This window comes from Streptomyces sp. NPDC055815, assembly GCF_053616475.1.
In genome coordinates, this window is record NZ_JBSHDU010000009.1 from 56,094 (window position 1) to 98,351 (window position 42,258).

Annotated in this window: 33 protein-coding genes (1 of these 33 cut by a window edge); 15 read left to right on the top strand and 18 right to left on the bottom strand. The window is 72.4% G+C overall.

Features of this window, described 5'->3' with window-relative positions; genetic code table 11:
- Window positions 1-457: the 5' portion of an SMP-30/gluconolactonase/LRE family protein gene (locus tag ACWGN5_RS09050; RefSeq protein WP_453512677.1), read on the bottom strand. Its footprint begins 449 nt before the window's first position; only the first 457 of its 906 coding nucleotides appear in the window; its start codon is at window positions 455-457; its stop codon lies beyond the left edge, outside the window.
- Between the two features lie 148 nt (window positions 458-605).
- On the opposite strand from ACWGN5_RS09050, the gene ACWGN5_RS09055 reads away from it, so the two are divergent.
- Window positions 606-1,883 carry an ROK family protein gene (locus ACWGN5_RS09055; RefSeq protein ID WP_453512679.1) on the top strand — a complete coding sequence of 426 codons (1,278 nt, stop codon included), beginning with the start codon at window positions 606-608 and terminating at the stop codon, window positions 1,881-1,883.
- Between the two features lies 1 nt (window position 1,884).
- Here the strand turns inward: ACWGN5_RS09055 and ACWGN5_RS09060 are convergent, their stop codons facing one another.
- Window positions 1,885-2,655, bottom strand: coding sequence for an IclR family transcriptional regulator (locus ACWGN5_RS09060; protein ID WP_453512681.1), 771 nt, complete (start codon window positions 2,653-2,655; stop codon window positions 1,885-1,887).
- A 119-nt stretch (window positions 2,656-2,774) separates the two neighbouring features.
- Window positions 2,775-3,077: an antibiotic biosynthesis monooxygenase gene (locus tag ACWGN5_RS09065; protein ID WP_453512683.1), complete on the bottom strand. Its 303-nt coding sequence runs from the start codon at window positions 3,075-3,077 to the stop codon at window positions 2,775-2,777.
- A gap of 361 nt (window positions 3,078-3,438) precedes the next feature.
- Here ACWGN5_RS09065 and ACWGN5_RS09070 point away from each other — a divergent pair, with 361 nt between their 5' ends.
- The gene (locus ACWGN5_RS09070) at window positions 3,439-3,828 is read left to right on the top strand and encodes a hypothetical protein (RefSeq protein WP_453512685.1); all 390 of its coding nucleotides are present in this window, start codon (window positions 3,439-3,441) and stop codon (window positions 3,826-3,828) included.
- On the opposite strand, the gene ACWGN5_RS09075 is transcribed toward ACWGN5_RS09070, so the two are convergent.
- The 7 genes from ACWGN5_RS09075 to ACWGN5_RS09105 all read right to left on the bottom strand — a co-directional run bounded on the left by ACWGN5_RS09075 (window position 3,791) and on the right by ACWGN5_RS09105 (window position 11,308).
- Window positions 3,791-4,258 carry a pyridoxamine 5'-phosphate oxidase family protein gene (locus tag ACWGN5_RS09075; RefSeq protein ID WP_453512687.1) on the bottom strand — a complete coding sequence of 156 codons (468 nt, stop codon included), beginning with the start codon at window positions 4,256-4,258 and terminating at the stop codon, window positions 3,791-3,793. The two genes, ACWGN5_RS09070 and ACWGN5_RS09075, sit on opposite strands and share 38 nt — an antisense overlap.
- 41 nt (window positions 4,259-4,299) lie before the next feature.
- Window positions 4,300-6,309 carry a fibronectin type III domain-containing protein gene (locus ACWGN5_RS09080; protein WP_453512690.1) on the bottom strand — a complete coding sequence of 670 codons (2,010 nt, stop codon included), beginning with the start codon at window positions 6,307-6,309 and terminating at the stop codon, window positions 4,300-4,302.
- 179 nt (window positions 6,310-6,488) lie between these two features.
- Window positions 6,489-7,988, bottom strand: coding sequence for a carboxylesterase/lipase family protein (locus ACWGN5_RS09085; protein ID WP_453512692.1), 1,500 nt, complete (start codon window positions 7,986-7,988; stop codon window positions 6,489-6,491).
- Between the two features lie 190 nt (window positions 7,989-8,178).
- Entirely contained in the window at window positions 8,179-8,940 is a 762-nt protein-coding gene (locus ACWGN5_RS09090; RefSeq protein ID WP_453512693.1) for a MerR family transcriptional regulator, read from the bottom strand.
- Between the two features lie 85 nt (window positions 8,941-9,025).
- The gene (locus tag ACWGN5_RS09095) at window positions 9,026-9,733 is read right to left on the bottom strand and encodes a hypothetical protein (RefSeq protein WP_453512696.1); all 708 of its coding nucleotides are present in this window, start codon (window positions 9,731-9,733) and stop codon (window positions 9,026-9,028) included.
- Window positions 9,733-10,272, bottom strand: a complete 540-nt coding sequence (locus ACWGN5_RS09100) for a SigE family RNA polymerase sigma factor (protein WP_453512698.1) — start codon at window positions 10,270-10,272, stop codon at window positions 9,733-9,735. The genes ACWGN5_RS09095 and ACWGN5_RS09100 overlap by 1 nt, the downstream gene beginning before the upstream one ends.
- The gene (locus tag ACWGN5_RS09105; RefSeq protein ID WP_453512701.1) at window positions 10,253-11,308 is read right to left on the bottom strand and encodes a LacI family DNA-binding transcriptional regulator; all 1,056 of its coding nucleotides are present in this window, start codon (window positions 11,306-11,308) and stop codon (window positions 10,253-10,255) included. Before ACWGN5_RS09105 ends, ACWGN5_RS09100 begins: the two co-directional genes overlap by 20 nt.
- A gap of 241 nt (window positions 11,309-11,549) precedes the next feature.
- On the opposite strand from ACWGN5_RS09105, the gene ACWGN5_RS09110 reads away from it, so the two are divergent.
- Window positions 11,550-14,438, top strand: coding sequence for a glycoside hydrolase family 2 TIM barrel-domain containing protein (locus tag ACWGN5_RS09110; protein WP_453512703.1), 2,889 nt, complete (start codon window positions 11,550-11,552; stop codon window positions 14,436-14,438).
- A 126-nt stretch (window positions 14,439-14,564) separates the two neighbouring features.
- Here ACWGN5_RS09110 and ACWGN5_RS09115 read toward each other — a convergent pair whose 3' ends face one another.
- The gene (locus tag ACWGN5_RS09115; RefSeq protein WP_453512706.1) at window positions 14,565-17,477 is read right to left on the bottom strand and encodes a glycoside hydrolase family 48 protein; all 2,913 of its coding nucleotides are present in this window, start codon (window positions 17,475-17,477) and stop codon (window positions 14,565-14,567) included.
- 324 nt (window positions 17,478-17,801) lie between these two features.
- Between ACWGN5_RS09115 and ACWGN5_RS09120 the strand changes: the two genes are divergently transcribed.
- Together ACWGN5_RS09120 and ACWGN5_RS09125 are read left to right on the top strand one after the other, a co-directional pair.
- Complete coding sequence (locus tag ACWGN5_RS09120) at window positions 17,802-19,349, top strand: cellulase family glycosylhydrolase (protein WP_453512708.1); 1,548 nt, start codon at window positions 17,802-17,804, stop codon at window positions 19,347-19,349.
- A 16-nt stretch (window positions 19,350-19,365) separates the two neighbouring features.
- Window positions 19,366-21,120 carry a glycoside hydrolase family 6 protein gene (locus tag ACWGN5_RS09125; RefSeq protein ID WP_453512710.1) on the top strand — a complete coding sequence of 585 codons (1,755 nt, stop codon included), beginning with the start codon at window positions 19,366-19,368 and terminating at the stop codon, window positions 21,118-21,120.
- A 59-nt stretch (window positions 21,121-21,179) separates the two neighbouring features.
- Here ACWGN5_RS09125 and ACWGN5_RS09130 read toward each other — a convergent pair whose 3' ends face one another.
- Window positions 21,180-22,211, bottom strand: a complete 1,032-nt coding sequence (locus ACWGN5_RS09130; protein ID WP_453512713.1) for a LacI family DNA-binding transcriptional regulator — start codon at window positions 22,209-22,211, stop codon at window positions 21,180-21,182.
- 392 nt (window positions 22,212-22,603) lie between these two features.
- Here ACWGN5_RS09130 and ACWGN5_RS09135 point away from each other — a divergent pair, with 392 nt between their 5' ends.
- The 4 genes from ACWGN5_RS09135 (at window position 22,604) to ACWGN5_RS09150 (ending at window position 27,449) form a co-directional block, all read left to right on the top strand.
- Window positions 22,604-23,953, top strand: coding sequence for an ABC transporter substrate-binding protein (locus ACWGN5_RS09135; protein WP_453512716.1), 1,350 nt, complete (start codon window positions 22,604-22,606; stop codon window positions 23,951-23,953).
- An 89-nt stretch (window positions 23,954-24,042) separates the two neighbouring features.
- Window positions 24,043-25,047, top strand: a complete 1,005-nt coding sequence (locus tag ACWGN5_RS09140; RefSeq protein WP_453512718.1) for a carbohydrate ABC transporter permease — start codon at window positions 24,043-24,045, stop codon at window positions 25,045-25,047.
- A 4-nt stretch (window positions 25,048-25,051) separates the two neighbouring features.
- Entirely contained in the window at window positions 25,052-25,957 is a 906-nt protein-coding gene (locus ACWGN5_RS09145; RefSeq protein WP_453512721.1) for a carbohydrate ABC transporter permease, read from the top strand.
- 49 nt (window positions 25,958-26,006) lie between these two features.
- A complete protein-coding gene (locus tag ACWGN5_RS09150) occupies window positions 26,007-27,449 on the top strand; it encodes a GH1 family beta-glucosidase (protein ID WP_453512724.1) in 1,443 nt (480 codons plus the stop codon).
- A 65-nt stretch (window positions 27,450-27,514) separates the two neighbouring features.
- On the opposite strand, the gene ACWGN5_RS09155 is transcribed toward ACWGN5_RS09150, so the two are convergent.
- Together ACWGN5_RS09155 and ACWGN5_RS09160 are read right to left on the bottom strand one after the other, a co-directional pair.
- Complete coding sequence (locus tag ACWGN5_RS09155; protein ID WP_453512727.1) at window positions 27,515-27,985, bottom strand: hypothetical protein; 471 nt, start codon at window positions 27,983-27,985, stop codon at window positions 27,515-27,517.
- Between the two features lie 169 nt (window positions 27,986-28,154).
- Window positions 28,155-28,883: an IclR family transcriptional regulator gene (locus tag ACWGN5_RS09160; RefSeq protein ID WP_453512729.1), complete on the bottom strand. Its 729-nt coding sequence runs from the start codon at window positions 28,881-28,883 to the stop codon at window positions 28,155-28,157.
- A 220-nt stretch (window positions 28,884-29,103) separates the two neighbouring features.
- Here ACWGN5_RS09160 and ACWGN5_RS09165 point away from each other — a divergent pair, with 220 nt between their 5' ends.
- Window positions 29,104-30,045: a glycerophosphodiester phosphodiesterase gene (locus ACWGN5_RS09165; protein ID WP_453512731.1), complete on the top strand. Its 942-nt coding sequence runs from the start codon at window positions 29,104-29,106 to the stop codon at window positions 30,043-30,045.
- 173 nt (window positions 30,046-30,218) lie between these two features.
- Here the strand turns inward: ACWGN5_RS09165 and ACWGN5_RS09170 are convergent, their stop codons facing one another.
- Window positions 30,219-30,734 (bottom strand): HD domain-containing protein, encoded by a 516-nt coding sequence (locus ACWGN5_RS09170; RefSeq protein WP_453512734.1) that lies wholly within the window; start codon window positions 30,732-30,734, stop codon window positions 30,219-30,221.
- A 77-nt stretch (window positions 30,735-30,811) separates the two neighbouring features.
- Between ACWGN5_RS09170 and ACWGN5_RS09175 the strand changes: the two genes are divergently transcribed.
- Window positions 30,812-31,738, top strand: a complete 927-nt coding sequence (locus tag ACWGN5_RS09175; RefSeq protein WP_453512737.1) for an LLM class F420-dependent oxidoreductase — start codon at window positions 30,812-30,814, stop codon at window positions 31,736-31,738.
- Between the two features lie 46 nt (window positions 31,739-31,784).
- Here ACWGN5_RS09175 and ACWGN5_RS09180 read toward each other — a convergent pair whose 3' ends face one another.
- Both ACWGN5_RS09180 and ACWGN5_RS09185 read right to left on the bottom strand, forming a co-directional pair.
- Entirely contained in the window at window positions 31,785-34,067 is a 2,283-nt protein-coding gene (locus tag ACWGN5_RS09180) for an MMPL family transporter (protein WP_453512739.1), read from the bottom strand.
- Between the two features lie 130 nt (window positions 34,068-34,197).
- Window positions 34,198-34,905 (bottom strand): DUF2470 domain-containing protein, encoded by a 708-nt coding sequence (locus ACWGN5_RS09185; RefSeq protein ID WP_453512742.1) that lies wholly within the window; start codon window positions 34,903-34,905, stop codon window positions 34,198-34,200.
- Window positions 34,906-35,055: 150 nt separating this feature from the next.
- Between ACWGN5_RS09185 and ACWGN5_RS09190 the strand changes: the two genes are divergently transcribed.
- Genes ACWGN5_RS09190 through meaB form a run of 3 tightly spaced genes read left to right on the top strand, consistent with a single transcriptional unit; the run spans window position 35,056 to window position 40,021 of the window.
- Window positions 35,056-36,867, top strand: coding sequence for a methylmalonyl-CoA mutase family protein (locus ACWGN5_RS09190; RefSeq protein WP_453512744.1), 1,812 nt, complete (start codon window positions 35,056-35,058; stop codon window positions 36,865-36,867).
- The gene (scpA, locus tag ACWGN5_RS09195; RefSeq protein WP_453512745.1) at window positions 36,867-39,041 is read left to right on the top strand and encodes a methylmalonyl-CoA mutase; all 2,175 of its coding nucleotides are present in this window, start codon (window positions 36,867-36,869) and stop codon (window positions 39,039-39,041) included. The genes ACWGN5_RS09190 and scpA overlap by 1 nt, the downstream gene beginning before the upstream one ends.
- Window positions 39,038-40,021 carry a methylmalonyl Co-A mutase-associated GTPase MeaB gene (gene meaB / locus ACWGN5_RS09200; protein ID WP_453512747.1) on the top strand — a complete coding sequence of 328 codons (984 nt, stop codon included), beginning with the start codon at window positions 39,038-39,040 and terminating at the stop codon, window positions 40,019-40,021. Before scpA ends, meaB begins: the two co-directional genes overlap by 4 nt.
- A gap of 81 nt (window positions 40,022-40,102) precedes the next feature.
- Here meaB and ACWGN5_RS09205 read toward each other — a convergent pair whose 3' ends face one another.
- Window positions 40,103-40,546, bottom strand: coding sequence for a MarR family winged helix-turn-helix transcriptional regulator (locus ACWGN5_RS09205; RefSeq protein WP_453512748.1), 444 nt, complete (start codon window positions 40,544-40,546; stop codon window positions 40,103-40,105).
- A gap of 155 nt (window positions 40,547-40,701) precedes the next feature.
- Here ACWGN5_RS09205 and ACWGN5_RS09210 point away from each other — a divergent pair, with 155 nt between their 5' ends.
- Complete coding sequence (locus tag ACWGN5_RS09210; RefSeq protein ID WP_453512750.1) at window positions 40,702-42,195, top strand: MFS transporter; 1,494 nt, start codon at window positions 40,702-40,704, stop codon at window positions 42,193-42,195.
- Window positions 42,196-42,258 lie beyond the last annotated feature (63 nt).

The window sequence follows — 42,258 nt, forward strand, 5'->3', positions numbered from 1 at the left end:
CGAGCAGGGTGACGAGCCCGTCGCGGTCGAGGCGGTAGAGGGCGCCGGCGCCGGGGCTCTCGTCGTAGGCCATGGTTCCGGCGAGGAGCCGTCCGGCGGGGTCGACGGCCGCGTCGTTCATGCGGCGCGGGAGGCCGTCGTCGGGGAGGACGGGCGCGGCGACCTCGACGGCCTCGGTGACCGGCCGACCGTCCGTCAGGTGCAGGAAGGACGTGCCGGCGGCGGCGAGGAGGGCGCCGGAGGCGCAGGGCAGGACGGCGCCGACGGGCCGGTCGAAGCGGAGGGTGCCGAGGGGTTCGAGGTCCGGCGCCTCCTCGCCGGGAACGAGCGCGGCCCGGTGGACGAGTCCCTCGGGGATGTCCACCCAGAGGAGTTCCTGGCGCCGGGCGTCCCAGACGGGTCCTTCGGTCAGGCGTCCGGGCTGGGGGGTGCAGGGTACGGCCCTGAGGTGGTGCATCTGGCCTCCTCGGTCGGCGTCGGGTGTGGCGCGAGAAAAACTACGGCTTCGTCTAACGGTTGTAAATAACCTCCCCTCCGCTTCTTCCAACCCTTTGAATAAGATCGGTGGCAGGGGTACGGGACAGGCCGAGCGGAGGACAGCACAGATGATCAAGCGGACGTCGCAGGAGATCCGCCGCCTCAACCGCTTCGAGGTCCTGCGCCGCTTCTACGCGGGGGCGGGTGCGATGAGCCGCCAGGACCTCGCGGCGGCGACCGGCCTCTCCTTCGCCACCGTCGCCAACCTCACCGCCGAACTCCTGGAGGCGGGTGTCCTCGTCGAGGCCGGCCACGAGGACTCCAGCGGCGGCCGGCCCCGCGCGCGGCTCGCGGTCAACGCCGAGCGGGGCGCGCTGATCGGCATCGACATCGCCGAGACCGCCGTCCACGCGGAGCTCTTCGACCTGGCCCTGGAGGTCCGCCACTCCGTCGAGCGCCCCCTCCCCCCGGGCGACGTCCGGCCCGCCGACGTGGTCGAGCAGCTCGCGGCCTGCGTCGAGGAGCTCCTGGAGGGGTCGGGGGTGTCCCGCGAGCGGGTCCTCGGGGCGGGCGTGAGCGTGCCGGGCATGGTGGAGCACGAGGGCGGCGTCTCCTCGTACTCCCCGTACTGGTCCTGGCGCGAGGTCCCGCTGCGGGCCCTGCTCGACGAGCGTCTCGGGCTGCCCCTCCGGCTCGACAACCCGCTGCGCGCCAGCACGGTCGCCGAGCTGTGGTTCGGTGCCGGACGGGAGGTCGACGACCTGGTGGTGGTCACCCTGCGCGCCGGTGTCGGCGCCGGGATCGCGATCGACGGGCAGCTCTACCGGGGCTTCACCAACAGCGCGGGCGAGTGGGGCCACACCTGCCTCGCGGTCGACGGCCGGCCGTGCACCTGCGGCAACCGGGGCTGTGTGGAGGCGTACGTCTCCACCCGGGGGATCGCGCAGACCTGGCGCGAACTCGCCCCCGGCGACGAGCGGGCGACGGGCCCGGACGACGCGGCGACGGTCGCAGCGCTGGCGCGCGCGGCGACGGAAGGGGACCCGGTGGCCGAGGCCGTCGTCGACCGGACGGCCCGTCACCTGGGCGCGGCGGTCGCGAATCTGATCAACCTGCTGAACCCCCGGGTGCTCGTCCTCGGCAACCAGGTCGTCGACCTGCTCGGCGAGCGCCTGCTCGACGCCACGTACGAGGCGGTCGGCCGGCACGTCCTGCCGCTGCCGCACCGGGCCGCGACCCTGCGGCGCAGCGCGGTGCCGCACAACGCGGTGACGCGGGGCGCGGCCGCCTTCGCCCTGGAGGGCTTCCTCGACGACCGGGAGGTCTTCGGCCCGGTGAGCCGGATGCGCCAGCCCCGGGACCGGAAGGGCGCGGGCCGCGCGGACGGAGCCGTCGCCGGTACGTGAGTCAGGGCACCGGCCGGTGGCCCAGGCGGGCCGACAGGCCGGCCGCGCCCTTGACGGCGAGGGCGGTGAGTTCGTTCTCCCGGTCGTCGTTCCAGCGGTGCGCCGGCACGGAGACGGACAGCGCCGCGACGATCCGGCCGGAGCGGTTCCGTACGGGTGCGGCGACACAGCTGACGTCGGGGTTCGACTCCTGCTGTTCGACGGCGACGCCGAGGATCCGGATCTCCGCGAGCGCGGCCCTCAGCGCGTCCGGGTCGGTGAGGCTCCGGGGCGTCATGGCGAGGAGTTCGCGCCCTTCGAGGCGCTCGTCGAGCTCGTCCTGGGGAAGGGCGGCGAGCAGCATCTTGCCGACGGCGGTGCAGTGGGCGGGGAGCCGGCGGCCGGCGGCCGAGACCATCCGTACCGCGTGGCTGGAGTCCACCTTGGCGATGTAGATGACGTCCGTGTCCTCCAGGACGGCGACGTGGACGGTCTCGCCGCAGGTGTCGGCGACCTCCCGGGCGACCTGGTGCCCCTCGGCGGCGAGGTCGAGCTGCTCGGCGTACCGGCTGCCGAGCTGGTACGTACGGACGCCGAGCCGGTACCGGCCGGGCTGTTCGGGCGCCGGGACGAGGTAGCTGCGGGCGGTCAGGGTGGTGACCAGCTCGTGGGCGGTGGTGCGCGGCAGCCCGAGCCTGCGGGTGATCTCGGGGGCGGACAGGGTGCCGTCGCCCTGGAGGAAGAGCTCCAGTATGTCGAATGCCCTGGTCACCGCCGGAACGAGTCGTCCCATGGTCCCCACCCCCACCTTCACGCTGTTCGATATCTCGTACGGCGACCGAAATCGCGGACAGAGAGTAGCGCGACCCCCCTCCCGCCCGACACCCCCGCGGACCGCGACCGCCCTCCCCGTCAGTCGGCCTCCGGCTCGGCGAGCAGGTCGTCGACGAGGGCGAGGCGCGTCTCGGGGAAGTACTCCGCGATCGCCTCGCGCATCATGGCCTCGCCTTCCGGATCGGGGGTTCCGCACTTCTCCCGGGTCTCCCGGTCGGGCCAGCGGGCGTACGCCACCCAGGTCCCGTCGTCCGCCCGGTGGAGCCGGGAGCCGTAGCTGCCGCACTCCTGATGGATCGCCACGGTCACCCGGTGCCAGCCGTCCACGAGCAGCTGCTCCTTGCCCGGACGCACCCGCCACCGGTACACCACCGCGAACATATCCCCGCCTCCCTCGTCACGATCGGCGGCCCGCGCCGCCCCCGGCAACGACAGAACTACACCGACCAGTTCACTGTCAAGACTGAACCGTTCGGTAGACCATGCGGCGAGCTATCGAAGCGCTTCGACCCTTTCGTTGCGGGATCACGTGACCGTCACAGGGGCAGCATGAGTCGCTCCGGGGATTCTCGGGGCCGGGTCTCCTGACGTGTAACCCAATACCCTTTGCGGATACGGGAAGTGGATCCGCGGCACACCTTGACACGCCCCTCAGCCCACCGAGCATCGAAGTGCTTCGAAACCCCATCCCCCCGCTCTCCATCAAGGGACTCGCACGTGACCGCACTCCGGCAGCCCTTCCATGACCCGGCCCTCCCCGTGGCCCGCAGGGTCGACGACCTCCTCGACCGGCTCACGGCCGACGAACGCCTCGCCCTGCTCCACCAGTTCACGCCCGGGGCGGCTCGGGGAAGGGGAACTCCTCTACCGTTCCTGCGACTTCGCGGACGGGGTGTCGGAGGCGACGGTGACGGCCGCGGGCGAGGGCACCGTCGAACTGGCCCTCACGGACGGCTCGCTCCTGTCCCGCGTCGAGCTCGCCCCGACGGGCGGTCCGTACACCTGCCGCACCGTCACCACGCGCCTCGACCTCACGGACGTGACCGACCTCCGGGTCCGCCTCGGCGGACCCGTGCGCCTCGCTCAGATCGACTTCACCGCGCCGGCTCCGTCCAGGCGCCGTCCCGCATGAGGTGCCGTCCCACCAGTTCGGGTTCCTCGTGCCAGGCCTGGACCTCGGTGGGGCGGACCCGGAACCAGGAGTAGGCGGGGCCCGAGCCGCGGGGGTCCCAGCCCGTCTTCTTGTGGAACGCGTCCGCCGCCTCCACCGGGACCTGCTCGGGGCCGAAGGTCGTGACCTCGCCGTCGAGCAGGACGACGTCCCGGGTGTGCCCGAGGGCGAGGCGCGCCCGGCCGTTGGCGGCGAGGTTGCGGCCGGTGGGGTTGGAGAGGCGGGTGCACAGCCACAGGTGGGTGCTGTCCCAGAGGAAGGAGAGCGGCACGAGGTACGGCTCCCCGGTCGCGTCCGCCGTGGACACCCAGATGTCCTGTTCCTCGTCGAGCCGGCCGAGCACGTCCCGTATGCGGCGGGCGGTGTCACGTGGGGGCTGAGTGTTCGTCATGAGGGGGAGGCTACCGGGCCCCCGTTCGGGGGCCCGGTGTTTCACTGGGTCAGCGTCGTGCTGTCGAAGAGTTCCCCGGTGTCGCTGTACGCGTTCATGACGAGCTGGGTCGGCGAGACCGAGACCTGCACGTACTCGAACCGCGCCGACCGGTACGCGCTCCAGAACGGCTGGCTCAGGGTGAACTGGTTGAGTCCGTTGCCGCCGCCGCCGGAGACGACGTACGTCACGCCCGCCGCGTTGATCGCACCCGCGCGCAGCGGGTGACTCCGCTCGTAGTTGTGGGAGTTGCCGGAGAGGCAGAGCCTGACCCCGTACTGGTCGAGGAGCGGTACGAGACCGGAGAGGACCGTCGACGAGCTGGAGCTGCTGGTCGTCGAGCTGTAGGGCGGGCGGTGGACGACGCAGATCTTCCACGCCGCCGTCGCGGCGGCGAGGTCGGCGTCGATGAAGGCGCGCTGCGCGGAGCCGGCCGTCAGCGGCTGCTCGCTGTCGACGACGAGGACGTGGAGGTCGCCCCAGTTGTAGCTGTACCAGCGCTGGTTGTTCGGCGACCACAGGTTCCGGGCCGCGGCCCCGTCGCCGTAGTACTCCTTGTTGCCGTTCGCCGGATAGAGGCTCCGGGTCCGGATGACCGGGCCGTACTGCTTGTAGAAGCGGTTGTCGAAGTCGGAGTAGAAGTGCTCCGGATCGGGGTCCTGGGCGTCCGGGTACACGTTGTCGCCGAGCGTCTGCACGAACTGGGCCGACGACGCGTTGATCAGGTTGGCGATGCTCAGCTCCTGCCCCGAGCCGCCTCCGTAGTCGCCGACCGCCGCGAAGGTGAAGGGCGTGCCCGGCGCGGGTGCGGTGGTGAAGCGGTTGCCGGCGAGCGTGGCGTTGCCCGACTTCACCTGGTAGACGTACTCGGTTCCGGGTGCGAGCCCGCCGAGCAGCATGGCGTGCTGCAGCTGCGGAGTGGGGTCGTAGACGCTCTCGGTGAACGAGCCGGCGCCGAAGTCGACGGTGCTGTCGGTCGCGAAGTTGGTCCACCACAGCACGCGCGCGCTCGTCGCGTCGGTCTGGACGACGTACGGGCCGCGGGTGACGATGACGGTTCCGGCCGCCGGGGTGGAGCCGGCCCTCCCGGACGTGAGCGCGGAGACGTTGCCGGCGGAGTCGACGGCCGCGATCCGGTAGGTGTACGACGTCGACGGGGTGAGTCCGTTGTCGGAGTACGTCTTGCGGAGCGGCTCCTCCACCGTGGCGACGAGGACGTTGTTGCGGAAGACCTGGTAGCCGGCGACGTCGCTGGAGCTCGACGAGCCCCAGGTGATGTCGAGCCGGCTGTCGGAGTACCGGCGCACCACCACGCTGCTGTTCGAGACCGCCGAAGGGGCGCTCGTGTCGTTCGAGGTCTTGGTCGTGACGGCGATGGTGGCGGCCGGGCCGACGTGTCCCGCCACGTCGACGGCGCGGACGGCGAACTGGTAGGCGCGGTTGGCGAACAGCTTGCTCGCGGTGTAGCTGGTGCCGCCGTCGGTCGTCGCGATCTGGACCAGGCTCTCGACGGGCGCCCCGACGGCGCCGCGGAGGATCCGGTAGCCGGTGATCTTGGCGACGGCCGTGGACTTGGTCCAGGTGAGCTTGACGCCCGAGGACGTGAGCGAGCTCGTCTTGAGGTTCGTCGGTGCTGTCGGCACTGTGGTGGGATCCGCCTGCTGGGTGAGCACGTCGACGGGCGCCGAGCGTGCCGATTCGACTCCGGCGATCACGGTGCTGACCTCGTACCGGTACGTCGTCGTCGCGGTCAGCCCGGTGTCCTCCAGCAAGGTGCCCGGCTGTTCGGCGATCAGCACGTCGTTCCGGTAGACCCGGTAGGTCTCGGCGCCCGTGACCGCGGTCCAGATCAGTCGTACGGTCGACGAGCTCAGCGCCTGACCGGCGAGCAGCTCCGGTGGCACCGCGTCGGCGGCGCTCGCCGGACGGGGTGAGACGACGACGTCGCCGACGTCCAGCGCCAGTCCGGCCCCGAGGGCATAGGCGACGAAGCTGCGGCGGCTCAGAGCCATGGTCATTTCCTCATCTCGGCCGACACGTCATGTGACCTGTGCGCCACCGGATTCCCCGACCGGGCGGTGATCGACCAGCACAGCCTGACCGCCGGACGGCCCCAGGCCGCCGATTACACCGAAAGCGGCATGTCGCGGACAGGCCCGGCCCCAGGGCCCCGGCTCGTCGCCGAGTCGGCTCACGGGCGCAGGAGGGGGAATGCGGCCCGCTCCCAGAGGATGCGGAGAGCGACCGGCTCGGCCCGGTCCTCCCCCTCCGTCCGCCACACCTTCGTCTGCCCGGTGGTGTCGTCGTACGCCGGCCAGCCCGGGTCGCCCGTGGCGGCGAAGCCGGCCCAGGCGCCCACCATGCGGCGGGCGAGGTCGTGGTCGGCGGCGGTGGGGGCGCCGCCGATGAGGAACGAGACGCAGTCCCTGTCGGCGTTGCCGAAGGCGAAGGGGATGTCCGCGCAGTGCCAGGCCCGCACGGCTCCGTGCGGGCCGCCGCGCCGGCGGTCGAAGCGGGACAGGAACGCCCGGCCGCCTCCTCGGGTCTGCTGCTCGGCGAGCCGGGCGGCGTACTCTCCGAAGAGGAGGTCGCCGAAGACGGCCAGGTAGACGTCGAGCACGGGGGCGCCGGGCAGCGCGGCGCGGTAGCCGTCGACGAGATCTTCGGGCAGCCCGAAGTCCGCGGCGAACCGGTCGAGTTGCTCCTCCGTGGTGACCTTGGCGCAGCTGTTCACCGCGTCGAACAGCCAGTACTCCTCCGTGGTGTGGCAGACGAGGAGGTCCACGTCCCGGCCCGCACCGGCGGCCAGGCCCGTGAGGGGGTCGACGGGCAGGGTGTCGCCGTCGAGGACGGGGGCGTACAGCGAGGGGTCGTAGTGGCGGGATCCGGAGGCCGGGTCCCGCCGGTACGCCTCGACGACCTGGTCGGAGGCGGCGACCAGGGCCTGCGGGCTCGCGGCGGCCAGGCCCTCGGGGGTGGCCGGGCAGCCGGCCGCGGCGGCGATCTCGCGGGTGGTCGCGGCGGCGATGTCGGGCGTGTAGTGGGGGCTGGCGGGGCTGTGGACGACGGCCCGGCGGAACAGGCCGCGCGCCCGGTCCATCACCATGAGGCAGGCGACCGAGGCGCCCCCGGAGGACTGGCCGGCGACCGTGACGTTGCCGGGGTCGCCGCCGAACGCGGCGATGTTTTCCCGCACCCAGCGCAGGGCGGCGATCTGGTCGAGGAGTCCCCGGTTGCCGGGGTACGACGTCTCTTCGGAGTCCGGGAGGTGCCCGAACCCCTCGAAGCCCACCCGGTAGTTGAGGGTGACGACGACGAGACCGGCGCGGGCGAGGGCGTCGCCGTCGAAGTCGGGCTGGGCCGAGGAGCCGAAGGTGTAGGCGCCGCCGTGGATCCAGACCAGGACGGGCAGGGAGCCGCCGTCCGGGGCCGGGGTCCAGACGTTGACGGTGAGGATGTCCTCGTCTCCGGGCGTCCACACGGGCGAGCCGGGCAGCTCCGCCGACTGCGGGGCGATGGGGCCGAAGGCCGTGCAGTCCCGTACGCCGCTCCACGCCTCCGCCGGGGCGGGCTCCCGGAACCGGCGGGGGCCGAACGGCGGTGCGGCGTAGGGGATTCCGAGCACGGCGACGACGTCGTCCGACGCCCGGAAGCCTCGTACCGCACCGCACGTCGTCTTGAAGATGTCCATGGCCTCAGCCTGCCAGCACACCCCTGACCGGCACCAACACCAAGATCATGACGATTGACACACCGATGATGTCAATGACCGTGCCCTCAGGGCGCGGTCGGAACGGCAGCGGATCGCCCGCCGGGCCGAGCCCCCTCCGCCGTACGCGCGAGAGGGGGTCGGCCCGGAGTCGCGGGCGGGCCGCTCCGGCTCAGTTCAGCCGGGTGTCCGCGTAGAAGGTCATCGCCCGGCACTCGTACTCGGCGAGGCCGACGGCGATCCGGTCGAAGTTCTCCCGGAACCGGCCGTCCTCGACGTAGGTCCTGGCCAGCCCCCGGTACGCCTCGGCGTTCGGGGTCCAGAAGCGGCAGACGTCCCGGTAGTGGACGTCCACCTCGGCCTGCACCGCCGGGTCGTCGGCGGGCGTTCCGGCGGCCATGAACTCGGCGAACCGGATCATCTGGGCGGTGACCTCGCGCTGCCACTGCTCGGATGTCTCCGGGGTCAGCGCCTCGACGGCCCGCCGGGACTGCTCGTACGCCTGCGGATAGCGCGCGCGGGTCTCGGCCTCGAGCTCCGGGTCGGGCTGGAAGCCCTCGAAGAGGTTCTCGGGGCGGTTGATCTCCACCATGTGCGTGTCCTCGCTCTTCTCGAGTTCGGCGATGGTGCGGGCGACCGTGCGGGCCAGGGTGCCGAGCCGGTCCTGCTCCGCGAGCAGCCGGGTGTGGTGCTCGCGCAGGACCGTCACGCGGTCGGCCCCGCTGTCCAGGACCTCCCGGATCTCGCGCAGGCCCAGGTCCAGCTCGCGCATGAGCAGGATCTGCTGGAGGCGCAGCAGCTGGGGCTGCTCGTAGTGGCGGTGCCCGTCGTCCGCGGTCCAGGCGGGCGCCAGCAGCCCGATCTCGTCGTAGTGCCGCAGCGTCCGGGAGGTCACCCCGGACATCCGGGCCACGTCCGCGATCGACCAGGCCATGATGGTGTCCTTCCTTCGCCGGGGCCGGTGTTTCCGGCCCCGTTCGAGGACCGTAGGGGTTGACGCCGCGTCAACCACAAGTCGTTCAGTTCCCGCCGCCGGGACCGAAGCCGCCCCGGAGGGTGGTGCGGCCGCCGTCGGGGCCGGTCAGGAGGATGGTGTACGTGTCGGCCGAGGCGTCCCGTACCCCTTCGGCGTGGTTGTACTGGGCGGCGAAGGTGTGGGGGCCGGGCGGCACCGTACGGCCCGGCTTGAGCGTCCACCGGTAGACCAGGGCCCGGGGCTCCTCGGTGACGGTCACGGTGAAGTCCTCGGCGGGGCGGGTGCGCCAGTGTCCCGTGCTCACGACGCCGGGGCCGCGGGCGATCCGCAGCTCGACGGTGAGGCCGGCGACCGGGGATTCCGTGGTGACGGCGAGGTCGCTCTGCGCCCACCAGCGGTTGCCGCCGGGGTCGACGGTGCCGGCCGCGCGGGCGGTGGGTCCGGGGGCGGGAAGGGTGGTGGCGGGTCCGGCGGGCCGGTCGCCCGGGGTGGTCACGGCGAGGCCGCCGATGCCGACGACCCCGGCGACGGCCGCGGTGACGGCGAGGACCACGCCCCAGCGGCGGCCGGCCCGCGGGGCGGCCGGCAGAGTGCGCCGGCGGCCGGTCCACGGGCGCGGCGCTCGGGTGCGGCGGCCGTCCGGGGCGGGCACGGCAATGCCGCGTTCCACCCGGGCGAGGATGCGGGCGCGGTCAGGCCGGTGCGCGAGCGCCGCGTCCCGCAGTTCGCGGCGGAGCCGTGCCTCGTCCATCAGCGCCTCCCCGCGGCGAGTTCGGTGGCGGCCCGGTCGCCGAGCAGCCGCTGGAGTTCCGCCATGCCCTTGGCGGTCTGGCTCTTGACCGTACCGACGGAGACGCCGAGCGCGCGTGCGGTGTCGCGTTCGGACAGGTCGAAGGCGTGCCGGAGCACGACGCAGGCGCGCTTGCGGAACGGCAGGGCGCGCAGCGCGGTGCGGACGTCGAGGACGGCGGGGACGTCCGGGTCCTCGGTGTGCTCCGGGCGGCGGTCCCAGAAGGCGGCGATCCGGCGCCGTTCGCGGACGGTGCCGCGGATGCGGGTGCGGACGAGGTTGGCGACGACGCCCCGGGCGTAGGCGGCGGGGTGGTCGGCGGCGCGGACCCGGTCCCAGCGGTTCCAGAGGGCGAGCATGGCGTCGGCGGCGAGGTCGTCGGCGGCGTCGGTCTCGCCGGTCAGCAGGTGGGCGAGGCGGGCGAGTTCGGCGTAGTGGCGCTCGAAGAAGGCCCGGAACTCGGTCGCGCTGTCGTCGCTGTCAGCGCCCGCCGTGCTCACGGGGGTCCTCGGTGCGGAAGGCCGGGCCCGTGCTCGCGCGGGACGTGAGGAGGGGCGCGATGAGCTCCGTGCCGCGCGGGGCCCCGCCGGCGAGGCGTGCGACGAGCCGCTCGACGGCGAGGCGGCCCATCTCGCGGGCGGGTACGGAGACGGAGGTGAGCGGCACGGAGGCGTGCACGGCGACCTGGTCGGGGCAGATGGCGACGACGGAGACGTCCTCGGGCACGGCGCGGCCCTGGTGGCGCAGGAGCGCGAGGAGGGGCTCGACGGCGGCCTCGTTCTGCACGACGAGGGCGGTGGTGCCGGGGCGTTCCTCGAAGACGCGGGTGACGGCGGCGGCGACGGCCGCGTAGGTGCCGTCGACGGGACGGTGGAGCAGTCCCACGCCGTGGGTGCCGGCGGCGGCGCGCAGTCCGGTGAGGGTGCGGGCGGCGAAGCCCGTACCCCGCTCGTACACGGCGGGCGGTTCGCCGAGGACGGCGATCCGGGTGTGGCCGAGGCCGGCGAGGTGCTCGACGCAGCGGGCTCCGGCGGCCTCGAAGTCGAGGTCGACGCTGTCGAGTCCGGTGGCGTCGGCGGCCTCGGCCGTCTCGGCGGGCAGGCCGATGAGGACGGAGGGCCGCGCGGCCTCCTGGAGGCAGGGGAGCCGGGGGTCGTCGAGCCCGACGTCCATGACGATCATGGCGTCGGCGACGGCGCTGCCCTCGACGCGCCGGACGGCCTCGGGGCCCTCCTCGCCGGTGAGCAGCAGCACGTCGTAGCCGTGGGAGCGGGCGGTGGTGGTGACGGCCATCGCGATCTCCATCATCACGGGGACGTAGAGGCCGGTGCGGAGCGGCATCATCAGCGCGAGGACGTTCGTCTGGCTGCTGGCGAGCGCGCGGGCACCGGCGTGCGGCCGGTAGCCGAGGGTCGCGATGCTCTGCTGGATCCGCTCGCGGGTGGGGGCGGATATGGAGCGCTTGCCGCTGAGCACGTAGCTGACGGTGCTGGCCGAGACGCCGGCGTGACGGGCGACATCGGCGAGGGTGACCACGTGCGTGCTCCTGAACGGTTCCCGGTGTTCCGGGCGGCGGCCCGAGGACTCGGCTCCCGACCCTAAGCGGCGGCTCGACGGACTGTCCAGGTGGGGCGCGAAGAGTCCAAGGGCCGGGGGCCCGGACGGGGTTGTGCGGGGGCTTCCGGCACGGTGGGATGGACACCACCCGGCAAGCGCTTTCCGCAGGTCATGAGGCCCGCTTCCGGCTCCCTCCCGCCCCTTCTCCGACAGGAGGACCATGTCCGCCCTGCCCTGGTACGAAGACGTCTCCCCCGGTCGCGGCACGCTCCCGCCCCGCGCCTGGTACGCCCGATCCGACGCCGCCGCCTTCTCCCTCGGCGGCGACTGGGCCTTCCGGCTCTCCCCCACCGCCGACGGCGAGGACGCCTCCTTCGCGGTGCCCGGCTTCGACGCGAGCGGCTGGGGGACCGTCGCGGTGCCGGGCCACTGGGTGCTCCAGGGGAAGGGCAGGGAGTACGGCGCCCCGGTCTACACGAACGTCCGCTACCCCTTCCCCGTCGACGCGCCCCGCGTCCCCACCGAGAACCCCACCGGCGACCATCTGCGCCGCTTCGACCTGCCCGTCGACTGGCCGGCGGAGGGCGGGGCCGTGCTCCGCTTCGACGGGGTCGAGTCCTGCGCCAGGGTCTGGCTCAACGGAACGGAGCTCGGCGAGTTCAAGGGCTCCCGGCTGGCCCACGAGTTCGCCGTCGGCCCCCTCCTGAAGGCCCGGGACAACGTCCTCGCCGTCCGCGTCCACCAGTGGTCCTCCGGCTCCTACCTGGAGGACCAGGACCAGTGGTGGCTGCCCGGCGTCTTCCGTGACGTGACGGTGGCGCACCGGCCGGCCGGCGCGCCCGGCGACTTCTTCGTGCACGCCTCGTACGACCACGTCACCGGCGGCGGCACCCTGCGGGTGGAGTGCGACGTCCCCGGCCGGGTCACCGTGCCCGGGCTCGGCCTCGACCTGGCCACCGGGGCGTCGGCGACGGTGGACGTCGAACCGTGGAGCGCCGAGGTCCCCCGCCTGTACGAGGGCGAGCTCGCGACCACGGGCGAGCGGATCCCGCTGCGGATCGGGTTCCGGACGGTCGCGGTCGAGGACGGCGTCCTGAAGGTCAACGGGCGCCGGATCCTCTTCCGGGGCGTGAACCGGCACGAGTTCCACCCGGAGCGCGGCCGGTCGCTCGACCTCGCGACCATGCGCGCGGACGTGGAGCTGATGAAGCGGCACAACATCAACGCCGTCCGCACCTCCCACTACCCGCCGCACCCCGCCTTCCTCGACCTGTGCGACGAGTACGGCCTCTGGGTGATCGACGAAGGGGACCTGGAGACGCACGGCTTCGTGGAGCTGGCCCGGCAGGGCAATCCGGTCGACGACCCGCGCTGGACGCCCGCCCTGCTCGACCGGGCGGCCCGGCTCGTCGAGCGCGACAAGAACCACCCCTCGGTCGTCCTGTGGTCGCTCGGCAACGAATGCGGCACCGGCGTCGGCCTCACCGCGATGGCGCGGTGGATCCGCGACCGCGACCCGTCCCGGCCCGTCCACTACGAGGGTGACCCCTCCTGCGCCGACACCGACGTCTACTCGCGGATGTACGTCCGGCACGCCGAGGTCGAGGAGATCGGCCGCCGCGCCGACGCGGGCCCGGCGGCCCGGCACGAACTCCCCTTCCTCCTGTGCGAGTACGCCCACGCGATGGGCAACGGACCCGGTGGGCTCGCGGAGTACCAGCGGCTCTTCGAGACGTACGAGCGCTGCCAGGGCGGCTTCGTCTGGGAGTGGATCGACCAGGGCCTGGCCCACCCGGTGCACGGGTTCGGCTACGGCGGGGACTTCGGGGAGGAGCTGCACGACGGGAACTTCGTCTGCGACGGGCTGCTGTTCCCCGACCGGACGCCGTCGCCGGGGCTGGTCGAGTACAAGAAGGTGATCGAGCCGGTCCGGATCACGCCCGGGGGGCCCGGCACGGTCCTGGTGACGAACGGTCATGACATGGCGGATCTCGCGCATCTCGCCTTCACCTGGTCCTTCCTGGCCGACGGCGAGACCCTCGCCACCGGTCCGCTGGAGGTGCCCGCGCTCGCCGCCGGGGAGAGCGCCCGCGTCACCCTGCCGACAGCGCCGGCGCACCCGGCCGCCGCCGAGACGCTGTGGACGGTACGGGCGTCGCTTGCCGCCGACACGCGCTGGGCGCCGGCCGGGCACGAGGTCGCGTGGGGACAGCTCCCGGTGTCCGCAGCCGTCCCCGCCCCCCGCGAGGCGACGGCGGTACGGCCCGTCCGCACGGCCGACCGGATCACCCTCGGCCCGGGGGTCTTCGACAGCCGAACCGGGGAGCCTCTGGCCCTCGGCGGCCTGCCCGTCACCGGCGGGCTGCGGCTCGACGTCTGGCGGGCGCCCACCGACAACGACGAGGGTGCGCCCTGGGAGCCCGACGAGCACTCCGCGCCGCTCTGGCGCGAGCTCGGGCTGCACCGGATGCGGCACCGCGTCGACGAGGTCGCCCTCGACGGCGAGGCCCTGACCGTACGGACCCGGGTGGCACCGGCCGCGCAGGCGCTCGCCCTGCGCGCCACGTACCGCTGGACCTCGGACGGCACGGCGCTACGGCTCCTGGTGGAGGTCGAGCCCGAGGGCGAGTGGCCGGTGTCGCTCCCCCGGCTCGGCGTGCGCCTCGGGCTTCCGGCCGCCCTGGACCGGGCCGTCTGGTACGGCCGGGGGCCGGGCGAGGCGTACCCGGACACCCGGGCCGCCGCCCGGCTCGGCCGCTTCGGAGCCGCGGTTGACGCGCTGCACACCCCCTACGTGCGCCCGCAGGAGAACGGGGCCCGGATCGACACCCGGTGGCTGTCCCTCACCGGCGGAGGCGGCGGCGTACGGGTCGCGGGCGAGCCCGCCTTCGCGTTCACCGCCCGCCGCTGGACCACGGAGCAGCTGGACGCGGCCGCCCACGACTCCGATCTGGTGCCGGGCGACACCCTCTGGCTGCATCTGGACCACGCCCAGCACGGCATCGGCTCCCAGTCCTGCGGCCCGGGCGTCCTCCCCACGTACCGGCTGGCCGCCGCCCCGGCCGCCTTCGCGTTCACCTTCACGGACATCACGGGAGGCCCGGCGTAACCTCACGGCGCCGCGCGCCTGGTGATGCCGGCTGGTGACGCCCGACAGCCGCAGGCCGGGCGGACCCCCGAGAAGGGGGCCGCCCGGCCTCGTCGTACGCGGAGCCCGCTCTCGCGGGGCGGGCTGCTATTCGAGGAGCTCCGCGTACGCGCCCATGGCCAGGGCGATGTCCGCCTGGGCCCAGAACCGGTGGTAGGTGAAGACGGGGGCGGCGCCGCCCGCCAGGTAGGCCTCGACCTTCGGCCAGGCCGGGTCGTTCTTGTAGAAGGAACGGATCGAGGCGAAGGTCGACGAGGAGTTCACCGCGTCGCCGTTCGGCATGGTGCCGGTCCAGGCGCTCGGCACGTAGACCGGGTCGTCGAAGCGGTTGTAGTCGGCGCGGGTCTCCGGGACGGCGATGCCCAGCGGGTCCTGGTGGTGGTCCCACATGCCGTCGAGGAGGGCCTTGGCGACGCGCTTGGCCTCGGCGTGGCCGGACTTGGCCGCGTAGTAGGTGAGCGTCTTGGCGTAGGCGGCGGCGACACCGACGTCGTCGGTGTAGTCGGCGACGGTGACGTGGAGTCCGGCGTTGGCGCCGGGGCTCGCCGCGTTCCAGGTGTCGGGCGCGCCGGACCACTGGAGGGTGGAGGGGACGCGGTAGGTGCCGTCGGGGTTGATCGTGGTCTTCGACAGCGCCCAGGAGACCCACTTGTCGAGGACGGTCTTCGCCTTGGCGTCACCGGTCTGCTGGTAGTACTCGGCGACCCGCTCCATCGACCAGGCCTGGAAGCCGAACCATTGGTTCGACGCCGGGTCGTGGTAGACGGGCTTCTCGTCGTAGTACATGCCGTGGAAGGTCGGGGTGCCGGCCGGCGGGGTGGCGTAGCGGCCCTGCCAGCTGTTGGTGGCGCCGCCCGCGATGGCGCCCTCGTCCGACTGGAGCCAGCGGTAGAACTCCAGCTGCCGGCCGAGGCTGGTCGCCCAGTCCGCCGCGCCCGTCGCCGACTTGGGCTTGAGCGGGGCGTACGAGCTCAGGGCGTAGGCGGCGAGGGGGTTCTGGTAGCCGCTGTGGTTGTGGCTGGAGCCGATGCGCCAGGACCAGCCGGCGGAGGTGTCGGTGGCGCCGCCCCAGGCGTAGTACCAGGACAGCAGGTAGTGGGCGCTGTCCTTGCCGGTGCCGGCCGGGCAGGCGGTCGGTCCGACGCAGTTCCCGACCTTCTTGAAGTACTTGTCGAACATGGCGTACCGCAGGTAGTCGCCCATCTTGGCGGCCTTGCCGACGGTCGTGGCGACCTGGGAGCCCTTGCCCTGCTCCTTGGCCCAGAGGTCGGCCCAGTAGGCGGCCTGGACGGCGCGGGCGTCGGCGTCGGGGGCGTCGGTGAACTTCCACTGCTTGGCGTAGGAGGAGTCCCCGGTGAAGAGGTCCAGATAGCCGTTCCTGCCGCCGTAGGTGAAGTTGTCGCAGGTGGGGTGGGTGACGGTCTCCCAGACGGACTCCTGCGGGCCGCGCTGGAAGGTGTTGATGTACGAGGGGCCGGTCGACGTCGGTCCCGCGGAGCACTTCCCGGGCTCGTTGCCGTAGCCGTAGACGTTGTCGACGTCCTGGATCCAGTGCATGCCGTAGATGTCGTCGGTGCCGTACGCGCTCTTGAGCTCGGCGGCGATCGGGTCGGAGCCGGAGGTGACGCCGGAGTCGAGCCTCGCCGGGTACTGGGAGGGGAGGTCCCACTCGGGGGCGTACGTGGCCGGCTTCGAGGCGTTGTAGGAGGAGGTGGTGGGCTGGTCGGCGTGCGTGGGGATCATGAATTTCTCCATGGTGTCCCAGGCGCCGTTGAACTTGGTCCAGTCGCCGGTGATCTTCCCGTACATGGCCTGGAGCCAGATGAGGTAGCTGTACGCCTCCGAGGTCGTCTCGTGCCCGTGGTCGGGGGCCTCGACGATCAGGGTCTCGACGGAGTGGTACGGGATGCCCTCGGGCGAGAAGTAGCCGTTGGCCGGGTTGGTGATCTTCCCGTGGAGGTCGAGGAAGCGCGCGTCGTACGTGGAGTCGGCGGCCAGCTGGGTGGCGGTGACCTCGGCCTTGGCGTGGCCGGGAGCGGTCGCGGTGAAGACGGCGGAGCCGGTGCCGGTGGCCGCGGCGGCGACGGTCACCTTCTGGGCGGTGTTCCAGTTCGCCGGGGTGAAGCTGAGGGTGGCCGGGGTCGCGGTGAGGTTGGTGTTGCCGGAGGTACGGGCGACGCTCACCGTGACGTTGGCGGTGGGCGCGGTGGAGAGCTTCAGGTCGAAGGTGCCGGTGGAGCCCTGCCGTACGCCGAACTGGCTCGGGGAGGCGACGAGCGCGGGTCCGGCGGCGACCGTGATGCCGACGGGCGCCGACTCGGCGGAGGCGCCGAGGCTGTCGTAGGCCTTGGCGTAGAGGGAGTGGGCGCCGGCGGCGAGACCGGCCGCGCTGTGGGTGAAGGGCGCGGTGGTGTCGGTGCCGAGCAGGGTGGTGTCGCTGTAGAACTCCACCTTGCTCACGGTGGCGCTGTCGGCCGCCGCGGCGGTGGCGGCGAGCGGCACCGCGTCGCCCTCGCTGTAGACGGCCCCCGGCGCCGGGCTGGTCAGGACCGCGACCGGGGGCTGATGGGCGCCGGCACAGGTGGTGCCGTTGACGGCGAAGCCGGTGGGGGCCGCGTTGGTCCCGCTGTAGGTGAACTGGGCGCCGGTGCTGACGGCCGCTCCCGCGGCGAGGGTGCCGTTCCAGGAGGCGTTGGTCACCGTGACGTTCTTGCCGGACTGGGACCAGACGCCGCTCCAGCCGTTGGTGAGCTTCTGGTCGCCGGCGTAGGAGTACGTCAGCGTCCAGCCGTTCAGGGGCTCGGCGGCCCGGTTGGTGAGCGTGAGTTCGGCGGTGAAGCCCGAACCCCAGTCGTTGGTCTTGTAGTCGACGCTGCACTGGACGGCGGCGGCCTGGGCCGTGCTGGTGCCGACGGCGGTGAGGCCGAGGGGAAGGCAGAGCGCCGCGGCAAGGGCGGTCAGCTGTCGGCGTGGTCCCGTTCTCGGTCGAAGTCGTGCCATGGGTGGTTCTCCTCGCGGCTCGGGAGGGTGGGGGTTGCGAAGAGCTGGACGTGCGACGGTCAAGCCGTGAACCAGTGGGAGCGCTCCCACTGTGCAGTGGGGGCCCAACCCCGTCAAGGTGCGTGAGGAAGTCGAAGCCAAAAGCCGGGGAATTTACACAACTCCTCTTTTCCTTGGCGTCAGTTGACGCTACGGTCTGCCCCGACCCAGTGGGAGCGATTCCATCCAGTCGGCACACCGTCAGGGCTGTGCCCTCGCTGTGAGGACTCGCTCATGCGACATCCCCCACGTCTTTCCGCGCTGCTCGCAGGAGCGGCGCTCACGATGGCGAGCACAGCCCTCGCCGTCGTGGGTACGGCCGCCGGAGCATCGGCCGCACCCGCCTGCACGGTGGAGTACTCGGTCGTCGGCCAGTGGGCCGGCGGCTTCCAGGGCGCCGTGACCATCACCAACGGCGGTGACCCGCTGGCGAGTTGGAGCCTCGGCTTCGGCTTCCCGGCCGGCCAGGTGGTCAGTCAGGGCTGGGGCGGAACGTGGTCCCAGTCCGGGGCGTCCGTCACGGTCGTCAACGAGAGCTGGAACGGCGCGCTCGGCACGGGCGCGAAGGTCTCGGGCGGCTTCATCGCGTCCTGGACGGGAGCCAACACGGCGCCCACCGCGTTCACGCTCAACGGCACGCCCTGCACCACGGACGGGCCGGCACCGAGCCCCACGCCGACCACGCCGACGACCCCACCGACCACGCCCCCCACCACTCCCCCGACGACCCCACCGACCACGCCCCCCACCACTCCCCCGACGACCCCACCGACCACACCCCCGACGACTCCCCCGTCGACACCCCCGACCCCTGTCTCCGGTGCGCCCGAACTCAGTGTCTCCGGCAACAGGTTCATCGACCAGAACGGCGCCACCCGCCGCCTCCTCGGCGTCAACCGCTCCGGCGGCGAGTTCATGTGCGTCCAGGGCCACGGCTTCTTCGACGGACCGGTCGACGACGCCTCCGTCCAGGCCATCGCCGACTGGAAGGCCAACACCGTCCGCATCCCCCTCAACGAGGAGTGCTGGCTCGGCCTCGACCACATCAAGCCCGAGTACCGGGGCGCGCACTACATCGCCGCCGTCAAGGACCTCGTGGCCAAGGTGCTCGCCCACGGCATGACCCCCGTGGTCGAACTGCACTGGACCCACGGCCAGTACACCGGGAACTCGTCCGGCTGCTCCGACGTGCACGCCACCTGCCAGAAGCCGATGCCGGACGCCCAGTACACCCCGGCGTTCTGGACCTCGGTCGCGAACACCTTCAAGAACGACAGGCGCGTGGTCTTCGACCTGTTCAACGAGCCCTATCCGGACCGGGCGACCTCCACCGCGGCACAGGCCTGGACCTGCTGGCGCGACGGCGGCAGCTGTCCCGGCATCGGCTACGAGGTCGCCGGCATGCAGGACCTGGTGGACGCCGTCCGCGCCACGGGGGCGCAGAACCTCGTCCTCGTCCCGGGCCTCGCGTACTCCAACGACCTGAGCCAGTGGCTCACGTACCGCCCCACCGACCCGGCGGGCCGGCTGGCCGCCGCCTGGCACGTCTACAACTTCAACACCTGCTCCGACGAGACGTGCTGGAACACCACCCTCGCCCGCGTGGCCGCCCACGTGCCGCTCCTCGCGGGCGAGATCGGCGAGAACACCTGCGGACACGCGTTCGTCGACCGCGTCATGAAGTGGTTCGACGACCGCGGCCTCTCGTACCTGGGCTGGACCTGGAACACCTGGAACTGCAACTCCGGGCCCGCGCTGATCACTTCGTACGACGGAACTCCCACCGCTTTCGGCATCGGGCTGCGCGACCACCTGCGCGCCCTCACCTCCTGAGAGGAACCCCCACCCCATGAGCCGCACCAGCCGCACCGCCCTCCTGGCGGCCCTCGGCCTCGTCACCGCGACCGGAGCCACCGCCACGGTCTTCGGCACCACCGCCGGCGCAGCCACCCCGGGCTGCAAGGTCGACTACAGCATCACCAACCAGTGGAACACCGGCTTCGGCGCCAACGTCGTCGTCACGAACACCGGCGACCCGACGTCCTCGTGGACGCTTGAGTGGACCTACGCCGGCAACCAGCAGGTCACCCAGGGCTGGAACGCCACCATCACCCAGTCCGGGGCCGCCGTCACCGCCAGGAGCATGTCCTACAACGGCGCCCTCGCGACCGGCGGTTCGACCTCCTTCGGCTTCAACGGCTCCTACAGCGGCACCAACGCCGTACCGGCCGCCTTCAAGCTGAACGGCGTCACCTGCAACACCGCCACCCAGCCCACCGACCCGCCGACCACCCCGCCCACCACGCCCCCGACGACCCCGCCGACCACACCGCCCACCACCCCGCCGGCCGGCACGAAGGCCGACAACCCGTACGCCGGCGCCAAGGTGTACGTGAACCCCGAGTGGTCCGCGCACGCGGCGGCCGAGCCCGGCGGCACCAAGGTCTCCAACCAGCCCACCGGCATCTGGCTGGACCGGATCGCCGCGATCAACGGTTCGAGCACCTCCATGGGCCTGCGCGCCCACCTCGACGAGGCCCTCAAGCAGAAGGGCTCCGGCGAGCTCGTCGTCCAGCTGGTCATCTACGACCTGCCCGGCCGCGACTGCGCCGCGCTCGCCTCCAACGGCGAGCTCGGCCCGACGGAGATCGGCCGCTACAAGACCGAGTACATCGACCCGATCGCCGCCATCCTCGCCGACTCCAAGTACGCCGGCCTGCGGATCGTCACCACCGTCGAGCTCGACTCGCTGCCCAACCTGGTCACCAACGTCTCCGGGCGCCCCACCGCCACCGCCAACTGCGACGTCATGAAGGCGAACGGCAACTACATCACCGGCGTCGGCTACGCGCTCAAGAAGTTCGGCGCGATCGCCAACGTCTACAACTACCTCGACGCCGGACACCACGGCTGGCTGGGCTGGGACGACAACTTCGGCCCCTCCGCCGAGCTCTTCAAGCAGGCGGCCACGGCCGAGGGCTCCACCCTCTCCCACGTCCACGGCTTCATCGTCAACACCGCCAACTACAGCGCCCTGAAGGAGGACCACTTCACCATCGCCGACACGGTGAACGGCGTCTCCGTACGGCAGTCCAAGTGGGTGGACTGGAACCGGTACACCGACGAGCTGTCGTACGCCCAGGCCATGCGCACCAAGCTGGTCTCGCTCGGCTTCGACGCCAACCTCGGCATGCTGATCGACACCTCCCGCAACGGCTGGGGCGGCACCGCCCGGCCCACCGGCCCCGGCGCCACGACCAGCGTCGACACCTACGTCAACGGCGGCCGCTACGACCGGCGCATCAACCCCGGCAACTGGTGCAACCAGTCCGGCGCGGGCCTCGGCGAACGGCCCCAGGCGGCCCCGGCCGCGGGCATCGACGCGTACGTCTGGATGAAGCCCCCGGGCGAGTCCGACGGCGCCTCCCAGGAGATCCCGAACGACGAGGGCAAGGGCTTCGACCAGATGTGCGACCCGACGTACACGGGCAACGTCCGTAACGGGAACAGCATGTCGGGCTCGCTGCCGAACGCCCCGCTCGCGGGCAAGTGGTTCTCGGCCCAGTTCCAGGAGCTCCTGAAGAACGCCTACCCGGCGCTGTAACCCCGCCGCACGGACGACCCCGGGGGATCCGGATCCCCCGGGGTCGTCCGTGCGCGCGCTCAGCTCGACTCCCGCACGATCAGCTCCGTCGGCAGCACGTGCCGGCGCGCCTCCTCGCGGGCCCCGCCGCTCACGTGGGTCTCCCGGATCAGCATCCGCGCCATCGTGCGGCCCATCTCCTCGATGGGCTGCCGCACGCTCGTCAGCGGCGGGTCCATGAGCCGCGCCACCGGCGAGTCGTCGACCCCGACGAGCGCGACGTCCTCGGGCACCCGGCGGCCCGCCTCCCGCAGCGCCCCGCGCGCGCCGGCCGCCATGACGTCGGAGGCGGCGAAGACGGCGTCCAGGTGCGGGCTCCGGTCGAGGAGCTCCCGCATGGCCCGCCGGCCGCCCTCCTCGGTGAAGTCGCCGTCGGCGACGAGCGTCTCGTCGGGGGTGAGGCCGGCCTCCGTGAGACCGGCCCGGTAGCCGCCGAGCCGGGCCCGGGCCACGTACATGTCGAGGGGCCCGGTGACGGTCGCGATACGGCTCCGGCCGCGCCCGACCAGGTGGGCGACGGCCGTGCGCCCGGCGCCGATGTTGTCGGAGTCCACGTACGGCACGGGCTCGGCCTCCGTGCGGCGGCCGTTCATCACGACCGGGAGGCCCAGCTCCCCGATGCGCTCGGGCAGCGGGTCGTCGCCGTGGACCGAGGCGAGCAGCACCCCGTCGACGCGCTGGGCGGCGAGGTACTGCTCGAAGCGCTGCCGCTCCTGCTCACTGCGGACCAGGGTGAGCAGCAACTGCTTGTCGGCCTCGGCCAGTTCGGCACTGACCCCGCGGATGAGGTCGAGGAAGTACGGCTCGGCGAAGAGCCGCGCCTCGGCCTCGGGGATGACGAGGGCGACCGCGTCGGTGCGGCTGCCGGCCAGGGCGCGGGCGGCCTGGTTGGGGACGTAGCCGAGTTCGGCGACGGCTCGGGAAACGGCCGTTCTGGTCTGCTCGCTCACCCGCGGGGAACCGTTGATCACCCGGGAGACCGTGCCCCGGCCGACCCCGGCCCTGGCCGCGACCTGCTCCAGGGTGGGTCTGCCGCTCTGCCGTCCGCTCACGAATCCCGAACTCCCCTCGGAGGACCACGCGCTGCTCATCGACACCCCCAATGAGGTGGGAGCGCTCCCACAGTAGTCCACCAGCACCCCGCCGCGCCACGCGCCCGCGTTCAGGAGATGACGGCTGGACCGGCCGCGGGGCGCCACGAAACCCCCGGAAAACCTTCCGGTAACGAATCCGCGTTCATGTCTTGACACTCGCACCCGCCAGGCAGCAACCTTCCGGCAACGACGTGGGAGCGCTCCCATCAGACCGTCGGACCCACCGGTCCAGCGGGACCGACGGGCAGCGACACAGCCTTGCTTCGGGTCCGGCAGGCGCCGCCGAGCCGCGATCAGCCGGCCGGGCCTCTTGGCGCACACAGAGCACCACCTTGGACGAGGAGAGTGGAATGCGCACTTCCAGCAGCAGACGCGGACGCCGTGCGGCGATCGCGGCGGTCGCCGTCGTCGTGACCGGCACGACCCTGCTCACCGGTTGCGGCAGCGACGACGACGGCGGCAAGGGCGGCGCGAGCGGCCAGGGCTCCGGGAAGATCACGCTGCGGATCGGGACCTTCGGTTCCTTCGGCTACGACAACAAGACCGGCGCGAAGCTCTACGCCGAGTACGAGCGGCTCCACCCGAACATCAAGATCGAGGAGTCGAACGTCTCCGACGGCCAGAAGTACTGGGACACGCTGAAGCTGCGCCTCGCCCAGAACAGCGGCGTCGCCGACATCCAGGCCGTCGAGGTGGGCTACATCGCCGAGGCGACCGGCACGGCCATGGCGAACAAGTGGGTCGACCTCGGCAAGGAGGGCGGCGCGAACCTCGGCGCCTTCCTCGACTGGAAGGTCAAGCAGGCGACGACCGGCGACGGCAAGGTCATCGGCCTCGGCACCGACATCGGCCCGATGGCGATCTGCTACAACAAGGACCTCTTCGCCAAGGCCAAGCTGCCCACCGCCCGCGACGAGGTCTCCAAGCTGTGGGCCGGCGACTGGTCCAAGTTCATCGAGACCGGCGAGAAGTACAAGGCGGCCGCGCCCGCCGGCACGGCCTTCCACGACTCCGCGAGCGGCCTCTTCAACGCGGTCGTCTCCAGCGACCCGGTGCAGTACGCCAACGCGAGCGGCGAGCTCGACTGGGAGAAGAGCCCCGGCGTGAAGAACGCCTGGGACACCGCCGTCAAGGCGGCCCAGGGCGGACTGACCGCCAAACTCCGCCAGTTCGACGAGAAGGGCACCTGGAACGCGGCCTTCAAGAACTCGAAGTTCGCCACCGTCGCCTGCCCGAGCTGGATGACCGGCATCATCAAGGACCAGGCCGGCCCCGCCAACCAGGGCAAGTGGGACATCGCCGCACCGCCCGTCGCCGGCAACTGGGGCGGCTCCTTCCTCGCCGTGCCGAAGTCCGGCAAGCACACCAAGGAGGCCGCCGAGCTGGCCGCCTGGCTGACCGCGCCCGCGCAGCACGCCAAGGTGTTCGCGGTGAACGGCAACATCCCCTCCTCCAAGGACACGCTCCTCTCCTCGGCGGTCCAGGAGGCGAAGCTGCCCTACTTCGGCGACACCCCGGTCGGCAAGATCTTCTCCAGTGCGGCGGTCGGCATCACCCCGGCCACCATCAGCCGCTACGACGGCCAGGTGAAGACCTTCCTCACCGACAACGGCATCCTCGACATCGAGCAGCGCGGCACCGACCCGGCCAAGGCCTGGGAGAACGTCAAGAAGCTGGTCGACGACAAGATCGACCAGTAGCGGGGGCGCCTGCCGGTCCGCCGCCGCCCGCGGGCGGCGGACCGGCACCGTCCGCACCACCGCACGCATCGACCTGGAAGGACGCCCCCGTGGCCACCTCCGTCCGGGCGGGGCGGACCGGCTCCCCGCCGCCCGCAGCACCGCCCTCCTCCCCCGGCTCCCCGCGCCGCCGCCCCTCCCCCGGCGGCCTGCGCAGCAGGCTCTACCGCTGGGACATCAAGGCGATCCCGTACGTCTTCATCGCCCCCTTCTTCCTCACCTTCGCGGCCTTCGGCCTCTTCCCGCTGCTCTACACGGGCTGGCTCTCGCTGAACCGGGTCGAGCTCGGCGGAGACCCGACGTGGAAGGGCCTGGAGAACTACACCGATCTCGCCACCAGCGAGTTCTTCTGGAACGCACTGTTCAACACCTTCACCATCGGGGTGATCTCGACCGTCCCGCAGCTGCTCATGGCCCTGGGCCTGGCGCACCTGCTCAACTACAGGCTCCGTGGCCGCGGCTTCTTCCGGGTCGCGATCCTCGCCCCGTACGCCACCTCGATCGCGGCGGCGACCCTGGTCTTCGCCCAGCTGTTCAACACCGACTACGGCATGATCAACAGCCTGCTGGGCTGGATCGGCTTCGACCCGGTGAACTGGGAGTCGTCCAAGTGGCCCGCGCAGATCGCGATCTCGGTGATCGTCACCTGGCGCTGGACCGGCTACAACGCGCTGATCTACCTGGCCGCGATGCAGGCCGTGCCGCAGGACCTCTACGAGGCGGCCTCGCTCGACGGGGCGTCACGCTGGCGGCAGTTCATCAGCGTCACCATCCCGTCGATCCGGCCGACGATCCTCTTCACGATCATCGTCTCCACCATCGGCGCCACCCAGCTGTTCGGTGAGCCGATGCTCTACGGCGGCAGCGTCGGGATCAGCGGCGGCAGCGGCAACCAGTTCCAGACGCTGAGCCTGCTGATGTACGAGAAGGGCTGGGTGACCGGCGCGCTCGGACAGGCCTCCGCGATCGCCTGGGTCATGCTCCTGCTGCTCCTCCTGATCGGCGGCGTCCAGGCGCTCGTCTCCCGCCACAACCGCAAGAAGCTGGGGGGATGACCTCATGGCCCGCACACTCGCATCACCCCGCCCGGCGCCCGCGCCCGCGGCCGCGCCCGGCCGCAGGTTCCGTCAGTCGGCCGGCCGGCAGCACCACGCGGGTCCGCTGACGTACGTCCTGCTGGTCCTCGCCGCGGTCGTCTCGCTCTTCCCGCTGTACTGGAACGTGGTCGCCGCCTCCCACACCGGCGAGCGGGTCGTGGAGGCCCCGGCGCCGCTGCTGCCCGGCAAGCGGCTCCTGGACAACCTGAGCTTCGCCTGGAACCAGGTCGACATGGGCGAGGCCCTGATCAACACGACGGTCGTGGCGAGCCTGGTGGCGCTGTCCACCGTGCTGTTCTCCACGCTCGCCGGCTTCGCCTTCGCCAAACTGCCGTTCCGGGGCCGGGGCATGCTGCTCTCGCTGGTGGTCGCCACGATGACGATCCCGCCGCAGCTCAGCGTGATCCCGCTCTACCAGATCATCACGGACCTCGGCTGGTTCGACCAGCTCCAGTCGGTCGTGCTGCCCTCGCTCGTCGCCGCCTTCGGTGTGTTCTTCATGCGCCAGTTCCTGGTGGAGGCCCTGCCGGTGGAGCTGGTGGAGGCGGCCCGGATGGACGGGGCGCACAGCCTGCGGATCATCTGGCACGTCGTCTTCCCGGTGGCCAGGCCGGCCATGGCGGTGCTGGGCATGCTGGTCTTCGTCCAGGCCTGGAACGACTTCTTCTGGCCGTTCATCGCGCTCACCCCGGACGGCAACCCCACCCTGCAGGTGGCGCTCGCCGGCCTCGGCGCGGGCAACCACACCGTGGACCACGCCGTGGTGCTGACCGGCGCCCTGATCTCCACCGTGCCGCTGCTGCTCGTCTTCGCCTTCCTCGGCAAGCACATCGTCGGCGGCATCACCGCCGGCGCCGTGAAGAGCTGACCGGCCACCCCTCTCCGTCACCCCGTACCCGTGTTGGGAGACCTCTCCTATGACCGCGCCCGATTCCCGGCCGCTCACCGCCGTCCGTTCGTTCCCCGCCGACTTCCTGTGGGGCGCCGCCACCGCCGCGTACCAGATCGAGGGGGCGGCGGCGGAGGACGGCCGTACCCCCTCCATCTGGGACACCTTCTCGCACACGCCCGGCAAGGTCTTCGAGGGCCACACCGGCGACGTGGCCGTGGACCACTACCACCGGTTCCGCGAGGACGTCGGCATCATGGCCGAACTCGGCCTGAACGCCTACCGGTTCTCCGTCTCCTGGTCCCGCGTCCAGCCCACCGGCCGGGGCCCCGCCGTCCAGCAGGGCCTGGACTTCTACCGGCGGCTCGTCGACGAGCTGCTCGCCGCCGGGATCGAGCCCGCCCTGACCCTCTACCACTGGGACCTGCCCCAGGAGTTGGAGGACGCGGGCGGCTGGCCGGAGCGGTCGACCGCCGAGCGGTTCGCCGAGTACGCGGGGATCGTCGCGGACGCCGTCGGCGACCGGGTGAAGCGGTGGACGACGCTCAACGAGCCCTGGTGCAGCGCCTTCCTGGGGTACGGCTCCGGGGTGCACGCCCCGGGCCGCACCGATCCGGTGGCCGCGCTGCGCGCCGCCCACCACCTCAACCTCGGGCACGGTCTGGCGGTGCAGGCGCTGCGCGCCGCGCTGCCGGCGGACCGGCAGCTCGCGGTCTCGCTGAACCTGCACGAGATCCGGCCGCTGACCCCTTCGACTGAGGACCTGGACGCGGCCCGCCGCATAGACGCCGTCGGCAACCGGGTCTGGCTGGGTCCGATGCTGGAGGGCGCCTACCCGGAGGACCTGCTCGCCGACACGGCGCACCTGACGGACTGGTCCTTCGTCCGGGACGGCGACACCGCGGCGGCGAACCAGCCGCTGGACCTGCTCGCGATCAACTACTACACGCCGACGGTCGTCTCGCACGTGCCGGAGGGCGCGGAGAAGCCGCAGGACGACGGGCACGGCAACAGCGCGCACTCGCCGTGGCCCGGCGCGGACGCGGTCGCCTTCCACCGGGCGCCGGGCGAGCCGACGGCGATGGGCTGGGCGGTCGACCCGAGCGCGCTGTACGACCTGCTGACCCGGGTCTCCGCCGCGTACCCCGGTCTGCCGCTGGTGATCAGCGAGAACGGGGCGGCGTACGAGGACGTCGTCGGCCCGGACGGCTCGGTGCACGACCCGGAGCGCGCCGCGTATGTGCACGCGCATCTGGAGGCGGTGCACCGGGCGCTGTCGGACGGGGTGGACGTGCGCGGCTACTTCCTCTGGTCACTGCTCGACAACTTCGAGTGGGCGTACGGCTACGCGAAGCGTTTCGGCGCGGTGCGGGTGGACTACGACACCCTGGAGCGCACCCCGAAGTCCAGCGCCCGCTGGTACGCGCGGGTGGCGCGCTCGGGCGAGCTGCACGCGCCCGACGGGGACTGACGCCGGACGTGGGGAAGGGCCGTGCCGGTCGCCGGCACGGCCCATCCTCAGGTGTCGGTCCCCGATCAGATGTCGACGACGCGGTAGCCGATGACGTAGACGCCGCCGGAGCCCTCGACGGTGCGCCACTGGGTCTCGGCGCCGACCTCGCTGCCGGTGACGAGCGTGGCGCCGAGCTTGTCGTCGCCGCTGGTGGAGTCGTAGTCCCAGAGGGTCAGGGTGCGGGCCTGCTCCTTGCCGAGGATGAGCGCGGCGTTGCCGTTGCCGTCCTCCATGGAGCGGACGTAACCGGTGCCCATGGTCTGGTACTTGATGCCGTTGCCGGGCCATACCTTGACGGCGTTGCCGTTGGCGTCGGTGATCTTGAGGTAGGCCTCGTCGTGGTCGCCCTCGCTGTTCTGCTGGCAGTGCAGCTCGAACAGCTCGATCTTCACGTAGTCGATCGGCTCGGCGTGCGCGGTGCCGGCGAAGGCGCCGAGGCTGCCGAGCGCGAGCAGGGCGGTGGCGGCCGTTCGGACGACTCGGTTCTTGCGCATGTGGTCCCCCCACACTTCGGGTCACGGGTGTGACATGGTGTCCGGTCCGCCTTTCCCGGCGGCCCCGGTGTGCCGTTTCCCCCCCGGCACGACACCCACTGTGCCCGGCGGGCCCGCCCCGGCTCTACGCGCGTTCCGCTGGGCGGAACAGGCCCGGAATTTCACGGGACTACAGGACGAGCGCGGCCGTCGGCACCGGCCTTCGCCGTCCGCCGCGGGCGAGCGCGCGGGTGACCGCGGCCCCCGCCTCGGCGACGGCCTGGGCGAGCGCGTCGAGTCCGCGGCCGGCCGGGACCATGCCGGCGAGCGCGGCGACCGTACGGCCGTCCGGGGCGCGGACCGGCAGAGAGGCGCAGCACACCCCTTCGATCACGTCCTCGCGGTCGAACACGGCCCCGCCGCGGAGCGGTCCGCGCAGTGCCTTCCCGGCGGCGGTGTCGAGGTGGAAGGCGATCCCGTCGCGTACGGGGAGGAGCGGCTCCAGGTCGCCCGGTACCGAGCTCACGGTGATGGCCATGTCCTCGCGCAGTACGGCGAGGACGACGCTGGCGCCGGTGACGGCCCTCAGGCGCTGGAGCGGCAGGCGGGCGGCGGTGCGCAGTCCGGGGTGCGGTTCCCAGGCCTGGCCGAGGCGGTAGAGCTGCGGGCCGACGCGGTAGCGGTTGCCCTTGCGTTCGACGGCGCCGAGGCCGACCAGCTGGTCGAGGAGCCGGTGGACGCTGCCCTTGGGCACCCCGCAGGCGAGAGCGAGTTCGGTCACTCCGGCCTCGTCGCCGTTCCTGCGCAGGGCGTCGAGCAGGGCGAACGCTCCTTCGAGCACTCCCCGTCCGCGTTCCTGCCGGGCGGGCGTGGCCGTCTCGGCGACGCCGCCGGTTCTCGGTCCCGTTCCGGTGTCCATGAGTCCCCCTGACTCGGTACGCCCGGCCGCGGTCCCCCGATGGCGCGGCTGCGGGCATCTGTCCCAGGGTGCCGCAGACCGGACGATTCGACGAAGGGGCTTGGCCCGCATGTCGTGTCGTGTGGTGTCACCGGTCGGCGCCCAGGCTTTGTCGACTCGTCACATCCCGTCCGGTGTGGGGCCCCGGCCCGGCCACCGTCCGTCCCTAAGCTCTGCGTCCATGAACCACCTCCCGCTCCTCAGGCGCTCCGGTTACGGCCCGGCAGTGCTGGTCGCCTCGGCCCTGGTCCTCTCCGCCCCGCCCGCCCTGGCCGCCGAGTCGGCCCCGCGCCCTGCGCGGCACGCGGCTTCGGCCACGCCCGCGGCGAGCCAGCGGCACGCGCCTTCGGGCACGGCCGCGGCGAGCCGGTGGATCCGGGCGGCAGGGACTCCCCTGACCGTCTTCGCCCACCGGGGTGCTTCGTCCGCGGCGCCGGAGAACACGCTGGTCGCCGACGAGGTGGCCCGGCGGGGCGGGACCAAGTGGATCGAGAACGACGTCCAGCCCTGCAAGGACGGCGTGCAGTACGTCCTTCACGACGCGACCGTGGACCGGACGACGGACGGCACGGGCACGCTCCGCTCGTTGACCTCCGACCAGGTGAACGCCCTCGACGCCGGTTCCTGGTTCGCCCCCGCCTTCGCCGGGGCGCGCGTCCCGACGCTGGCCGCCCAGTTGACGGACCTCCGGACGCGCGGCGGCAATCTGCTCCTGGAGATCAAGGGCCGGCAGACCGAGGCCGAGGTGGAACGGATCGTGCGGGAGGTCCGGGAGCAGAACATGACGTCCCGGGTCTTCGTCCAGAGCTTCGAGGTCCCGGCCCTGCGGCAGGTCCACGAGCTGGCGCCCGAGCTGCCGCTGGGTCTGCTGCGCGACAGCCTGGACGCCGATCCGGTCGCCGTCGCCCAGGACCTGCACCTGGCCGCGTACAACGTGTCGGACAGGGGTCTCTCCGCGCGTCCGGCGGCCCTCGACGAGCTGCACGCGGCGGGCGTCGCCGTGAACGTGTGGACGGTCGACAGCGCGGCCCGCTGGAAGGTCCTCGACGAGCTGGGCGTGGACGGCATCATCACCAACCGCCCGACGGAACTCACGGGCTGGGTCGCGGGCCGCCGGGCCTGAGGCCGGTCCGGCCGGGAAGGTCGCGGGCCGCCGGGCCTGAGACCGGTCCGGCCGGGAAGGTCGCGGGCCGTCAGGCCTGAGAGGCGTCCGGCCGGGATGGTCGCGGGCCGTCAGGCCTGAGACGCGTCCGGCCGGGGGACGGGCTTCGGGCCCGTCCCCCGTTCGCGTGCCCGTCAGGCCCGGCCGGCCGGTCCGGTGAGTTCGGTGAGCAGCTCGGGGTTGACCACGCGGAGGATCGTCGCGATGTCGGCGGGATCGGCCGCCGGCCACAGGACCGCCCTGGCCGCCCGGTACTTGGCGGCGAGCCGTTCCCGCTGGGCCGCGGGCAGGGCGGCGGCCCGGTCCGCGCGGCTGTTGTGCGCGTTGTCGGCGATCTTCACGAGGGTGGCCCCGGGGTCCTCGGTGATGCGGCGGAGCTTCTCCTCGTAGGGCGTGTCCGGGTGGTTGGTGACGGCTTCGACGAGGGCGACGACCGCGTCGGGGATCCCGGTGGCGCGCAGCCGTCCGGCCGTCCACCCGGTGTCCTCGATGACGTCGTGCAGGAGACCGGCCATGGCCAGGTGCGGGCCGAACGGTTCCAGGCCGGCGGCGACCGCGCGGACGTGGGCGACGTAGGGGACGCCGATCTTGTCGACCTGTCCGGCGTGCGCGCGGTCGGCCAGTGCGTCCACTTCGGCGAGCGTCTTCATGTGCCCCATCATCCCTGCCACACGGTGTTCACACGGAATCGGGAATGCCGGTCGCGGCGCGTCCCGTTGCCGGATGCATGACTCTTGGAGTGACGCTCAGTTCGACCTCCCGGCAGCTTCCGATCGACGACACGGTGCGGCTCGCGAGAGAGGCGTACGACGCGGGCCTGCACTCGGCGTGGTTCGGCCAGACCTTCGCGTACGACTCGCCCTCGCTCGCCGCGATCGTGGGGCGCGAGGTGCCCGGGCTCCAGGTGGGGACCTCGGCGATCCCGGTCTTCGGCCGCCATCCGCTGCTCGTCTCCAGCCAGGCGCAGACCGCCCAGGCCGCCACCGGCGGCCGCTACCACCTCGGGCTCGCCCTCGGCACCCGGCACCTGACGGAGACCGCGTTCGGCCTCCCGTACGAGCGGCCGATCGGGCTGCTGCGGGAGTTCCTCAGCGCGCTGCGGCCGCTCCTGGAGACGGGTGAGGCCGACTTCCACGGGGAGCTCCTGACGGCGACGACCCCGTACCCGGCGGCCGTTCCGGGGGCGCGGCCGCCGGTGCCGGTGCTCGTGGCCGCGATGGGCCCGCAGGCGCTGCGGGTCAGCGGTGAACTCGCCGACGGCATCCTGCCGTTCCTCGCGGGTCCGCGGGCGCTGGCCGAGCACATCGTCCCGGCGGTGACGGCCGCGGCCGAGGCGGCGGGCCGGCCGGCGCCGCGGATCGTGGCGCTCGTGCCGGGCGTGGTGACGGCGGACGCGGAGGGCATGCGGGAGAGGGCGGCGGAGGCGCACGCGCTGTACGAGCGGATCCCCTCGTACCAGCGGGTGATCGAGCTCTCGGGAGCCGAGCGGGCGGCCGAACTGGCCCTGATCGGGGACGAGGAGGCCGTCGCCGACGGGGTGCGGCGCTATCGCGAGGCGGGGGCGACGGAGGTGGTGTTCACGTCGACGGACCTGGGCGGCGAGGACGACCGCCGCCGGACCTGGAAGCTGCTCGGCGAGCTGGCGCGCGGCTGACCCGGGAGGGGACGCCGTGAGCCCGGCCTGATCGACAGGACGCCCCCTACGTCCTTCCGGCGCTCTGGGTCGCTTCCTCGGCCTGGAGCGCCTCCTCGCCCTCGGTGTCGAGGTGCGGCAGGATCCGGTCGAGCCAACGCGGGGTCCACCAGGCGTGCTTGCCGAGGAGGGTCATCACGGCGGGTACGAGCAGCAGGCGGACGACGGTGGCGTCGATGAGGACGCTGGCGGCGAGGCCGAGGCCGAGCATCTTGACGACGATGTTGTCGGAGACGATGAAGGCCGCGAAGACGCTGACCATGATGAGTGCGGCGCAGGTGATGACGCGGGCGGTGATCTCCAGGGCGTGGGCGACGCTGGCCTTCGAGTCCCCGGTGCGGAGCCAGGCCTCGCGGACGCGGGAGAGCAGGAAGATCTCGTAGTCCATGCTGAGGCCGAAGACGATGGCGAACATCATCATCGGGACGTAGCTCTCGATGGGCACCTTGCCGTTGACTCCGAGGGCGGGTCCGCCCCAGCCCCACTGGAAGACGGCCACGACGACGCCGTACGAGGCGGCGATGGAGAGCACGTTGAGGACGGCCGCCTTCACCGCGACCAGTACTCCGCGGAAGACGATGAGGATGACGAGGAAGGCGAGGCCCACCACGACGGCGATGATCAGCGGCAGTCGGCTGGAGACGATGTCCAGGAAGTCGACCTGGGCGGCCGTGTTCCCGGTGACGTAGGTCTGGGCGTCGGTGCCGGCCACCGCCTGCGGAAGGACGTCGTCGACCAGGTGGTTGGTCAGTTCGGTCGTCCTGCCGTCCTGGGGGGAGGCCACGGAGTAGGCGGTGCCGACGAGGACGTCTCCGTCGGAGGTGGTCTGGAGCGGGGTGATGTAGGCGGCGTCGGGGACACCCGTCAGGGCGTCCTTGAGTTTGGTGCCGAGGTCGGCCCGGTCGGCGGCCGGCACGGCCGACTGGTCGACGACCACCGTGAGCGGCCCGTTCGCGCCGGGGCCGAAGGCGGTGGAGATGAGGTCGTAGGCCCGCCGGTCGGTGAACGATTCGGGGTCGGCGCCGTCGCCGATGTGGCCGAGCTGGATGAACAGCAGGGGGAACGCCAGGACGAGGAGGACGAGGACGCCGCCGGTCAGGAACCACCAGGGGCGCTTCTCGACCCGTTGCGCGTACCGGTGCCAGGTGCCGTGCGCGGGCGCGCCGGGTTCGGCGTCGGTCTCGGCGACGGGTTTGCGGACGTGGTAGCGGTCGATGCGTCTGCCGACGAGTCCGAGCATGGCGGGGACGAGGGTGAGTGCGGCGATGACGGCGGTGACGACCGTGAAGGCGGCCGCGAGGCCGAGTTTGCCGATGAAGGTGACGCCGGAGACCCACAGGCCCGACAGGGCGATGATGACGGTGCAGCCCGAGACGAGGACGGCGCGGCCGCTGGTGGTGGTCGCGAGGGCGGCCGCGTCGGCGGGATCGTGGCCGTTCATGAGGTTCTGGCGGTGGCGGGTGATGAGGAACAGCGCGTAGTCGATGCCCACGCCAAGGCCGATCATGGTGGCCAGGGTGGGCGAGACGGTCCCGAAGGTGAAGGCGGCCGCCATCAGGCCGAGCAGCGCCAGCCCGCAGACCGCTCCGAGCAGTGCGGTGACCAGCGGCATGACGGCGCCGATCACGCTGCCGAAGCCGATGAGGAGGACGACGATCGCGACGGCGAATCCGATGGCCTCACTGCTGCGGTCGTCGGCCGTCGGGCGGGCGAGTTCGCCGAGCGAACCGCCGTACTCGACGTCGACGCCGGCGTCACGGAGGGGCTGTACGGCGGCGTCGACGCCGTTCAGGTAGTCGCTGCCCAGCGTCGAGGGGGCCACGCTGAAGCGGACGGTGATGTAGGCGGTCTTGCCGTCCGTGGAGAGCGGCCCCACGTTGGGCGTCCCGGCCGGGAGCGGGGGCGGTGTGGTCCCGGGCGGCGGGAGCGGGTTCTGCGCGCCGATGACGTCCGGGAGCTTCGCGAGGGCGGCGACGGCGGAGTTGACCGCGGACGCCTCCTGCGTGAGGGGTTTGGAGGGGTCGTTCAGGACGACCTGCGCGCTGTATCCGCCGGCGGCGGGATCGTGCGCCTTGAGGACGTCGAGTCCTTCGGCCGACTGCACTCCCGGGAGGGAGAAGTTGTCCTCGTACTCGCCGCCGACGGCCCGGTCGAGGACCTGGAGTCCCGCGACGGCCGCCAGCCAGAGGGCGATGACGATGATGAAGTGGCGGGCGCACCAGTGACCTGTGCGGTAGAGGACGCCTTTGCCGGCTGCTGGCCGGCCGTTGGCCGGGCTTCCTGCGTTCATGGCGTGGCCGTGTCCGGATAGGGAAGTCCCCGAGCGGTTCCGGCACCCGCTGCGCGCGGGCCTACGCCGTCCATGGTGCGCCTGCCGGGGCGCTCCGGCATCTCGGCGGTGGGGCGCCTCGGCGGCGGGCTCAGGTGAGCAGGTGGTCCGTGTGGGAGGCGCGGCGTGCGGCGGCGAGGAGCGCGTGGATGCGGGGGCCGGCCTGGTCCATGCCGGTGAGGGGGGTGGGGAACGGCAGCCGGGCGTCCCGGTCGTGGCCGGTGCGGTGTTCGAGGCGCAGGGTGACGCCGTACCGGTCCAGGGCGACGGGCAGGGCGCGGACCAGTTCCCGTGCGGGGCGCGGCCGGACGAGGCGGAGGAGCAGCGGGACGAGTTCGGCGTGGCGGTCGACGAGGTGGGTGAGCATGGTCGCCTCGGCCGTCGCCATCGGGTCGGGGTCGGTCGCCCGGATCTCGTCGAGGGTGACGTAGGTGCGTCCCTCGTCGTCCTCGAGGAGTGCCTGGCCGAACTCCACGCAGGTGCTGGTGGTGGCCTCCGAGGTGTACGGGGCGGAGAGCAGTCCCGTCAGGGTGACGCGGGCGCGGAGGCGCCGGCGGACGGGGGTGGGGGCGATGTCGGTGAGTTCGAGGCGGACGGGGATGCGGGCGGCGCGTCCGGCGGGGCAGTCCTCGGAGGGGTCGTGGAGGTGGAGGTGTCCCATCGGCCCGGTGCCGTCGAGGAGGTGGACCTCCTGGTGGACTCCGTCGGTGACGACGGTCATCGAGTGGGCGGCGGTCAGGATGGAGCGGACGCGTTCGGCGGGCGTGGGCCGCGCGGCGTGGGCGTTGAAGGGACGCATGCACGTACTCCCGGGGAGAAGGACGACGGAGGACAGGACTCAGGACATGGAGACTTAGGGAAGCCTAACCTAACTCATCTTCACGAAGAGAAGAAGGTCACAGTCGTACGCCCTCCTGCTCCTTTGTCGATCTCCCCTAGCATCCGAGCCATGACGGTCCTGCCTGACGACGGGCTCTCCCTGGCGTCCGAATTCCCAGACGCGCCACATGAGCAGTGGCAACACCTCGTGGCGGGTGTCCTGCGCAAGTCGGGCAAGGAGGTCTCCGGCGACGCCGCCGAGGACGCCCTGTCCACCCTCCTCGAGGACGGCCTCGACACGCGGCCCCTCTACACCGCGCGCGACTCCGCTCCCGACTCCGGCCTCCCCGGCTTCGCGCCCTTCGTGCGCGGCGGACGCCCCGAGGGCAACACCGTGGGCGGCTGGGACGTGCGCCAGCGGCACCTGACGGCCGACAACGAGGCCGTCCTCGCCGACCTGGAGAACGGCGTCACCTCCCTGTGGCTCGGCGTCGGCGGCAGCGGCATCCCGGTGTCCTCCCTCGACAGCGCCCTCGCCGGCGTCTACCTCGACCTCGCGCCCGTCGTCCTCGACGCGGGCGACGAGACGGCGGCGGCCGCCGAGCGGCTGCTGAAGCTGTACGAGGAGCGGGGCGTCGCCCCGGAGGCCGCCCGCGGCAACCTGGGCGCCGACCCGCTGGGCCACGAGGCCCGCACCGGCCGCCCGGCCTACGACCTGGCGTCCGTCGCCGGCCTCGCGCGCCGCTGCGCCGACGCGTACCCGGGCCTGCGGGCCCTGACCGTGGACGCCCTGCCGTACCACGAGGCCGGCGGCTCGGCCGCGCAGGAGCTCGGCTGCTCCCTCGCGACCGGCGTCGCCTACCTGCGCGGTCTCACCGAGGCCGGACTGAGCGTCGGCGAGGCCTGCGGGCAGCTGGAGTTCCGCTACGCGGCCACCGCCGACCAGTTCCTGACGATCGCGAAGCTGCGCGCCGCGCGCCGCCTGTGGGCCCGGGTCGCCGAGGCCTGCGGCGCCCCGGAGGCGGGCGCGCAGCGCCAGCACGCGGTGACCTCGCCGGTGATGATGACCCGCCGCGACCCGTGGGTGAACATGCTGCGCACCACCATCGCGACGCTCGCCGCCGGCGTCGGCGGCGCCGACAGCGTCACCGTGCTCCCCTTCGACGACGCGCTGGGCCTCCCGGACGCCTTCGCCCGCCGCATCGCCCGCAACACCTCCACCGTCCTCATCGAGGAGTCCCACCTGTCCCGGGTCATCGACCCGGCGGGCGGCTCCTGGTACGTGGAACGGCTCACCGACGAACTCGCGCACGCCGCCTGGGAGTTCTTCCGGACGATCGAGCGGGCCGGCGGCCAGGAGGGCGCGCTGCGCTCCGGCCTGGTCGGCGAGCGGCTCGCCGAGACCTGGGCGGCGCGGAGCAAGAAGCTCGCCACCCGCCGCGAACCCATCACCGGCGTCAGCGAGTTCCCGCACCTCGCGGAGAAGCCCGTCGACCGCGCGCCCGCGCCCGAGCCGCTCTCCGGCGGCCTCCCCCGCGTCCGGCGCGACGAGGCGTACGAGGCGCTGCGCGCCCGCTCCGACGCCCACCTCGCGGCGACCGGCGCCCGGCCCCGCGTCTACCTGGCCGCACTCGGCCCGGCGGCCGCGCACACGGCCCGGCTCACCTTCGCCGCCAACCTCTTCCAGGCGGGCGGCATCGAGGCCGTCACCGAGGGCACCTTCGAGGAGAGCGGCGCCCGCGAGGCCTGCCTCTGCTCCAGCGACGCGCTGTACGAGGAGCGGGCCGAGGCCGCCGCAGGGGAGCTGCGCGCGGCCGGGGCCGAGCACGTCCTCCTGGCCGGGCGCCCCGCGTCGTACACCGGCGTCGACTCGTACGTCTTCGCCGGCTGCGACGCCGTCGCCCTGCTCTCCACCGCCCTCGACCGCATGGGAGTGTCCTGATGTCCATCCCCGATTTCTCCGGGATCGAGCTCGGGGCACAGGCCGCCGACGGCGGGCCCGACGAATGGCGCGCGGCCGTCAAGAAGGCCGCGGGCGGTGACGACCTGCTGTGGGAGACCCCGGAGGGCATCGGCGTCAAGCCGCTCTACACCGGGCAGGACCTGGAGGGCCTGGACTTCCTGGACACCCTCCCGGGCATCGCCCCGTACCTGCGCGGCCCGTACCCGACGATGTACGTCAACCAGCCCTGGACGATCCGTCAGTACGCCGGTTTCTCCACGGCCGAGGAGTCGAACGCCTTCTACCGGCGCAACCTCGCCGCCGGCCAGAAGGGCCTGTCGGTCGCCTTCGACCTGCCCACCCACCGCGGCTACGACAGCGACCACCCGCGCGTCACCGGTGACGTCGGCATGGCCGGCGTGGCCATCGACTCCATCTACGACATGCGGCAGCTGTTCGACGGCATCCCGCTGGACAAGATGTCCGTGTCGATGACGATGAACGGCGCGGTCCTTCCGATCCTCGCGCTGTACATCGTGGCCGCCGAGGAGCAGGGCGTACCGCCCGAGAAGCTGGCCGGGACCATCCAGAACGACATCCTCAAGGAGTTCATGGTCCGCAACACGTACATCTACCCGCCCGGTCCCTCGATGCGGATCATCTCCGACATCTTCGCGTACACCTCGCAGCGGATGCCGCGCTACAACTCCATCTCCATCTCCGGCTACCACATCCAGGAGGCGGGAGCGACGGCCGACCTGGAGCTGGCGTACACCCTCGCGGACGGTGTCGAGTACATCCGCGCCGGGCGTGCGGCGGGCCTGGACGTGGACGCGTTCGCGCCGCGCCTGTCGTTCTTCTGGGCGATCGGCATGAACTTCTTCATGGAGATCGCCAAGCTGCGCGCGGCCCGGCTGCTCTGGGCCAAGCTGGTCAAGCAGTTCGACCCGCAGAACGCCAAGTCGCTCTCCCTGCGGACCCACTCGCAGACCTCCGGCTGGTCGCTGACCGCGCAGGACGTGTTCAACAACGTCACGCGGACCTGTGTGGAGGCGATGGCGGCCACCCAGGGCCACACCCAGTCGCTGCACACCAACGCCCTCGACGAGGCGCTCGCGCTGCCCACCGACTTCTCGGCCCGCATCGCCCGCAACACGCAGCTGCTCCTCCAGCAGGAGTCCGGCACCTGCCGGACGATCGACCCGTGGGGCGGCAGCGCGTACGTCGAGAAGCTCACCTACGACCTGGCCCGCCGCGCCTGGCAGCACATCCAGGAGGTCGAGCAGGCCGGCGGCATGGCCAAGGCCATCGACGCGGGCATCCCCAAGCTGCGCGTGGAGGAGGCCGCGGCCCGCACCCAGGCCCGGATCGACTCCGGCCGGCAGCCGGTGATCGGCGTCAACAAGTACCGGGTGGCGTCCGACGAGCAGATCGACGTCCTCAAGGTCGACAACTCCTCCGTCCGCGCCCAGCAGATCGAGAAGCTGCGGCGACTGCGCGAGGAGCGCGACGAGACCGCCTGCCGCGACGCGCTCGACGCGCTCACCCGCGCCGCCGGCGGCGAGGGCAACCTCCTGGAGCTCGCCGTCCGCGCGGCCCGCGCGAAGGCGACCGTCGGCGAGATCTCGGAAGCACTGGAGAAGGTGTACGGCCGCCACTCGGCGCAGATCCGTACGATCTCCGGTGTGTACCGCACCGAGACAGGCGAGTCCCCCTCCGTGGGGCGCACCCGGGCCCTGGTCGACGCCTTCGGCGAGGCCGAGGGGCGCCGGCCGCGCATCCTGGTCGCCAAGATGGGCCAGGACGGCCACGACCGCGGCCAGAAGGTGATCGCCACGGCCTTCGCCGACCTGGGCTTCGACGTGGACGTCGGCCCGCTGTTCCAGACCCCTGCCGAGGTGGCGCGTCAGGCCGTCGAGGCGGACGTGCACATCGTCGGGGTCTCGTCGCTGGCCGCGGGTCACCTGACCCTCGTGCCGGCGCTGCGGGAGGAGCTGGCGGCGGAGGGCCGCGAGGACATCATGATCGTGGTCGGCGGCGTCATCCCGCCGCAGGACGTGGCGACGCTCCTGGAGATGGGTGCGGCGGCCGTGTTCCCGCCGGGGACGGTGATCCCCGACGCGGCCCACGACCTGGTGACCCGGCTGGCGGCCGACCTCGGACACGAGCTGTGATCGGTCTCGACACGTATGTGAAGGGCGTGCTCGACGGGAAGCGGGCGGTGATCGCCCGCGCGATCACCCTCGTCGAGTCGACCCGCCCCCAGCACCGGGCCCTCGCGCAGGAGCTCCTCACCGAGCTCCTGCCGCACAGCGGCAAGGCCGTGCGGATCGGGATCAGCGGGGTGCCCGGGGTCGGCAAATCGACCTTCATCGACGCGTTCGGGACGATGCTGACCGGGCTCGGCCACCGGGTGGCGGTGCTCGCCGTCGACCCGTCGTCGACCCGTACGGGCGGCTCCATCCTCGGCGACAAGACCCGGATGGAGCGGCTCGCCGTCGACCCGGCGGCCTTCGTCCGCCCCTCCCCCAGCGCCGGCACGCTCGGCGGGGTCGCGAAGGCGACCCGCGAGTCGATGGTCGTGATGGAGGCCGCGGGGTACGACGTGGTGCTCGTGGAGACGGTGGGCGTCGGCCAGTCCGAGACCGCCGTCGCGAACATGGTCGACTCGTTCCTGCTGCTCACCCTGGCCCGTACCGGCGATCAGCTCCAGGGCATCAAGAAGGGCGTACTGGAGCTGGCCGACGTGGTCGCCGTCAACAAGGCGGACGGCCCGCACGAGCGCGACGCCCGCGCCGCCGCGCGTGAGCTGGCGGGCGCGCTGCGGCTCATGCACGGCGCCGACGCGGTCTGGACGCCGCCGGTCCTGAGCTGCAGCGCCCGGGAGTCGGCGGGCCTCGACGAAGTCTGGGACCGTCTGAAGCAGCACCGTGCGCTGCTCGACTCGACCGGCCGCCTCACGGCCAAGCGCCAGGACCAGCAGGTCGACTGGACGTGGACGATGGTCCGCGACGAGCTGCTGCGGCGGCTGAGCGCCGACCCGGCGGTCCAAAACGTGGCGCCCGCCCTGGAGCGGCGGGTCAGGGACGGCGAGCTGACGGCGACGCTGGCGGCGGAGGAGATCCTGCGGGCCTTCGGGGAACGCCGGGACTGAGGACCTCTCGTACGGACGCCTGATCGGGGTTTCCCGTCAGGCGTCCTTCTCCATGCCCGGGCGCCTGAACGGGGTTTCCCCTCAGGCGTCCTTCTCCATGCCCGGGCGCAGCCGCGCGAGCAGGGCGTACAGGGTGGCGCTGTCCTCCGCGCCGAGCGTGTCGAGGGCGCCGTGGGTCGCCTGCATCTCCTCGCGGACCCGCCGGATCACCTCGCGGCCCTCGTCGGTCGCCACGACGTTCTTCACGCGACGGTCGGAGGCGTCGGGCTCGCGGCGCACCAGGCCGCGCCCCTCCAGGCGGTCGATGATCCCGGTGACGTTCGACGCGTCGCAGACGAGCAGGGTGGCGAGGGCGCGCATCGGCAGCGGGCCGTTCAGCTGGGCGAGGACCTTGGCCTGCGTGGACGTCAGCCCGTGGTGGGCCGCGGCCGTGGCGAAGTCGCGCCACTGGGCCGTGCCGATGGCGGCGAGGAGCTCAAGCAACTGGAGCTTGGTGGGCGTCGTCTCGGGGGTCGTCGCGCTCATGGTTCGAGCGTACTCAGGATCCTTGACATTATCAATTGTTTACTTAAGGACCTCAAGCATTCACTTGACCTCCTCAAGTATCGGGGCCTACCGTCGTCGTATTACTTGATGACGTCAAACATCTACGACGTGAAGCACCGAGAAGGTCCCCACACATGAGTCACGAGACCACCCCGCCCGCCGCCGATCCCCGGCGCGAGACGCTCGTCGTCTTCGCGCTGAGCCTCGCCGCCATGGTCGTGTCGATGATGCAGACCCTGCCGGTCCCGATCCTCGGCCTCATCCGCGCCGACCTGGGCACCTCGGCCGCCAACGTCAGCTGGGTCACCACCGCCACCCTGCTCTCCGCCGCCGTCTTCACCCCGCTGCTCGGCCGCTTCGGCGACCAGCACGGCAAGAAGCCCACCCTCGTCGCCGTCCTCGGCGTCATGGTCGCCGGCTCCGTCGTCGCCGCCCTGGCGACCTCGCTCCCCCTGCTGATCCTCGGCCGCGTCCTCCAGGGCGCCGCCACCGCGATCTTCCCGCTGGCCCTGTCCGTGCTGCGCGAGGAGGTCCGCCCGCAGAAGCTGCCCGGCGCGATGTCCCTGGTCAGCGGCACCCTCGCCTTCGGCAGCGGTCTCGCGCTCGTCGCCACGGGCCTGCTCACCTCCGGCTCCGACGCCGACTACCGCAGCGCCTTCTGGATGGCCACCGGCTTCGCCGCGATCGCCCTGCTCGCCGTCGTGTTCCTGGTCCCCGCGACCCGCCACAAGACCGGCGGCCGCACCGACTTCCTCGGCGCGCTCACCCTCGGCGCCACCCTGCTGCTGCTCCTGCTGCCGATCTCGCAGGGCCACGAGTGGGGCTGGACCTCCGGCCGCACCCTGGGCAGCTTCGCCGCCGCGGCCGTCATGACCGTCGTCTGGGTGTTCACCGAGCTCAAGGTCCGCGAGCCGCTCGTCGACATGCGGATGTTCGTGCACCGGCCGGTCCTCATGGCCAACCTGGCCGGCATCCTCGTCGGCTTCGGCATGTTCGCGAACTTCCTGGGCGTCTCGTACCTCGTCCAGATGCCCGAGGCCCTCACCGGCTACGGCTTCGGCGCCTCGGTCCTGCGGGCCTCCGTCGAGTTCCTGCTGCCCGGTGCGATCGTCTCCCTGCTCGCCTCGCCGATCGGCGGCCGGCTCGTCCGCCACCGCGGCCCGCGCACGGCACTCACCCTGGCCGCCGGCCTCGGCGCCGTCGGCTTCGGCTGGCTCGCCCTCGACCACGGCCACACCGCCTCGGTGATCGGTGCCGGCGTGATCGTCGGCGCGGCCGTCAGCTTCGGCTACGCGGCCATGCCCGCCGTCATCATGGCGAGCGTCCCGCACCACCAGAGCGGCATCGCCAACGGCATCAACTCGATCTCCCGCTCCACCGGCAGCGCGGTCGGCAGCGCCGTGGTCACCACGATCCTGGCCTCGCAGACGATCGAGCACCTGCCCGCCGGCGTCCCGGCCCTGCCGGCCGAGTCCGGCTTCACCCTCACCTTCTGGATCGGCGCCGCCGCGTTCGCGCTGGTCGCGGTCATCGCCCGGTACGGCCTGCGGGCCGGCCAGGCGCCCCGTACCGAGCGGGTGAGCGCACCGGCCGCCGAGACCGCCGCGAAGGAGACGGCGGCGGCATGACGAGAGGGGCGGGGGCCGGTGCGCCCCCGGGCCCCCCGCCGACGGCGAGCCCGGGGGGGGGAA

Coding starts and splice junctions, on each gene's coding strand:
- ACWGN5_RS09120 (WP_453512708.1), top strand. CDS start 17,802: ATGGCGAGCACAGCCCTCGCCGTCGTGGGTACGGCCGCCGGAGCATCG.
- ACWGN5_RS09175 (WP_453512737.1), top strand. CDS start 30,812: ATGACTCTTGGAGTGACGCTCAGTTCGACCTCCCGGCAGCTTCCGATC.
- ACWGN5_RS09185 (WP_453512742.1), bottom strand. CDS start 34,905: ATGCGTCCCTTCAACGCCCACGCCGCGCGGCCCACGCCCGCCGAACGC.
- ACWGN5_RS09070 (WP_453512685.1), top strand. CDS start 3,439: ATGACCCGGCCCTCCCCGTGGCCCGCAGGGTCGACGACCTCCTCGACC.
- ACWGN5_RS09110 (WP_453512703.1), top strand. CDS start 11,550: ATGTCCGCCCTGCCCTGGTACGAAGACGTCTCCCCCGGTCGCGGCACG.
- scpA (WP_453512745.1), top strand. CDS start 36,867: ATGTCCATCCCCGATTTCTCCGGGATCGAGCTCGGGGCACAGGCCGCC.
- ACWGN5_RS09150 (WP_453512724.1), top strand. CDS start 26,007: ATGACCGCGCCCGATTCCCGGCCGCTCACCGCCGTCCGTTCGTTCCCC.
- ACWGN5_RS09090 (WP_453512693.1), bottom strand. CDS start 8,940: ATGGCCTGGTCGATCGCGGACGTGGCCCGGATGTCCGGGGTGACCTCC.
- ACWGN5_RS09080 (WP_453512690.1), bottom strand. CDS start 6,309: ATGGCTCTGAGCCGCCGCAGCTTCGTCGCCTATGCCCTCGGGGCCGGA.
- ACWGN5_RS09135 (WP_453512716.1), top strand. CDS start 22,604: ATGCGCACTTCCAGCAGCAGACGCGGACGCCGTGCGGCGATCGCGGCG.
- ACWGN5_RS09060 (WP_453512681.1), bottom strand. CDS start 2,655: ATGGGACGACTCGTTCCGGCGGTGACCAGGGCATTCGACATACTGGAG.
- ACWGN5_RS09165 (WP_453512731.1), top strand. CDS start 29,104: ATGAACCACCTCCCGCTCCTCAGGCGCTCCGGTTACGGCCCGGCAGTG.
- ACWGN5_RS09145 (WP_453512721.1), top strand. CDS start 25,052: ATGGCCCGCACACTCGCATCACCCCGCCCGGCGCCCGCGCCCGCGGCC.
- ACWGN5_RS09210 (WP_453512750.1), top strand. CDS start 40,702: ATGAGTCACGAGACCACCCCGCCCGCCGCCGATCCCCGGCGCGAGACG.
- ACWGN5_RS09155 (WP_453512727.1), bottom strand. CDS start 27,985: ATGCGCAAGAACCGAGTCGTCCGAACGGCCGCCACCGCCCTGCTCGCG.
- ACWGN5_RS09125 (WP_453512710.1), top strand. CDS start 19,366: ATGAGCCGCACCAGCCGCACCGCCCTCCTGGCGGCCCTCGGCCTCGTC.
- ACWGN5_RS09190 (WP_453512744.1), top strand. CDS start 35,056: ATGACGGTCCTGCCTGACGACGGGCTCTCCCTGGCGTCCGAATTCCCA.
- ACWGN5_RS09065 (WP_453512683.1), bottom strand. CDS start 3,077: ATGTTCGCGGTGGTGTACCGGTGGCGGGTGCGTCCGGGCAAGGAGCAG.
- ACWGN5_RS09085 (WP_453512692.1), bottom strand. CDS start 7,988: ATGGACATCTTCAAGACGACGTGCGGTGCGGTACGAGGCTTCCGGGCG.
- ACWGN5_RS09115 (WP_453512706.1), bottom strand. CDS start 17,477: ATGGCACGACTTCGACCGAGAACGGGACCACGCCGACAGCTGACCGCC.
- ACWGN5_RS09095 (WP_453512696.1), bottom strand. CDS start 9,733: ATGGACGAGGCACGGCTCCGCCGCGAACTGCGGGACGCGGCGCTCGCG.
- ACWGN5_RS09055 (WP_453512679.1), top strand. CDS start 606: ATGATCAAGCGGACGTCGCAGGAGATCCGCCGCCTCAACCGCTTCGAG.
- ACWGN5_RS09160 (WP_453512729.1), bottom strand. CDS start 28,883: ATGGACACCGGAACGGGACCGAGAACCGGCGGCGTCGCCGAGACGGCC.
- ACWGN5_RS09075 (WP_453512687.1), bottom strand. CDS start 4,258: ATGACGAACACTCAGCCCCCACGTGACACCGCCCGCCGCATACGGGAC.
- ACWGN5_RS09205 (WP_453512748.1), bottom strand. CDS start 40,546: ATGAGCGCGACGACCCCCGAGACGACGCCCACCAAGCTCCAGTTGCTT.
- ACWGN5_RS09170 (WP_453512734.1), bottom strand. CDS start 30,734: ATGAAGACGCTCGCCGAAGTGGACGCACTGGCCGACCGCGCGCACGCC.
- ACWGN5_RS09180 (WP_453512739.1), bottom strand. CDS start 34,067: ATGAACGCAGGAAGCCCGGCCAACGGCCGGCCAGCAGCCGGCAAAGGC.